The organism is Kluyvera chengduensis, from assembly GCF_044197065.1.
GTDB classification, from domain to species: Bacteria; Pseudomonadota; Gammaproteobacteria; order Enterobacterales; family Enterobacteriaceae; genus Kluyvera; species Kluyvera ascorbata_C.
In genome coordinates, this window is the sequence record NZ_JBIQOI010000011.1 from 57,672 (window position 1) to 114,190 (window position 56,519).

A 56,519-nucleotide genomic window follows, 5' to 3' on the forward strand; every position below is an offset into this window, starting at 1 on the left:
TGCATAGTACTTTTCGAATCGACTTATATCTTTTTCAAACACCCATGTCCATTCAGAATCATATAGTCTTTCTCCTCCTTTTTCCTTATTTTTGTTCTCAACTGTACGATTAATTATAAATTTGAAAACAGTGTTATTCAAAGTTCTAATAAAATTCTCCACAATAAATGCGATTTGCTCGAGATCCTCATTATTGAGTATTATCGGTTTTTCTAAGTGCTTCATATGTTCAGCCAATCCTAGTCGGATTGCATTTTTCGAACCCAACTTACCAAATCGATGAACACAACAATGCCTTAACTCACAAACTTTCATGAATTCGCTTGAGCATTTCATCATTTCGATTGGTCTTTGTCCTTTCATTCCAATAATGTCCTTTAATGTTTCAAAAACATTATAAGGGCTTGCCAATGAAAAGTCCTCAAGTAAAGCCTCTGGTAATAACTCCTTTTTATGGTGTTGTGCCGCTGCATAACTAACGGCCTTATCAGAAACTATAGACTGAATATATTCATCATGATTAATTAGATTCCTGATAAGAGCTCGCAAATAACTTTCGGCTGCAGACACATAACCTAATAACAACAGATGGCTTAATGTGTTTGAAATATCACCAGATCTTAACAAGTGAAGTTGTTTTGTATTAGCTATAAAAAGATCTAACGGGGATTCCTTGCTATCAACAGGTAACTCATTAAATTTTTTGTGTGTCTCAAACGAAAAAACTAGAGCTGGATTACTACATAGTTCAAAAAACTCTCTTCCATCTAAGTTATCATGAGTTGCAGTAACAACTGAGGACGCCACATTATGATGAGTGGTCTCTTCATAATCCTCTTTTGATTCTAGTTCCATTTTCCCGACTCTTTTTAAATTAAACTTTTCAGATAAGAAAGACACGATTGACAAGTAAATGCCATCAAAATTAAGACAAAAATTCTTCAACATGTAATAACACTTTGTCCATAATTTTATTGGCAATTTTGGGTCCTATTCTGTGAATTTTTCTTAACTCACTCCCTGGGTCTTGTAAAGATAATACATCTCCTATAGTTTTTACTTTTTCCAGCCCAGATAGTTTTTGCATTTGCCAAGATGTTAGATGTGGTACTTTTGAAAGTGGAATAGACATGCACTGATTATAGGCCGACTCATCAATCAATTGATTCCCACAATGGTGGCAAAATTTTTGATTGTCAGTCAATCGCGGAGTCTTGCAGTTATTGCATGGAGGTAAAGTTAGTTTAAGTCTCGCAAGTTGCTCAGTATTGAATAATGATGAAATGTTTCTTCTGACAGGATGCTTAGCATTCTTTCTTAGTATTTTTTGAATAATCTGAGAGGGAGAAAAACCTCTACTTCCTTCGTTAAACACTCTTTCCTTTATCAATAAAGCATAATGAGGTATATATCTTTCATAAGTACGCCCATCACCATGAGAAATATCAGGAAGATTATAAAAAAGCCCTGTTTCAATTAATAGTTTAGTTAGTCGAGAAAAATAAACATTATCATTTTTCTCTATACCGATTATGACTTGTTTCTCTTCTTTATATTGGGAGTTACTTTCCTTGAGTAATTCGACTACTTTTAATAAAAGTGATTCACCTAATGAAACAATGTCAAACAATCGAGGTAGCTTATCTTTTAGTGAACTGTATTCGCTGAGTCTAAGCTCAACATACTTTTCAATTATTTTATTGAATTTTTGCTGAGTTGTCTGACTTAAAGTTGTTTGACAATCCCTTAACATCATCAAAAAAGAACGTGGAATTCCAAATGCTGAAAATTTAAATAACTCTTTCAAGTCATCCGGAATGTCATCATACCCAGGAAACCTTGCCTGCGCTATAGCATCCATCACTGAGGAATAATTAGGGTGCTGTACCGAAATCCAAGCATCAATTGTTTCAGCATCATGAGCAACATGAAACCTTGGGCCATATTCGGTTGTTCCAGGATAAACCGATGCCTTTAAAGCTATTTTTGAGGTTTTTAGACTACGTACAATATCAAAAAACTCGTAAAGATATTCAGGAGTTAAGCTTATTGCAGCATCGTCTAATAAAATAATGACTCTTTTACGTTCAAGCCAATCGCATAGTGAACTCAACGAGGATATGACAGAAGAAACACTGATCAATTGAACAATGTTTTCTTGTTCTAATGATGGCGAAAGACCCTGCTCAAGCCTTACGATTAAATTAATCAGGAACTCTTTATCCGCTATGAGTATCGTTGACAAATCAAGATCTTCAGAATCTTCAATATCGCAAGCAATTTCATAAGCAGAGAGTAGTATCTTTGCTAATACCCATTTATGAAAGAGATCAATTGCATTAGGTTTAGTTTTTAAAAGCGGCTCTAACTTAAAATATTTATTAAAGGAAACATAGAGTGGTAATGGTGCGTTATCATCGTTTTTACATTCAACCCAAGCATAACGCATCAAATGTGTTTTACCACATCCCCTAGGACCAACTATAAGTTTGATTCCTGGGGATATAAGAGCATTATGTATAATATCGAAAAACTCTCCAGATCTGATAGTATTATTTTTTATCGTATCCTCATCAATATAATCAGCTCGTTCCTCGACAAGAAATTTACTATCTAATTCCACATCAGTCATGTTAAATCCTTACAAGATGTATTTTTTTTAATGCATCCATTGTAATATGTTGTGCGGCTACACCACTACTCGCTCGAGATAATTCCTCTTGCCCATCTTGAGAACAAAGAAAATCAAATAGTTTTTTCTGATCTTCACCAGAGGCTCGTATCAGAAAAATACAGTCACTGATATAAGAATACCCGCTCTCAACAAACAATATTTTTTTATAAAAATTTCGCCCAACCCTTGCTATTAATATATCACCAGGCTTAGCAATAACATCTAATTTTGATGGCTTCAATTCTTCTACAGAGTTGCAGTGGAATTTAATACACTTTTTATCACCACTAAACTTTGTCGTATGAAAAACATGTTCCGTAATTTCCTTTGAATTAAACCTACCTCTAAAAATCGAAATATTTTTAAGCATCCCAATGGTGCTAAACTCTTCATTTTTATTATAATGATAAGAGTAGTCCATTCTCTCAATCGCATCTTCTTTTCTAATTAAAACAGGAGGCGACAATTCCCCATCTTTAGTTATACAATGTAATTGTATTTTCTGATGAGGCACAATTTTTTTATTAAAAATCAAAATATGTGTTTTAGCCTCTGTCCTTTTGAAGATATTCCTAGGTAATTCAATGACTTTTGTAATTGAATGTTCATTCAATAAATATCGTCTTAAACCTATAAACTTTCTTGCTGTAAATATACCATCAGGTAAAATTATCCCAGCTTCACCGCCCTTTTTAAGAAACCTGATGACTTGAGATATAAATATTATCTCTGCTGGGACATATTTTGAGATAGATATATATTTATCTGCCCCAATCTCACTAATGATTTTAAAATAATCATCCCTCCATTCAGGGAGAGTGAATGGAGGGTTACATACTGCAACATCAAAATTTCCTTGATGTCGGGCAAGCATTTCAGGAAATGAATGAACAAGGGCATCTGTTACGATATGAGTAAGATTATCACATACTTTTTTTGACATCCGAGATTCTATATCCAAAGAATATGCTTCTGCATTCTTCCATCGGTTTAAAGCGGCATAGGTTAAGCTCCCCTCACCAGAAGCTAAATCAATAATATTATTGACTTTTTCAGCTTTCATCTGAGAAACCAATAATGCACTTATGGATTCTTTTGTATAGTATCTTCCGAGACTATCTCGTTGTGTGAATGGCATATAGTTACTGTTCATTTTTTATACTCGCCTTAAGTACGCTACCGCCCTAGGCGTTACGGCTACCCAAGAACCAACATAATCAGGTAAATTATTGATATTTATAAGTTTATTCTCAAACCTTTCAGCCCTAAAACCTAAAAAAGATAGAAGTGTAGGTAACAAAGGGCAATCGGATCTAGGGCTAATGTTTAAACTTAAGTATCAAAATATACGGTTTTAGGTCGTTTTCCTAATCAATCCTATCATCACGTCAAATCTACTTTCTAGCGTTCACTAGCAAAGAAATACATGAATTATGATTAGCGTTTATATGGTCCGCATACCACTGCATCATCTCCCTCCGTCCTTCCAGATATAAAGCATGGTTGTACGTCCCACGAATCGCATTCTTATCGACATGCGCAAGCTGGGTTTCAATCCATGCCGTATTGAACCCTTCCTCATGCAAAATCGTACTCATCGTGTGGCGGAAACCATGCCCCGTTACCTTCCCCGTATATCCAATCCGCTTGAACACCTGATTTATACTCGCTTCGCTCATCGTTTTGCGGGGATCATTTCGCCCTGGGAATACCAGTGGATATTGCCCAGTCATCCCTTTGAGCTGCTGTACGATTTCCAGCGCTTGGGTAGAAAGGGGGACAAGATGGGGCCGCTTCATCTTCATACGCTCGGCAGGTATTTCCCACACCGCTTTTTCAAGATCAAACTCACTCCAGAAAGCACCTCGGAGTTCGCCAGTGCGAACTCCCGTGAGGATCAGCAGACGTGCCGCAAGAACAACTAACGGGCTTCCTGTGTAGCCTGCGAGAGCTTTAAAGAAGTCTGGTAACTCCTCAACAGTCAGGAAGGGGTAATGCTTCGATTCATGCCCTGACATCGCGCTGGTTAGATCTGCTGCAGGGTTGTATTCCGCACGGCCGGTAACGATGGCGTAACGAAAAACTTCACTGCAGCGCTGGCGAACCTTCTTAGCCTTCTCTGTCGCGCCACGGCTTTCCATTCGACGCAGCACATTCAGCAGAACCAGCGGTTTTATTTCATTCACCGGCTGCTGGCCGATATAGGGGAAAATATCTTTATTGAAAGCTTCGATAATGTCGGAGGCATAACCTTCTGACCACCGGCTCACCTTCGTTCCGTGCCATTCAAGTGCCACAGCCTGAAACGTATTATTGAGCCGCACATCGCGAACCAACTTTTCTTCTTTCTTGGCAAACGATGGATCGATACCCTCGGCCAGTTTTTTCTTGGCTTCATCACGCAGTGCTCTCGCTTGTGCAAGGGACACTGCCGGATAGACCCCAAAAGCCATACGCTTCTCTTTTCCATTGAAGCGATATTTCATCCGCCAGTATCGGGAACCTGAGGGAACGACTTCAAGATACAAGCCAGCACCATCTGCCAGCTTGTAGGCCTTCTCTCTGGGTTTAGCGGTGTCTACCTGCCGTGCATTTAGCTTCATTGGGGGCATCTCCCTGGACCGAACACAGAATGCCCCCACTTATGCCCCCAACTGTAACTTGATTCCGGTTGAGTCCAGTTGATAACAGGAGATAAGATACGGGCTAGAAACCGCAGTATACGGGCTTTAAGTTGATTTCGGTAGACTTGAGAAGAGTTTGAAATGGTGCCGATAATAGGAGTCGAACCTACGACCTTCGCATTACGAATGCGCTGCTCTACCAACTGAGCTATATCGGCACTGCAAGACGTGTTCACGAACGTGAATCACGGGACAAAAGGTTAAAACTAACCGGGCGATGCGTCAATAGTCAGGTTAATCAACCGCCTATTTTTGCATCGCCCGCTATCAATTACGCACGAATGGTATCGTCGCCGAAGCCGATCCACTTGTAGGTGGTCAGTGCTTCAAGGCCCATTGGGCCGCGCGCGTGGAGTTTCTGCGTGCTCACCGCCACTTCTGCGCCCAGGCCAAACTGACCGCCGTCGGTGAAGCGGGTGGAGGCATTGACGTACACCGCAGAGGAATCCACTTCGTTGATGAAACGGTTGGCATTGCTCAGGGTGCGGGTCAGGATCGCATCGGAGTGCTGGGTGCCGTGTTGGCGGATGTGCGCAATGGCGGTATCAATATCGGGCACCAGCACCACATTGAGATCCAGCGACAAATACTCGTTATCAAGCTCTTCAGCCTTTAACGGTACCCGCTTCGCCGGGCCTTGCAGCTCGCGCAGTACGGTGTCGTCGCCGTGCAGCGTAATGCCGCTTTCGGCCATCTGCTGGCTCAACGCAGGCAGGAAGCGGTCGGCGATGGACTGATTCACCAGCAGCGTTTCCACGCTATTACAGGCGCTCGGGCGCTGGGCTTTCGCATTGACGATAATCTTCAGCGCCGCTTCAATCTCTGCGCTGTCATCAATATAAATATGACAAACGCCGATACCACCGGTGATGACCGGGATCGTCGACTGCTCACGGCACAGCTTGTGCAGACCCGCACCGCCGCGAGGGATCAGCATATCGATATACTTATCCATACGCAGCATCTCGCTCACCAGCGCGCGATCGGGGTTGTCAATCGCCTGAACGGCCGCTTCTGGCAGGCCACACTCTTTCAGCGCGCGTTGGATAACGCCAACGGTGGCGGCGTTGGTACGATAGGTCTCTTTACCACCGCGCAGAATCGCGGCGTTGCCGGTTTTCAGGCACAGCGCTGCCACATCAACGGTGACGTTCGGGCGAGCTTCATAAATCACGCCAATCACGCCCAGCGGGACGCGGCGACGTTCGATACGTAAGCCGCTGTCGAGCAGCCCGCCGTCAATCACCTGCCCTACCGGATCGGCCAGCACGCAGACCTGACGGACGTCGTTAGCAATCGCCGTCAGACGGGCGGGCGTCAGCGCCAGACGATCGAGCATGGCTTCGCTCAGGCCGTTTTCACGCGCCTGGGCTAAATCTTCGGCGTTCGCCACAAGAATCTCTTCACTTTGAGATTCCAGATGATCGGCAATAGTTTCCAGAACCCGGTTTTTCTCACGGCAGGATAACTGCGCCAGCGTATAGGAGGCCTGCCTGGCGGCAATGCCCATTTGTTCCAGCATGTTGAACTCCTTAGCGGGTAATCATGTCGTCGCGATGCACGGCAACCGGGCCATACTCGTAGCCGAGAATGGCGTCAATTTCCTGCGAGTGGTGCCCGGCGATAAGGCGCAGCGCATCGCTGTTGTAACGGCTTACGCCGTGAGCGATGTCGCGGCCTGCAAGGCTACGAATACGGATCACTTCACCACGAGAGAAGTTGCCTGTCACGTTTTTAATGCCTTTTGGAAGTAATGAACTTCCGCGCTCCAGAATGGCGGAGGTCGCGCCTTCATCCACAATCAGCTCACCGGCAGGCGGTGCGCCGAAAATCCAGCGTTTGCGGTTTTCCAGCGGAGTATCCTGAGCGTGGAAACGGGTGCCGACGGAGACATTCGCCATCACGTCACCGATCACGCCCGGCAGGCTGCCAGCGGCAATAATGGTATCGATACCGGCGCGGCAGGCAACATCTGCGGCCTGCAGCTTGGTGCCCATGCCACCTGTTCCCAGGCCAGACACGCTATCACCGGCAACGGCACGCAGCTCGTCGTCAATGCCGTAGACGTCTTTAATCAGCTCGGCGTCCGGGTTACTGCGCGGGTCAGCAGTAAACAGCCCTTGCTGATCGGTCAGCAGCAGCAGTTTATCGGCACCCGCCAGAATCGCCGCCAGCGCGGAGAGGTTGTCGTTATCGCCTACCTTAATCTCGGCAGTGGCGACCGCGTCGTTTTCATTAATCACCGGAACGATGTTGTTATCAAGCAGCGCGCGCATGGTGTCGCGGGCGTTGAGGAAGCGTTCACGGTCTTCCATATCGGCGCGGGTTAACAGCATCTGGCCGACGTGAATACCATAAATGGAGAAGAGCTGTTCCCAGAGCTGAATTAAGCGACTCTGACCTACAGCAGCAAGCAGTTGTTTGGAAGCAATAGTCGCGGGCAGTTCAGGGTAACCCAGATGCTCACGCCCGGCGGCAATTGCTCCTGACGTTACGATGACAATTCGATGCCCGGCTGCGTGGAGCTGGGCGCACTGGCGAACCAGTTCGACAATATGCGCGCGATTCAGGCGGCGCGATCCGCCCGTTAAAACACTGGTGCCCAGTTTGACCACCAGCGTCTGACTATCACTCATGATTCTCTGCCGTTAAAAATAGGAAATATAAAACCAGACAAACGTTGTAACAGGAGTCAGGCCGCTTGCCAACAGGCAGCGCAGAAAGCGAGGGGTTTTGTTGCGCGGGATCAGGCAGGCTAGAGGAGAATATTGACATTTTTATGACGGAAAAACTTTATCATACTTTTTTATATTTAATCTGACATTGTCATAAATTTTTAACACGGGAGGGATAAAAACGTTCCTGTTTTTTCACAGTGGTCTTTCACAGCAATTTTAGAACATAAAAACCGGGATTGAGAAATGCAAAAAACTACGCTGGCATTAACGATGATGGGTATTATTGCGTCTTCTTCAGCTATGGCCGCAGAAGTTTATAACAAAGACGGTAATAAGCTGGATGTTTACGGCAAAGTAAAAGCCATGCATTACATGAGTGATGACTCCAGCTCCGATGGCGATAAAACATACGTTCGTTTCGGCTTTAAAGGCGAAACCCAAATTAACGATCAGCTGACAGGTTATGGCCGTTGGGAATCTGAATTCTCTGGTAATAACGATGAAAGCACCTCCACGCAAAAAACCCGTCTGGCTTTTGCGGGTCTGAAATTAAAACAGTTTGGTTCTTTCGATTACGGTCGTAACCTTGGCGCACTGTACGACGTAGAAGCCTGGACCGATATGTTCCCGGAATTCGGCGGTGATTCTACCGGCAAAACCGATAACTTTATGACCAAACGTTCCAGCGGCCTGGCAACCTACCGCAATAGCGATTTCTTCGGCGTTGTCGACGGTCTGGACTTAACCCTGCAGTATCAGGGCAAAAATGACCGCAGCACCTACGCTACCGCGAACGGCGATGGCTTCGGTACCGCGCTTTCTTATGACTTCGGCGGCAGCGATTTCGCTATCAGCGCGGCGTATACCAACTCTGACCGTACCAACGTCCAGCAGGCAAAATCACTGGCTAACGGCGGTAAAAACGCAGAGTCCTGGGGCACCGGCCTGAAATATGATGCCAACAATATTTATCTGGCAATGGTTTATACCGAAACCCGTAACATGACCCCAATTAAAGGTCTGGTAGCGGCGGATCAGGGCTTTGCCAATAAAGCACAGAACTTCGAAGCCGTTGCTCAATATCAATTCGATTTCGGTCTGCGTCCATCTCTGGGCTACGTGCAGATGAAAGGTAAAGACCTCGACAACGGGATCGGCGATCAGGATCTGATGAAATATGTTGATGTGGGTGCGACCTACTATTTCAACAAAAACATGTCCGCCTTTGTTGATTATAAAATCAACCTGATTGACGAAACAGCGGTCACTAAACGTCTGGCTATTATGACCGACGACGTTGTGGCAGTGGGTATGACTTATCAGTTCTAAGACTGATAAATAATAACGCCAGTTGTCTGGCGTTATTTTCTTTTCAATATAAAGGCTAGCGAATTCGCTGGCCTTTATAGTTGATATCGCCGGATGGCGGCTTTGCCTTATCCGGCCTACAAAAAACGGTAGGCCTGATAAGCGTAGCACCATCAGGCATGCACTACGCGGTACGCTTCACCGCTTCATTGGCAAACCCATCAGCGGGTTCCAATGCCAAGTCCAGCGTCGCCAGCAGATCTTTTGCCCGATCGTGGAATCCGCGTAGCGTTTGTTGCAGCCGCTCAACCACCTCTGGATCCTTGATCGCCACCGCCTGCCAGATGCCATCTTTGTCGAACAGGCCGAACTGGTAACTGTAGGTAAAGCGGTGCTCTTCCGCTTCCATCTCCATCCACCAGCCCCAGAATTCACGCTTCTCTGGTGCAGGTTTTACGTTTACGCATACCGCCAGACAGTCGAAAAAAAAGCGGTTATCGGCACACTGTTCTTCGCGGATATAAGGTCCAAGCGCAGTGAATTTCTTGATCAATCTACTCTTCGGGTGTCCACTCGGTAACGTCATTGCGATCTCCTTTAGTGATGCAACTGTTTTACCAAATCAATAGAATTTATCAATATATTAACAAAATCTATTATTGATCCACCCGGCAATTTCCTTCAGTGCCTTATCGAAATTACGGTATACCGGGTTAAATGGAATCGGCATCAGCTTGCCCTGCGAAGATGACGAAACAATTAACCGCGACTCCTCTTCCGGGCTGAACGGATCGTTCTCCCAGAAGCCTGACAGCATTGGCGTTGGGCAGCGTCGGCCCAGCAGACCCTGGGTCTTCAACGAGTAGCGATTAAGCTCAACTCGCAGCGCTTCGTCAGAGGCGTCGTGCATGCCGAGGCGCGAAGCCAGCACGTCAAGATACATCTCAGGCACCCGGCCCTGATGCAACGGATCGTTCAGCAGACCATGCACCACCGGCCCCAGGCAGGCGACGGCTTTCAGGCGCTGCGCTTCGAGGTAAGCCAGCCGCACGGCGATATTGGCGCCAAAGCGGAAGCCAAATGCCGCCACGCGAGTGTGATCGACCCACGGAATATCCGGCAGCGCGCGCAGCGCGTGCTGATGGAGCATGCTGGAATCCTGGGTCAGCTTCCATTTTGAAGAGAAGCCGATGGAAGGCATATCCAGCGTCAGCATGGCAATGCCGAGCGGCGCAAAGTAACGCTCATAAAGGCTGTAGTAGTCGGTTTGCAGACCATCCAACCCACCGCACATCAGCACCGTCGGGAATGGGCCGTTGCCTTTTGGCATATGCAGAAAGCCGGTGACCGGCGAGCCGCCGGGGATAGCGAACTCCAGCTCACGTATTTCACCCGGCAGTCGTTGCGCCGCTTCTTCATAGGCGCGGTTTGCCAACGCCTGCGCCTGTTCAGCGAGGTCATCGCCCTTCAGATGCGGGTAAGCGGCAATGCTATAAAGGTTGGAGGCGTGCAGCCAGTGGCGGCCGCTGAGGGCCTGGTCTTGCTCCTGGGTAGCTTTCTGCTGCCAGAGCATCGCCTGGGTAGACCACTCGTAAATCCAGTTACCGCCGCGATAACCCACCACGGTGTCATAGAGCTCTTCGTCGGTGCGTTCGGCTTTACTCATCACGATACGCGCCTGGACGTCGAGGATCTCCTGCGGAGTTACGCCGCGCCAGATCCACATCAGGCGGTTAATCATGCGGTACCAGTGGGGTACGTTATTGCCGCTAAGCGCCGACTGCATACGGTCGGTGCTACCGTTATTGAACCGGCGAACCAGCGTTGACGTTTCAGGGTGTTTAAAACGCGGCTTGAATAGCGTTTCGCTGAGATTAGCTTCTGGCATCACAAAACCTCCATAGATACTGTCTTAGGGGTATTGTAACGCGTGGGGCGTTAAAAAAAACAACGCCCGGCATAACCGGGCGTTGGAAGCGCATTTATTGATGAATTAACGGCCAGAAATAGGCGGTACGAATACCACGCCCATGTCCCAAGGCTGTTCAATCCAGGTATCCTGCGGGATATCAACAACATAATCGTCAACCAGCGGACGACCTGCTGGTTTAGCGAAGATGGTAACGAAGTGGGCTTTCGGATACATATCGCGAATCGCCACCGCGGTGCCGCCGGTGTCTACCAGATCGTCAATAACAATAAAGCCTTCGCCATCGCCTTCAGCGCGTTTCAGAACTTTCAGTTCACGCTGGTTATCATGGTCATAGCTGGAGATGCATACGGTGTCGACGTGACGAATGCCCAGTTCACGTGCCAGCAGTGCGCCCGGTACCAGACCGCCGCGGCTAACGGCGATAATGCCTTTCCACTGTTCAGAAGGCATCAGGCGTGCAGCCAGTTTGCGTGCGTGAATCTGCAACATGTCCCAGGTGACGACGTATTTTTCGCTCATGTGAAGTGTCCCAGCCTGTGTTATACGGCTTAAAAATTGTTCAAGGGGGAAATGGGTTGCGCGAGATTATAGAGATCTGACGCACTAAAAACCAGTGTTAAGCGGAATCCACCGCGCTTTTTACGTGGTTTGTTCTACCGGGGAGGGCAGAAAGTGGTATTCTCAACCCCATCGCGCAAGCCAGAGCTTGTGGTATATGTATGTGCTAACCCTTTACCTGCAAGCGACTTTTGCAGAACGCCGTAAGGAGACTCATTGTGTCTGAACTGTCTCAATTATCCCCGCAGCCGCTGTGGGATATTTTTGCCAAAATCTGTTCTATTCCGCACCCTTCTCATCACGAAGAGCAGCTCGCCGCACACATCGTTGGCTGGGCAAAAGAAAAAGGGCTTCACGCCGAGCGTGACCAGGTTGGCAACATTCTGATTCGCAAAGCCGCCACCCCGGGTATGGAAAACCGTAAACCGGTTGTGCTGCAGGCCCACCTCGATATGGTGCCGCAGAAAAACAATGACACCGTACACGACTTCGCTAAAGACCCGATTCAACCGTACATCGACGGTGAGTGGGTAAAAGCACGCGGCACCACGCTGGGCGCTGATAACGGTATTGGTATGGCCTCCGCACTGGCGGTGCTGTCTGATGAATCCGTTGAGCATGGCCCGCTGGAAGTGCTGCTGACCATGACCGAAGAGACCGGTATGGACGGCGCGTTCGGTCTGCAACCAAACTGGCTGCAGGGCGATATCCTTATCAACACCGACTCTGAAGAAGAGGGTGAAATCTACATGGGTTGCGCCGGTGGTATCGATTTCACCAGCAACCTGCCGCTGACCCGCGAAGCGATTCCTGCGGGCTTCCAGACCTTCAAGCTGACGCTGAAAGGCCTGAAAGGCGGCCACTCCGGCGGTGATATTCACCTCGGTCTCGGCAACGCCAACAAGCTGCTGGCACGCTTCCTGGTGGCTCACGCTGCGGAACTGGATCTGCGTCTGGTTGATTTCACCGGCGGTACCCTGCGTAACGCTATTCCACGCGAAGCCTTTGCCGCTATCGCGATTCCAGCAGATAAAGTTGATGCGCTGAAAGGGCTGGTTGAAACCTACCTGCACATTCTGCAAAACGAACTGTCTGCCAAAGAGAAGAACCTGACCCTGGTGCTGGAAGCGAATACCGTTGAAGGTAAAGCGCTGACCACCGCGTCTCGCGATGCTTTCATTCAGTTGCTGAACGCGACCCCTAACGGTGTGATTCGTAACTCCGACGTGGCAAAAGGCGTGGTTGAAACGTCGCTGAACGTCGGCGTGGTTTCCTTCACTGAAGATACCGCAACCATTCACTGCCTGATTCGTTCCCTGCTCGACAGCGGTAAAGATTACGTGGTGAGCATGCTGGAATCTCTGGGCGCGCTGGCGGGTGCACAAACCCAGCCTAAAGGCGGCTACCCAGGCTGGCAGCCGGATGCAAACTCTCCGGTAATGAAGCTGGTGCGTGAAACCTATCAGCGCCTGTTCAACAAGGTGCCGAACATTCAGATTATCCACGCGGGTCTGGAATGTGGTCTGTTCAAGAAACCGTATCCGGATATGGATATGGTTTCCATTGGGCCAACCATCACCGGGCCACACTCTCCGGATGAGCAGGTTCATATCGAAAGCGTTGGCCAGTACTGGCAACTGCTGACGGAACTGCTGAAAGCGATTCCGGCGAAGTAAGTTCGGAGCCGTTCCCGGTGGCTCTTCGCTTGGCCGGGCTACTTGGTTCTGGGCTTTCCCGGCGGCGCTTCAACCTCTTGTTCTGCCACCACCACGAACTCCAGTCGTTCAAAACACGCTTTGGCCGTCATGCTCGCTTCTACCGTTAGCGTTCCCGTCGGTACCCTGGCGAACAGCGCTTCCAGCAGCGCGCTGGCAATGCCCTGTCTCGTATAAGTTGGGTCGACAAACAGCAGGTCGATATAGCACTCAACGGCGGTGACAAAACCCACCGCCGCTTCATCAACCGTTGCCACCAGCACCAGAGAGTCCGCCATTTTTTGTCGCCAGCGCGCGTCATCTACCTGTGCCCAGGCGTTTACCTGCGCCGGTGAATAGTGCTGGCTGGCGGTTTCCCGCACCGCGCGCTGGAAAATCTGGCACAGCGTGGAGAAGTCCTCGTCACGGTAATCACGAATTATCATGGTTAAATCCCTAATAACAGCTGCCGTTCCAGCTGTGGGTCCAGCAGCGTCACGTGCAGGCCCACCAGGCGCACTCCGCGCCCGGCACGACGCTCGTGCCAGGCTTTGTAGGCCGTCGCGAGCAGATCATCTTTGGTCAGCTTCGGCCAGACGTGCTCCTGGGTGGTTTGCTGGAAATCATTAAATTTGAGTTTTATCCCCTGCCGGGCAATGCGCAGGTCGGGCCGGACCTTCGCCAGCCGCCGTTCCAGCTCGGGGTAGAGACGCTCCACGATCGCCTCGCAGTCAGCCCATTCGTGAATATCTTCTTCCAGCGTACGCTCCACGCCAACCGATTTACGCTGGCGATCGTTATGGATCTCCCGCTCGTCAATCCCCTGGCTGCGTTCCCAGAGGACCCGCCCAAACTTGCCAAAGCGTTTAAGCAGCATGGCGAGATCGCAGTTCTGTACATCTTCACAGGTGCGCAGCCCCATACTTTCAAGCTTTGCCGCAGACACCTTCCCCACGCCAGGAATTTTGCCAAGCGGCAGGGTTTTGAGAAAAGCGGGCACCTCATCAGGCGTCAGCACAAACTGACCATCCGGCTTATTGAGGTCTGAAGCAATTTTGGCGAGAAACTTCACCGGAGCGACCCCCGCCGAAGCGGTCAGAGAAAGCTCGTTAAAGATAGTTTGCCGAATCTCCTGCGCCATCAGCGTCGCTGAGCCGTGGCAGTGCGGGCTATCGCTGACGTCCAGATAGGCTTCATCAAGTGAGAGCGGTTCGATAAGCGAGGTATAGCGGGAGAAGATCTCGCGGATATGATTAGAGGCTTCCCGATAGGCTTCAAAGCGCCCCGGCAGCAGGGTGAGATGTGGGCAGAGCTTCAGCGCCATTCCCGTCGGCATGGCGCTGCGCACGCCAAACTTGCGCGCCGGATAGTTTGCGGTGCTAATCACCCCGCGCTGCACGCGGCTGCCGCCAATGGCGATAGGAATATCACGCAGCGCCGGGTTATCGCGCATTTCAACCGCTGCAAAAAAGCAGTCCATGTCGATATGGATAATTTTTCGCATCTGGCTCCCCTCACAAATCACTGTTTAAGTATACAGTGCATTTATGCATTGAGGAAAGCCGACGCGGCTACATTTTCGGCGAGTTCATCATAAAGCGGGCATCGCACAGGTAGCGCACCGCCTCCTTGCCCCTATCCGCTGCCGGGCTCCCCGCCATGCTCACAAACAGCTTGTTCACCTTTCTGACGTGGGAATGCAGCAACTTTTCAATCGTCATCTGCCGAAACGCATCATCCGCCATGCAGAAAAGCTCGTAGTCACCCAAGCGCTCGCCGCAGGTTTCGCAGTGGTTCATCCAGTAACGCAGCCCTGTCGTTTTACTTTTATCAACATAGTAATTTTTCGCTTTGATGTTCTTTTTTATCGCCTCAGGAAGTTCATTAATGTGGAAGACAAAGCTATTACGCTTCACGGACTCCCACCCTTTTCCATCCTGACATTTGCGCAGATAACGGGTAAACATCACCGCAATAATGGAGGTAGGAAGATGGCAATTCCAGCAGGTCATCTTCGTTGAAACCACCAGATAGTAAGGCGCCATTATGTTAAAGCTATCCATATCATAAGCATAACCACCGAGCGCTTCCGTCAGCTCGTGCTCTTCCACATACCATACGTTCGAATCCGCATCGTAATGTGCCCCCTGGCAGACGGCCTGTGCAACGTCGTCGGTGTGAATATCCAGCGGGATGATACGTGCCGCATCAATCACGTTTTCCTCCTGAAAATGTTTCGGCTAAAAAATCCCCCGCATCTGCGGGGGAATAAAAAATTATGGATTCGTCACCGCCCCTCGTCGAAGCGACGTAACCTGCTGCTGTTTATCCAGCTGATTCACCAGCGGCTGAACAATCTTCTCGCCCTGCTGACCAAAGTACTGATACAGCGTGTCCGACGCGCTCTGCGTCAGCACCATGATTTCAATGCGACGGTTGCCCGCGCTCTCTGGGTTTTTACTGTCCAGCAGCATTTGGTCAGCCATCGCGCTCACCTGCATGACTTTGTCATTCGGCATCCCGGCCTGCTCCAGCACGCGTCGTGCAGAGAGCGCACGGTCGCCGGAAAGGTTCCAGTTGTTGTAGATATCGCTCTTGTAGGCCATCGCGTCGGTGTGGCCGGTGATGATGATTTTGTTATCCAGCGAGTCGAATACCGGAGCCAGCTCCACCAGCAGCGATTTGAAGAACGGCATGATCCTCGCGCTACCACGCTCGAACATATTGCGGTTCTGATCGTCTTTAATCAGCACGCGCAGCCCTTGAGGAACGATCTCCATTTCAAGGTTGCTTTCCATATGCGCGTTGCGCGCAATGGTGTTGATATCGGTCGCCAGTTCACCCAATTCTCGGGCCGATTTTTTCTTCAGCAGCGCCGTTTTCTCATTCACGTCCCTGGCTTTTTTGGCGTTCTCTTCGGTGATTTTCGCCAGCTCCTCTGGGGTGCTCGCCTGCATTTTACGTTTGGCGTTCTTACTCGCCGCCCCTGGTGCGATGGGCTGTTTTCCTACCTTATTGAGCGGCGCCATACCGCCACCGTTAAAAATAGACTGGCCATGCAGCGCAGCCACGATGTTCTCGCGGTCAGATTTGCTGACGCTGTTAACAATCCATAGCGTCATAAACAGCGCCATCATCGCCAGCGTAAAGTCCGCGAACGCAACCTTCCAGGCGCCGCCGTGGTGTCCGCCATGGTTCTTTTTAATCTGCCGCCGGATGATGGTGGTTTTTGTCCCACGATCGCGGCGATTGAGTCCCTTCGACATGCTTATTCTTGCTCCAGCATGGCGTTCACCCACGCATCCAGGTTTGCAAAGGTCGGTTTAGAGGCCAGATGCAGCAGCTTACGCCCCGCATCCACCGCCAGCAGCGTCGGTTTGCCGCCGGCCTGCGCCACCAGCACCGTACGCACGCACTCCAACAACGAATGCTCGGCACGCGCCTGCTGTTCCATGGAGTTCGCCAGCGGGTCCATCAGGCAGTAGCAGAAGAATACCCCGAGGAACGTCCCCACCAGCGCCGCTGCCACCTTCAGGCCAATCAGCGCGATGGAACCGTCAATGGATTGCATGGTAATGATAATCCCAAGCACCGCCGCGCAGATCCCGAACCCCGGCATCGCCTCCGCAGTACGTTGCAGGGAGCGTGAAGGCGCAAGCAGCTCTTCTTCAACGGTGTCGAGTTCCTGGTCGAGGATCCCTTCCAGTTCATGGGCATCGATTTTACCCATCGCCATCAGGCGGAAGTTATCGGCGATAAACGTCACCAAACGTTTTTGCGTCAGCACCAGCGGGTATTTCTGGAAGATAGTGCTCTCTTCCGGCTGTTCGATATGCTGGTCAAGCATGCGCAGCCCACCGTTCTGCACCAGTTCCAGCAGTTCAAACAAGCACATCAGCAGCTGACGCTGAAATTCCGGGCCCAACTGCTTCTTGCTGATGACCCCTTTAATCTGATGCATAATTTCTTTTAATACGTGGCGTGGGTTGCCAATAATCATGGCCCCCAGCCCGGCGCCAAGAATAATGACGATTTCTGCTGGCTGCCAAATAGCAATAAGCTGGCCACCGGCCTCAAAATAACCACCAAATACACAACCTAAAACAACCAATAAACCTAAAATCTTTTGCATGACATCCTCTGCATGGCAATTCGGGATTGTTAGTCCTGATATAAACAATCACGAATCTTGAGCGTGATTTTCTTATTAATCTGACAAATTCGAGCTTCAGTAAGCCCTAATACCAGCGCAATCTCTTTAAGACTCATATCGTGCTGGTAATACATCGAGAGAATCAGCCCTTCTTTTTCATCAAGCTGACTCAGTGCATAGCTCAACATATCCTGAGTAATGACCTGCTCTTCCAGGCCGCGGCCGGCAAGCGATGCCACCTGCCCGTCACCGCTAAGCAGATCGTCGAGGCTGGCCAGAGATTCCGCACCTTCCAACTGCTGAAACTCCAGATAGTCCTCCGAAGTGACGCCTAGCGGAGCCAGCTCTTCCCATAGGGGTTCGCGCCCCAGATTCTTGCGAGCGTCACGAATAAGATCTTTAATTTGATGATATTTCTGCCGCAGTTGGCGCGGTCGCCAGTCAAGGCTGCGCAATTCATCCAGTATCGCGCCACGAATACGGTGTACGGCATACCCTGCGAAACCTTCGTCCGGCATGCCATAGCGGCGAATGGCATTTAATAATCCCATCAGCGCCGTCTGTTCCATGTCCTGTCGGTCAATCACGCAGTTACACTGCGGTGCTAACTGGCGTACCACTTTACGTACCAGAGGGAGATAAGCCTGCAAATAATGGCTCTCTTCCTGAGGCGTTAAAGATGGCGCAGCGCTAAATTCTTCTGACTCATATGCTGTCCGTATCATTTTCTTCCCTGGCGTGTCTCCTACTGAAACACGACCTTTTTCACCAGAATATCCTTATAAGGCATCGACATTTTGCGCTTCGCTAATTCCGTTTTTAGCGTGTCAGAAACCAGCGTTTTAATTTCTGAAATTTTCAGTGCGCGAATATCTTCATACTTCATATCTGAAAGCTCATTCACCGCAATACTCTGGTACAGCGGCTCATCTTTTTTCACTTTTTCAGCGTCTTTATCGTTTTCCACCACCATGACCAGTTCAGCCAGCATGTAGTGATCGTTTCCGTCGCTATCGTGCAGGCTGACCACGGTTTCCGGCAGAGAAACAAAAATACTGGCGCTTTCATCCAGGGTATCGGGCGATGCTGGCGCTGGATGTTCAGCGGATGTGGCTTTTGCCACGCTGGTGCCGCCCATCACGCGATAGACCCCCCACCCGGCACCGGCGCCAACCCCCAATGCCACCACCGCGCTAATCACACTCGCTATAATGATTTTCTTCATTTGCTCTTACACTTTGATCAGAACAGATTCACTCTGTTGATGTTGAGGTTCATCGTTCAGGGCCAGGGCTGATTTCACCTCATCCTGTTGATGACCCGACTGTTGCTGCTGTTGAGATTGCCCTTCAGAGGAAACCTGAACATTCACTTCCATAAAATTCTGTGCCGTAAGATGCTGGCGTAGGTTGTCGCTAAACTGTTGCAACGACCGGCAAACGTCGGCCTGGTTCGCACTGATGTGAACCATCAGTTTTCCTGAGTCCAACTGGACGGCTATTTCAAGCTTGCCGAGTGAAGGTGGATCAAGGCGGATCGTTGAGGTTTGTTGCTGCTGGTTAAGCTGGAACTGAATGCGGTCTTTCAGCATCGCCGTCAGCTTTTCGCCGAGCTCGTCCGGTGATAATTCGACCGGCGTGGCCACGTGGGTCGCGATAGTCGGACCGTCGCTGATGAGTTTGGCAGGCTGCGTACCCTGCGAAGTCACGTTCACCAGGCTCTGCGCCATAGACTGCGCCGTCAGGCCCGTCGCCCGCAGGGTCTCGGTTTTCTTCACCTGCGGCTGGCGCGAAATCGCCGGGTTGGTCTGCTTCACGCGATCGGCCACCTGCTGTGCCACGCTTTGCGCTGGCTGCTCTGGTGCAATGATCCGCAGGTCCTGCGCGGAGAATTTGGCGATGGCGGCCTGCTGATCAGGCGTTTGCGCCTGCGACGTATTCTGAGCCAGCGAAGCTATCAGCCCCTGAAGCTTGGGAGAGAGCGACGCACTATCCTGCGGGGAAGCCGCGCTTCCGCTTTTGTTCTTTTTCTCCATCACATCGGCAATCTGCTGGAGCAGCGGCGAAGAGCCGCTCCCCGCCGAGGTTGCCGCCAGCATTTTCAACATTTCACCGCCGGGCTGATTCTGGGTGCCGGTCTGCGCCACCGCATGGGCGGGCTGCGCCAGCAGCATCGCCAGCATGGCCTGCATGGCAGCCGGGTCGCTCGCATCGGTTTTTTCAGCCTGTTGATGGTTGTGTTTTGCCCCCTGCAAACGCTCTGCCGCGGCAGCCAGCGCCGCTGTCGGCAGCGAAAATTCGCCGCCATTTTCTGCGCCAGCGGCGGCAGAAATCGTGCCTTTTGCCGTCACGCCTTCCGTCAGTGAGCCGGTCGAGGCCAGTAATAGCGGGTTCATGCCTGCTCCGAAATCGTGTTAATCATTGAGTACGCCAGCACGCCTTCCTGGTGCTTTTGATGGTTATCCATGCATGCCTTTAAGGAGTCTGCGCGCTGGGTACGTCGTGCTATCAGCGCAGCAAACGCCGCGTGCAGCGTGGCTTTCGTTGCCTGAAGCTCATCGGCGGAGGCTTCCGCCGCTTCGTAGACGCGAAACTCACGCATCAACTGCTGATGTAACGCGGGTAAACGCCGCCAACGCTGTTCATCCAGCGCGGTGTTCATGGCCTCTACCAACGCGTAGAGCGCTTGCTGCCTGCTTTTGCTCTCCATGCGCTTACCCCAGTTTGCTCGCCAGGCCATCCCAGCCTTCACGCAGGTTGGTCAGAATGAGGATCACCTCGTCGATTTTCTCCAGCGAAAGCTCACCGCTTGCTTCATACAGGCGGTAAACGCAATGGTCGTATAGCCGGGAGAGGCTCACCACCAGCTCGCCGCCGGTGTCGAACTCCAGCGAGCTGGTCAACGCATTCAGGATATCGATGCATTTATTGATGCTTTGCGCTTTGCGGTCATAGCGTTTGTTTTCGATGTGGCTTTTGGCGCGCTCCAGCTCATCCATCAAGCCGGAAAAAAGCACCAGCACTAGCTCCAGCGGCGTGGCCGCCGCCGTGCGGGATGCAAGGTCCATCTCTTTGTATTGCGAATAGCCGTCCTGCGTGTCGTACATTTTTTCCGTGAATCCTTGCGTTAAATCGGGAGTTACATGAAGGCCGACATACTGATTTTCATGGTGTACACCTCAACGATGGTGCTGGTGTACTCCGTCAGATAGCGTTCATAGTTGGTGTTATAGGTTTCAGTCAGCTGATCGCCACGATCCGAAATTTTGTCCTGCTGTTCGTCAATATTTTCCTGACGCTGCTCGATAATCCCGGTATTGCTGTCAAGATAGCTGTCCATCAGATCGTCCATCTGCGCCACCATGCTGTCGTCGCCGACAAAAATGGAGGTCAGGCCGTCTGGGTTCTTTTTCATTTCATCGCTGAACTGCGTGGAGTCGATCTGCAGATGACCGTCGGAGTCCAGGGTGATGCCATAATCGACAATCGACGAGCCGTCGTAGTACGAGTGAACGATGTCATCCATCCGGCTGGTCAGCGATTTCAACCCAGCATCGCCGGCAAAAACCCCTGACGAACCATCGGAACCATCACCGTTGGAGGTCAGTGAATCCACGGTATCCACCAGCGTGTTGTAGGCATCGACGAAGGTTTGCACCTTTTCCTGCGAGCCGCTGGTGTCTTCGGCAATGGTAAAGGTCGTCGGGTCGTCGTCCGCGCCGGTCACTTCGGTGAAAGTCATGGTGACGCCGGGGATCACATCATCAAAGGTGTTCGAACTGTTGGTCACCGACGGACCGTCTGCGCTACCGAGGTGGATAATCGCATCCTGCCCTTTCACTTCGGTCACCGTCGGAATATCGGTGGTGGTATCGCCAGAGCTATCATGCCCGCTCACGTTGATGGAGAACTGGCTCTGCTCGCCAGTATCATCGGCGGTCAGCATAATGGTGGTGGTGCCGTCGGTTTTCACCAGCGCCGCTGTCACGCCGGGGTTGTCGTCAGATTGGTTGATGGCGTTGACCAGCTCGCTGCCATCGATAAAGCCATCACCGTTACCGGCCTCATCTGCCGCAGCAAGATCGATATCCATGGTGCTATCGCCCATGGTGAGTTCGAAGGTACCGGTTGCCGAGTAAGTGCCATCGTTCATGCCGAAGGTCTGCTGCTCCGCCTGCGCCAGTTGCTCGACATAGAAGGTATAGGTCCCCGCCTGCGCCTCTGAGTTTGCCGACACGGTGGCCGAATCATTATTACTGCTCGCGGAATAGGTCAGCGGGCCATCGGTATCGCTGTTCAGGGCATCGACGGCTGACTGGAAATCGGTCAACGCAGAGCTCAGCGAGTCCAGCGCGTTGCTTTCCGCCGTCAGCTCATCAGACTGCGTCTGCAGGTTATCGACCTGGGTAGAAATATCGGCATAGGCCATTTTTTGTGCCAGCGACTGTATGCGGCTTGTGTAGCTCATAATGATTGGCTCCGTGCGACGTTATTTTTCTTTAGCAACAATCATGCCAATAATTTTAATCATTAAAATCATGATGTTATGAAATAGAGGAAAAGTACCTTCCTGCAAACAGGAAGGGTTTAGGTTTTCATCGCGTTAAACGCACAACACCGCCTGACGGCGGTGTTGTGGATAACCAAATTTCACCGCAAAGGGAGAAATTACTGCAGCAGGCTGGAGACCATGCTGGACATGCTGTTGGACTGTTTCAGCATGGTGATGCCGGTCTGCATCAGCACCTGTTGTTTGGTCATGTTGGACGCTTCCGTCGCGTAGTCGGTATCCATAATGTTACCGATAGCCACTTCCGTGTTGTCCTGCATGCTGGTCAGGTTGTTAGCGGTGTCGTTCAGACGGTTGATAGACGCACCCAGTTTGGACTGGATTTTGGAAACGTCATCCATCGCGGTCTGAATGGTATCAATCATGCTGTTTGCGGAGCCGGAAGCGGTCAACTCAGAGCCGCCAGACAGAGGGGCAGAACCCGTGGCATCAGCCTGGTCCGCCGTGAAGGAAGCACTAACATCACCCAGTGCATCGGTCAGGTCGCTCAGTTGACTAGAGATATCCACGGTCATGGTATCGGAAGATTCAGCGCCCACCTGGAAGGTCACGCTGCTGGTGAACAGACCATCTTTTTTGGTGTTACTGGTGGTGGCATCGCCGAACAGGTTGGTGCCGCCGTAGGTGGTGTTCTGCAGCATGTCAGACATCTGCTGACCCAGTTCATCGTATTCGTCCTGCATCGCCTGCAGGTCGTCGTCGCTGTAGGTGCCGTTCGCTGCCTGAGTAGACAGGTCTTGCATACGGCCCAGCACGTCAGTCATTTCATCGAAGGTGCTGTCAGCGGTCTGCAGCATCGCGGTCGCATCCTGAATGTTGCTCAGCGCAACGCCCATACCGCTGGACTGTGCGGACAGACGGTTAGCGATTTGTTTACCCGCGGCGTCATCGGCGGAAGAGTTGATGCGGTTACCGGTAGCCAGACGCTCCATGGAGGTGGACAGAGATGCGTTGCTTTTGTTGATGGCGTTGACGGCTGCCATTGAGGCGTTGTTAGTATTAATCGATAACATGGTACTGCTCCTTGAGGATAATCGGTTTAGGTTCGATACCCAGTAAAAACGACCAGTCACTTTGAAAACTTAAAGCCCTTAAAAAATTTTTTTCGATTTTCTGCAGAATATTTTTCCATCCTGATTTATGTGCCACCAGCCCGCACTCTTGCCTGTCTCATATTATTTTCATTTAAAAGCATTTTAATTTTCACTTAAACATCAGGAAAAAAGCCGTCCGCAAGACCAAAAACACGATTTATAAAATTATGAGAAAGATCCCATTCGCATGAGAATTAATCGGCTTAATGACGCATTAATCATATGAAATCATTAATATTGCTATCAGCCATGCGGCATATCGACATTACATTATCTCGTTGAATATTACATTCAGTTGCAAATACCAGGTATTTTGATATTGTCTACATCAATGTCTTTAGATACATTTCCTGTCCATTTTCGACCCGCCCAAAAAACACACAATAAAGACACATTATTGGCTAACGTCAGATTAGAAAATGGAATTTTAAAATTTATACTTCATTCATATTATTGATTCTTAGCAGTGTGGCTCTCGCAATAAGCTGAATGCTACGTAGGTAAAAAAACATGAGCATTTTAGTCAACAATTGGCGAATGGATTCGTCACTTAATGCATTAATACATTCCTCAACAGGGGAAGTCAGGCGCCTTGGCGAGTATCACTTTATTCTTCTGGAAACACTGGTAAAGCACGCCGATATGGTCTTGTCGCGCTCATTTTTGATGTCAGAAGTCTGGAAAAACAGGGTGGTAGGTGGGAACAGCCTGCCGACGGCGATCCATGCTTTACGCACGGCTATTGATGATAATGGTAAACAACAGGAAATTATTAAGACCATTCCAAAGAAAGGTTATTTGTTTAATAAAAGTTATATTTCCGTTGTGGAGCCTGATGAGAAAAATGACCAAACCCTCACCACCAATAACGACAACGGCCAGGACAAAGAGGTAGTCAAAAATAAAACCCAGCAGACGCCACCAGCCATTGATAATGCCGCGTTAGATACCGTCAGCAGTACGGCGAACCCCATCATCCCAGGTAAAAAGAAGTGGCCTAAAATGCTTTTTATTACGCTGATGTTGATACTTATCGCGCTGTTTTTATCCACGCGACTTTATGACGCCTTTGCCAAAGAGAGCGAATCAGACACGCCGGTGATGATCAAAGAGGTGGCTCAGCATGCCGACCGCATCTCTATTTATCATCTCTATGACGAAAACGCAGAAAAAGAAACGCTGCAGAGTGCTTCACACATTGCAGGTGGTCTTGAAAACCTCAACCAGCTATTAACGCAGCACAAATCATCCATCAATCTTTATTACAAATTGACGTTCAACAAACTGGCCATGAACATGATTATCCAGAACCAGTGCAATCACAGTTGGCAGCTCGCGCTACGTTTTAACAACTGGCAAAGCAAAGACGCAGAGATAAAAAAAATTATGTATCAAGAAGTGGATAAGATGTTAAATGAAATGCCAGCCTGTAAATAATATCGCTCGCGCTTCTCTGGTCTGCGGCTTATTTCTCATGAGTTTTACCGCAAGTGCCGCCATCGAAAACACGGTATATGCAAATTACAATCTGGCTACCGGGGAGAGCGATCATCACGCCGTGATCCTCGATAGCAACAGCAAACAAAGTACCGTCACGCTGATGCCTTTCGAAACCAACGCCAGTACGCCGTCAATCTTTAAAGTTAGCGCCTGTATTCATCGTCGCATTGGCAATTATACCCAGGGTGAGCTGCACTTAGAGTGCCGTACAAACCGACGACAAAGATATCCGAGCCGCTAATCTCAGCAGCTTCACCAACGAGCACAACCTCTCGATGTGGTGGACAGCAATAGGCGATAAAATGACGCTTATTCATACGCGAGACCCCAACGGGATCTTAATTATCAACCCCGATGAGTTAACCTCCAACGCCTCTAAATGCGCGTCCTACTAACGTAGCAGGCTGCGTACGGTCTGGCTGGAGAGACGCGCCTGGCCATTGACCGCCTGCGCGAGCACCTGGTAATTATGGTTTGCCTCATCCAGCACGCCGCCGAGCGTCTTTGAGGCCAGCACCGCGCTCTCACCTTCCGGGAAGCGGGCCATCCCATCAATCAACTGACGCGCTTTTTCCTGCTGAACCGCCATCTGTGAGCGCTGCTCGGCAATGGTCTCCAGCGCAGCGTCGAGCGAACGTGAACTTCCCTGCGCCAGGCTCTGCACCAGATCGTCCGTACGTGAAGGTTCTGCCGTCAGCTTCAGCGGCGTGAAGGCGGAGGTGGTGGTGCCGTCATCGCGAAGGCTCAGGCTTTGCTCAACCTGCGGCCACTGGCTTTCAGGGGTGGAAAAGGTGAAGTTACCCTTCTGCTCATGAATCTGAACCCCCACGCGGCGCAGCGCGTTGCTCATCATCAATTTGTACTGACCGCTATCCACGTCATCGCCCACCACCACGGCGGAAAGCTGAGTCTGGCGACCGTCCGAGACGCTGAACATCAGCGAACCGCTGCGCGGGTTTTGCAGCATGTTAGCCAGCTCCGGCGATTGGAACGTCACGCGCGCGGTACCCTGTAGAACCGACTGCAGCTGACGGTCGACGGCCCCGCCGGAGAGCGAACTACGCTTCGCAAGTTGCGTGGTAATCTCAGCGCCCTTTTGCTGCTGCGCCTGTCCGCCACGCCGGGACGCGTGGCGGTAATCCAGCAGTTGCTGCTCCAGATTGCCGAGATAGTGATCGGCCTGCTGCAACGTGGTGAGCTGATCGTTAAGCTGAACGCTATAGCGCTGGGGCCGTGTGGTAATCAGCGGTGAGGCCGGGTAATCACTTGCCGTAGCGGGTAATTTTTTATTAACGGACGCGTTCTGCTGAACAGAACGCGGTTGTACCGACGCGTTAAGCGCCCCGCTGCCGGAGAGAGATGTTGTATTTAAACCGACCTGCATACTTTTCCTGAAATCTTAAATCACACTAAAAAGGTTTAACTCACTCACTTTTGAGTAGGTTTTCAGCGTTGCTTCCATGGCCATTTCGAGGCCGGTAAAGGTAATCGACGCCGGGCCGTAATCCAGATCGCTCAACTGACCGAGCAACTGGTCATTTGAGGTGGAAATATCGGTCTGGGCATCGCTCAGCATCGACATCGTATTTTGCGTTTCCCCAATGGACGCAATCGAGGCGTTCAGCGAGTCAGAAGCGGCGTCCACCACGTCGACCGCGCTGGAAATATCGCTTTGTACCTGCGGGTCGGAAGGATCAAGCGTGGGGTCCATCAGCTCATTGGACAGCGAGGTGAGCGTATTTAACACGTCCAGGTTGCTGCCGAAGAAATCGCTGACCGCCACGTTGGTATCCACTTCCACGCCGTTTGACACCGTCGCCTCACGGTGATTGCCGTTACCTTGATAACGGTAGCTATCGGTCACGCCGTCGCCATCGTCATCCACGGCGACAATCGGCGGCTGGTCGTTCACGGTGCCGCCGAAGACATAGTGACCGTCTTCGTCCTGGTAGTTCAGCGCCGCCACCATCGAGGTCGTCAGGGACTGGATATCCTGCCCGAGGCTCGCCAGAGAATCTGCGGTATTCGTGCCGTTAGCAGCTTGCAGCAGGTCATCGCGCACGGAAAGCAGGTCGTTATTTACGCCATCGAGAATGGACTCCTGCTGGCTTAGCCCTGCGCTGGCGGTATCAATGTTGTCCTGATACTGGCTGATAGCCGACTGCTGGCGGTTAAGCTGGGTAATACGGGTCGCCGCAATCGGGTCATCGGACGGCAGAATAATGCTTTTGCCAGTCGCCATCTGGGTCACAACGTGCGTCAAATCGCTTGAGAGGTTATTAAAGCTCTGCGTCATCGACGTGTAGGTTTGTTGGGTAGATACTCGCATCGGTTAACGCTCCAGGTTAGCTACACATATCCAACACGGAATCGAAGATATCGGCCCCGGCGGAAATCACTTTCAGGTTGGCTTCATAGATTTGCTGGTAGGTGATCAAATTGACCGCCTCTTCATCCATACTCACGCCGCTGACGCTGCTCTGCTGGTTCTGCGCTTCGCTATAGACGTTGGCGGCTGCGGTCGCTTCCGTCTGATTCTGCTGGCTGTAGATCCCCACTTTGCTGATGATTGTCGAGCAGGCCTCGCCCACCGTCACGCTGCCGAGGTTGTCTATTTCCAGCGGCTCGTTCGAGATATTGATAAGCGCCTGCAGGTTATCGCTGTTACCGCTTTCGTCCGGTGAACTGGAGAACGCCAGCTCATCTTCGGTGATGTCCGGGTTCACTTCGAGCGGGCCGTCGGAAGAAGTCGGATCATAGATAAACAGCGGCGTCCCCGCGTTGCCGTTGAGATCGTAGCCCTGCGCCAGTTGGTTGTTCACCGCATCAGCAAACTGCTCTGCCAGGCTATCGATGGTATCGCTCATCGGCGTGAGAATATTATTCTGGTAGTCGAACAGCGACCCCAGAGAACCGCCGGTATCCATCGTCATATTGCTGGTGGTGCCCGCGAAGGTGAGCGTCATGCTCTGACTGCCGTCGGAATTGCTTTGCAGCGCAATGGTGGAGCTGTTCTGGCCGCTCACCAGCGGCTGGCCATTTTGCAGCGCGATGTTGTAGTTGCCTTCATCGTCGATGCTAACCTGCACGTCCATCATGCCGCTCAACTCTTCCACCATCTGGTCGCGCGCGTCGTACAGCGATGAGGCGTTATCGCCGTTGGCTTCCGCCGTGGCAATCTGCTGGTTGTAGCTGGCAATACCCGAAGTCAGGGTGTTGATTTGCGTCACCATCGCCTGCTCCTGGGAGATGATTTCGCTGCTCTGCGAGGTGATGTAGTCCAGCGTGTTATCAACGCGCAGGGACAGCGCCCCGGCTTCGCTTATCACCTGTTCACGCAGCGCCGAATCATCCGGGCTGGTGGTCGCATCGTTCAGGGCCGCAAAGAAATCGTCAAAGCCGCCGCTGAGGCTGGTATTGTCATCGCTTAGCACGGTTTCCAGTTGGGTGAGATACTCCTGCTGGGTGCTGTAGTAGCCATAGTCGCTGGCGGCATACCAGACCTGATTGACCTGATACTGGTTCGACACGCGGCGAATGCTGTCAACCTGAACCCCGTTGCCTGCGCTGTTCGAAGAGCCGGAGCTGGCGCCAATGGTACTGACCATGGCCTCCTGTCGCGTATAGCCATCGGTCATGGCGTTCGCGGTGTTTTGCGCGGTCACGTTCAACTCAACCTGCGCCGCCGATGCCCCGCTGTAGGCAATATTAATCATATCCATCAGAAAATCCTCGCCGGTCCATTGCCCGGTATCTCGTTAACAACCTTTTGGCTTAAGAGCGGCGCAAAAACCGAGGTTCTTAAATCGCCGCGCGCGTTACCCTTTGTTGTGGGGCGAGAGCTGCTTGATGAGCATCGCCGCGATACCGATCCCGTGATGCTGAGCCAGCGAGTTACAGAGCTGGTCGTCGTAAAAACCCTGCATCATGCGCACCGAATCGCTGTTGAACGGATTGTCTTTGGAATCAAAAATTTCGTTGGTCTTACGCATCTCTTTCATCATGTTGCGCAGGAAAATCGCCTCGAACTGTTCAGCGGCTTTCTGAATGTCGTTGCCTTTGATTTTCGGCCCCATCAACGCATCGCTGCCGTCAATCCCGCCGCTATGCTGAACCTTAAGGTCCGCCATTAAATCACCTCCAGATCGGCATCCAGCGCCCCGGCTTCATGCAGCGCCTGCAGAATCGACATAATGTCATCCGGGGTGGCGCCCAGGTTGTTCAGCGCGCTCACCAGCGTGCGCAGGCTGCTGGACTCCGGCAGCGTTATCATTCCAGGACGCGCGTGGTTAACCGAAATATTGCTCTGCGGCGTCACCGCCGTTCTGCCGCCGGCAAAGGCGTTTGGCTGGCTGACGTTCGAACTTTCGTTAATCGAGACCGTCAGGCTGCCGTGAGAAACCGCCGCCGCGTGCAGGGCAATACCGTCACCCATCACCACCGTGCCGGTGCGAGAGTTAAACACCACGCGGGCGCGGACTTTTTCCGCGCTGACCTGTACATCATCCAGTTGGGACATAAACGCCACGCGCGCGCCCGGACTGGTTGGCGCACGCACCACCACGTTGGTTGAGCTTTCCGCCGTGGCAATACCGCCAAACGAGGCGTTGATCGCCCCGGCAATATTATTGGCATCTTTAAACGACGGGCGCTTCAGGTTGAGGGTAATGGTGTCGCCCATCTGGAAATCGCTTTGAATTTCGCGCTCCACCGACGCGCCGTTAGGAATAAGCCCAGCCGTTGGCGTATTGACGGTCACGCTGGAGCCGCTGGCCCCGGTGGCGTTCATCCCGCCCACCACCACGCTGCCCTGCGCCAGCGCGTAGACTTCGCCGTCCGCACCGTGCAGTTGGGTTAGCAGCAGCGTGCCGCCGCGCAGGCTTTTGGCATCGCCAATCGACGACACGGTGACGTCAATGGTCTGCCCGCGAGAGTACATCGGCGGTAGCACCGCGCTGACCGCCACCGCGGCGACGTTCTTCACCTTCGGGTCAATTTTCGACGGTAGCTGCACGCCGAACTGGCGCAGCATGTTGGTAATCGTCTGGTTGGTAAATTTCACCTGGTTTTTATCCCCGGTGCCGTCAAGACCCACCACCAGGCTGTAGCCAACGAGTTGGTTGCTGCGCACGCCCTGGACATTAACCAGCGACTCCAGCGATTGCGCCTGCGTCGCCGCAGGCAAAAACAGTGACAGCGCAATAACGACGCCATTTAACGCCTTCATCCAGCGCCAGCTTGAGTGTTGCATTTCAGTCTCCGGCTTAAATCGGGAAGAGAGGATGGTTAAACAGGCGCGTCAGCCAGCCCGCCGCGTTAGCATCGCTCAGCGCGCCGCGACCGGCATAGGAGATGCGAGCATCGGCAATGCGCTGGGAGGAAACCGAGTTATCGTTCTGAATATCATCGGCGCGGACCAGGCCGCTCAGTCGGATGTATTCATCGCCCTGATTGAGGGTCAGCCATTTTTCACCGCGAATTTCCAGAATGCCGTTTGGCTGCACCGAATGTACGGAGACGGTGATTTCACCGCGCAGGCTATTTTGCTGCTGCGACGTGGCGCTACCGGTAAAGTCACGGTTCGCGTCAATGCTGCCGGAGAGCTTATCTTTGGTATGACCAAAGACCGTAGGCGCACCGATATCCACGGTGTTGTTTTTACCGAAGTTGGTTTTCGCCTGTTTGCTGGACTGAGTGGACTCTTCCAGCATCACGGTCAGGATATCCCCCACGCGATAGGCGCGGCGGTCTGCCGTTAGCGACCAGTTGTAGCCGGTTTCAAATACCCCACCCGCACGACCTTCCGCCGCAGGCGGCTGTTCGGTTTTCGGGGGCGCAAAGTATTCGTCGTTCTTTTTGACCAGAATGGCCTGCGATTCGCATCCGCTCAGTAGCGGGACAAGCACCATCAGCCACAGATATTTTTTCACGTTCAGCCTATTAACCTACTCACAAATCCATTGTTATTCCTCCCACCGAGGAGTGGGAGGGACGCGCGATACGCCTTACAGCGTCTGGCTGATAAACTGCAGCATGTCGTCCGCCGCAGAGACCATTTTGGCGTTCATTTCATAGGCCCGCTGGACCGTAATCATCGACACCATTTCGTTGACGATATCGACGTTGGAACCTTCCAGCGCGCTGTCCTGCAAGGTACCGAGGCCATCTTCGCCCGGCACGCCTTCCGTCGGCTGGCCGCTGGCGGCGGTTTCCAGATACAGGTTGTCCCCTTCCGCCGAGAGCCCGGCCGGGTTGGCAAAGTTCACCAGCGTCAGCTGTCCCAGTTCGGTCGCGTCGGTTTCGCCCGGCAGAATGGCGGTGACGGTGCCGTCCTCGCCGAAAGCCACGTTGGTTGCCCCGGCTGGCACGTCAATTTCCGGCTGTAGTGGCAGGCCTTCCGAGTTGGTCAGCACGCCGTCTGCGTTGATTTGCAGGTTGCCGTCGCGGGTGTAGGCGATATCGCCGTTGGCTTTCTGCACCTGCAAAAAACCCTGCCCCATGATGGCCACGTTCATGGCGTTGTCGGTGGTTTCCACGTTGCCTTCGGTGAAGGTTTTCTGGGTACCCACCACGCGCACGCCGCTACCGAATTGCATGCCGGTCGGCATGATATTGTTCTGGTCGAGCATGGCGCCCGGCGCTTCCTGGGTCTGGTAGAACAGATCCTGGAACATCACGCGGTCGCGCTTAAAGCCCGTGGTATTGACGTTTGCGATGTTGTTCGCAATCGCGCTCATCTCAGCATCTTCCGCCGACAGGCCGGTTTTACTGATCCATAATGCTGCGTTCATAATGCGTTATTCCTGATTAGGAGCCGGTGAGCAGGCGGTTGCCTGAGTCACTGATATCCTCGGCCGTTTTCATCATCTTGATTTGCGCTTCAAACTGACGGTTCATCGCAATAGAAGACATCATTTCGCTCACCGCGGAGACGTTGCTGCCTTCAAGGAATCCGCCGCTCACTTTGATGTTTTCATCGCGCTGGGCCGGGACGCCATCGGCAGTAACCAGCATCCCCTGGCTGTTCTTCGCGAGGTTGCTGACCGAAATATCCACCAGCTTTAGGCGATCGATATCCATGGTGGCGGTCACATCGCCGTCATCCGGCGTGACCGACAGCGTGCCGTCGCTGCCGAAAGAGGCGATGGCGTTGGGCGGCAGCGTAATCGGGCCGTTATCGCCCAGCACGCGGTAGCCATTGATGGTGAGCTGCCCCTGATCGTCCTGCTGAATATTGCCGTTGCGGGTATACACCTCTTTCCCAGCGCTATCTTCCACCGCGATGTAGCCCGTCCCCTGAATGGCGACATCCAACGGACGTTCTGTTTTTTCCGCGACGCCAGTGCTGTCGTCGACGCCGCTCGGGCTTTCCTGCGCCATATAGCGCGTGGTGAAGCCGCGGCCGCTGACCTGCTGGTACTGCGACATCGGCACGTCGGCGCGAAAGCCGTTGGTATTGACGTTAGCAAGGTTGTTGGCGCTAATGCGCTGCTCAACCAGCGTCTGCGAGGCACCGCTGAGCGCGGTATAAATCAACCGATCCATAAGTCAGTGCCTTACATCGCCTGGAAGAGTGCGTCATCAAGCTGCGTACTGGTGGAGATCACCTTGGTGTTCGCCTGGTAGTTACGCTGCGCCGTCATCAGATCCACCAGCTCGTTGGTGATGTCCACGTTAGAGCTTTCGAGCATGCCGGAAGAGAGCGTGCCGAACGCGCCGGAGCCCGGAGCGCCAATCAGCGGCGTGCCGGATTCCCCGGTCTGTACCCAGGCGGTACCGCTCACCGCTTCCAGCCCGTTTTCGTTCGGGAAGGTCGCCAGAACGACCTGGCCCTGCAACATACGCTCGCCGTTGCTGTAGGTGGCATACACTTTGCCGTCGTCATCCACCTGAACCCCGTTCTGCGTGGCAGAAGCGTAGCCGTCGGCGGAGTTGGCGGTTACCGAGAAATCAGAGCCGTACTGGGTACAGCTGCTGTAATCAAAGGTCATGGTGATCGGGTCCGCGCCGCTGGTGGCGAAGGTCATACTTGGCGGCGTGGTCGGAGAGACCAGTTCACCGGTAGAGCTGAAGTCGAGCTCTACGCTATCGCCTTGATCTTCACCATCAAAGGTGTAGGAGACCGTCCACTGGTTATCGCCTGTTTTAGTGAAGTACTGGCCGACCGAGTGTTCATTGCCCAGCGAGTCGTACACCGTGGTGGTGTAACTGGAGGTATAGGTGTTGCTGTTATTTGGGTCAAACGGTGTGACGGATGGATCGATAACCTCTGAACTGGAGTCCAGGTTTGCGGTAAAGGTTTCCGAGGTGGTCGGTTGCGCCGGGATGTTGCCGGTTTTGATTTGAATATTCGTCACGGTCCCCGTTTGCAGCGTCCCGCTGTCATCCACCGGATAGCCTTGCAGGTAGTCGCCGGAAGCGTTGACGATATAGCCATTTTTATCCGTTTCGAAAGAGCCTGCGCGGGTATAGCTGATGTTGCCTGCGCTATCGCAGATAACGAAAAAACCGCCGTCGTTAATCGCCAGATCCAGCGCGTTGCCGGTAGAGACCATCGACCCGCCGGTAGAAATACTTTGTGCCGAGCCCGACACGCTCACCCCCATCGCCTGAGTACCGGCATACATCGCGGAGAACTGAGTAGACTGCGATTTATATCCCACCGTACCGGCGTTGGCGATGTTGTTACTGATACCATCAAGCTGTTCGTTGACGGCGTTCAGACCCGTCGCGGCAATTTCATAACTCATTATTTTTTCCTGTTATTTCGCTAACTTACGCCACATCACTGTTGGCAGAATCATCGTTGGCGTCGGGGACGCCAAACTGGCTAATCATGGTAAACGGCACTTCACCTACCCCCGCGACGTTGAGCACTGGCGTGCTGCCGTCGAGCGGAATACGCACGTCTTCCACTTCACCGGAGACTTCAATCGGCACCTCTTCTTCGCCAGTGTTGGTGACGACAGAGATGTCGTAATCCCCTGCGGGAATGCCGTAATCGGACGGGTTAATATCAAAATCAACCTGACCGGGGCCGATAGACGTTTCACCGTCCGGGATAAGCGATACGGCATAGTCATCTCCCGCCGCATCGGTAAAGTGCAGCTCAACGTCGGTACAGGCATCGTCCAGCGTGACGCGACCCTGGATGTCCTGGGTGTTGTCGGCCAAATCCAGCGATGAGGTCTGCACCATGATGGTGTCGCCCACCATATTGCCCAGCGCCATCACCTGAAGGTTGCTCATCAGAACGGCGTTGGTGTTGGCCTGCACGCTCATTTCACTCATCATCGCCACCTGCGCCATCGAGGAGAGCTGGTCGATATACTCGGTCGGGTCCGCTGGGTCGGTCGGGTCCTGATTTTCGATTTCCGCCACGAACAGCGTTAAAAAGGTGTCTACACCGGAACTCTCCGTCGAGGTCGTGGTGGTCGCCGTACCGCTGGTGCTGCTGGTGTCCGTCGTATCGCTCGTCGCGCTGCTATCGCTGGCGCCCAGATTGTTGCTCGATGCCGTAGCGCCGAGGTTATTGTCCGCGACCGCCGTCTTTCCGCTTTCGGATGACAGGGCCTGTGATTGGGCATACAGCGCCAAAGCATTCATTACGATTCCCCTAACTTGAGTAGGCTTTGCTGCATGCTTTTCACGTTGTTCAGCACGTCAACATTGGTTTCAAAATCCCGCGAGGCGGACATCATGTCGGCCATCTGTTCCACCACGTTCACGTCCGGGTAGTAGACGTATCCGGTCTGGTCAGCCATTGGGTTATGCGGCTCGTAGCGTTTTTCCGCTCCGCCGCTTTGCAGCACGTCCTGCACCTGTACGCTGGCCCCATCAATCTCATGGCGGTTGTGGCCGCCCATCAGGCTGTTGTTATAGACCGCCGCAAATACCGGGCTGCGCGCCTTATAGGCCGTCGCTTCGCTGCTCGCTGGCGATTCGGCGTTCGCCAGGTTACTGGCGACGGTGTTGAGGCGAATGGTCTGCGCCGTCATCGCCGAACCAGAAATCTGATAAATATCTGAAAAAGACATTGTTATTTCCCTTCAATGGCTTCCCTAAGCCCGCTTAGTTGCAGATTTAAAAACGCCAGACTGCTTTGATAATCCATACTGTTTTGCGAGAACCGCGCCTGCTCGGTGTTGAGCTCCACGGTGTTGCCATCCTCAGAGGGCTGCATCGGCACGCGATACTTCACGTCCACCTGCGGCTCTGCGGTGGAACCATTTGCCCGTTGCATCTCAGCGGCAAAATCAATATCTTTAGCTTTGAAATTTGGCGTATCGACGTTCGCCAGATTCGCGGTCAGTAGCTCGGTCCTCTCAAGACGTAACTGCACTGCCTGCGGATGTACACCCAATGCTTTTTGAAAACTGATTGCCATTTCTTCCATCACTCCTGCATCGTCCTTGCCAGTTATAGCAATATACATGCCAACTTTTTAAGTGATTGATAGGAAATGGATTTATGAGTTTGTTACGCCATAAAGGGAAAGGAATTTTCCGCCTGGTTGCGGAAGTTATGCTGACGCTCAGCGCGGCGCTTCCGGTCTGTGCCGCCGTCCATCCGGTACAGCACAGCGCCAGAGAACAGATCAACGCCCAGGTGCTTCACGCGGCAACCCAAATCATTGAAGCCCAGGCGCAAAAAGCCCAGTGGCAGGATTATCGCTACACGTTCAACGTTTTTATCCCCTCCATGGTGGCGAACGCGACGGTCTGCCCGTCGCCGCTGCATCTTAACCTCACCTCTCCCCCCGACATGGCGCTTAGCCGTATGAACTATGAAGTTAGCTGTCAGGATGCCAACGGCTGGAAGGTTAACGTCGGCGTGCGGCCTGATGTCTTCGTCGCCGTGGTGATGCCGCGCTCGCTGATACCACGCAATACCGAAATTACGGCCGACGATATCGAGCTGAAAAAATTCAACATCAGTAACCAGCACGGCGACGTGCTGATGCACCCGGAAGACGTCGTTGGCCTGACCAGCAAGCGCGCGCTGCAACCCGGTAAGCCGCTGACCGCCGCCGAGCTGGTGCAGCCGCTGCTGGTGAAACGCGATCAGCCGGTGATGATTGTTTCCCGTATGCAGGGGATTACCGCGTCCATGCCCGGCGTGGCGATGAAAAATGGGCACAAAGGCGATGTGATCCGCGTGCGTAATGCCACGAGCCAGCGGGTGATTAGCGGCGTTGTCGACCAGGCTGGGGTGGTGGAGACGCTGAACGCAACGCCATAACGCGTTTTTTTAGCCAACGATTAAAGTTTTCCGCCGCTGTCGCCGCTTTTATGCGGTAACAGACGAACGACCATGCGGGATTTGCACGAGGTTGATATGAAAATTACGCCCATGATTTCCGGTAGCCGCCCGGCTTCCGTCTCAGGAAGCGAGCGAAACAAGCAGAACAGCACGGCGCAGAGCAGCACCAGCAACACATCAACGCTGTCTGCGGATGACATCACTCAGGCCGGGTTACAGTCGGCGCAGCAAACGCTGAATAACGACGCCCAGGACGACGTGGACTACGACAAAGTGGCCCAGATGCAGGCCGCATTAGCAGCAGGCCAGCTCCAGGTGAACCCCGACGATCTGGCCGCTGATATGCTGAGCTACTTCCAGCAATAAAGGACGTGAAGAGTGAGTACGACGCTTCAACAGGTGAAAATCCTGCTACAGGGGATCCGCGACGACGACGGCCACTACGATGCGCTGCGTTCGCTGCTGGAACAGCAACGACTGTGCATGATTCGTCGCGCCAGCGACGACCTGCTCGCCGTTAACGACAAGATTCAGCAGTACTACGAACAGCTCAACACCAGCAGCCAGCAGCGCCGTTCGCTGTTGCAAACGCTGGGGGTAAGCGTCAACCGCAGCGGGCTGGAGCAGGTCTTTAACTGGCTGCCCGCCCCCCAAAAAAATGCCGCCCGCGGCTGGTGGCTGGCGCTGGAGCAAAAGGCAGAACGCTGCAAAGCCTACAACGAAAAAAATGGCGAGCTGCTGATTCGCCAGTACGAATTTATTCAGACTTTTTTAGGCACCGAGCCGGATTTTATCTATTGCCCGTAGCGTTGCCGTAAAGCGGAAAACGATTTTCCGCTTAAAATTAACCTATTGATTATATTGATAATAAAAAAAAGGCACGGTAATTGCTTAGCGCCATATGGATTTTATAAAAGGGAATGCTGAGAGCACCATATGAGTATGATTGAATGTTACGAGCCAGACTTTGTCCGCGCGTTTTTATCCCGCCATCCGGATTCAGCGCTAAAGACCCAAAGGGTCTTTGAAAACGAAATTCGCCAGAGCCTGACGTTGACCACGGCCGCCAGCTGCGAAGCCGCATTAGGCACGCCTGACGCCTTTAGCCTGCACGTAACGCAATGTGATGCAATCCCGAACGCTAGCCCGTTAAGCGCGCGCCAGCAGACCTTGAACCAGGCGGCGCTGGATGTCATCACGCTGCCGGGTTTGTCGGAAGAGCTGCGCCTTTACGCGCTCGGCATTATGGTCTCGTACAGCGACAAGCTAACGGATGAAAGCCCGGAAACGCTAAGCCAACTGGCGGCGATTCCACAAGGCCTTGCCGCCCACGCCGAGGCCGGACGGTTGCAGCAGCAGTTTGCGCGTCTGCCAGCCATCACGCAGCTTCAGTGCCAATTGTTAACCCGCCTCGGCGGGCTGGAACTTGACTGGGATAGCCTGCCGGAAAGCCCACGGCGACAGACGCTGCAGCTACAGGTGAGCCTGCTGATGCTTCAGGACGCCAACAGCGAAGCACTGCTCCAGCAACAGCTAACGACTCAGTGGCAGATCACCCGCGAGCGCTGTTTTGCGCCGTCGCCGTGGGTGCTGAATAACTACCTGATTTATCGCCTGTATCACGACACTTTCCCGCAGCAGGCCGGGGCCGATACCGCGGAATGCTACTTCACGCTGGTGACCGACTACTTCTTGCTGCGCACGCTCTTCAGCCTGTGGACTCTTGAAGGCTCGTCGTTGAACCAGGAAGAAATTTTCGCGCTTTTTGCACTGTTTGAGCGCTGGCGTTATAGCGAAGACGCCGCGTCAACCCGACTGCAGATCCGCCAGGCACTGCCTGCGGACCCGCTCCTGTGTGCCTTTTCATTATTAACTCTCTAGAGTTCATTGGCCGGATTTGCCTCCGGCCCTTTTTTTTCGCTTCACAGTAAACAGCCCATCATGTCTAAACTCACCAACGTCGTAAAAACTCTTGATACCGGCCGCGAAAAACCTTTCGTCAGCGTGGTCACACCGACCTGGAACCGCGCCGCTTTTTTACCTTATCTGCTCTATATGTACCGCTATCAGGACTACCCGGCCGACCGGCGAGAGTTGGTAATCCTCGACGACTCGCCGCAAAGCCACCTGCCCATTATTGAGCGGCTGACGCAGGGGAAACCGGAAGCGTTCAATATTCGCTACGTTCATCACCCGGAAAAGCTGGCTCTGGGCAAAAAGCGCAATATGCTCAACGCGCTGGCAAAAGGTGAATACATTTTGTGTATGGACGATGACGACTATTATCCGGCGGATAAAATCTCCTACACCATCAATATGATGCAGCAGCACCGGGCGCTGATTTCCGGCGCCGATCAGATTCCTATCTGGTATAGCCATATCAACCGGCTGTTTAAAACCCGCAGCTTCGGCGCGCAAAATATCCTCAACGGCACCTTCTGTTATCATCGCAACTATCTGAAAAAACACCGCTATGATGACGATTGTAATCTGGCAGAAGAGGCTGGGTTTACCCATCAGTTCAGCGTCAACCCGCTCCAGCTTCCCGGCGAACGCACCATTCTGTGCATCTCGCACAGTCAGAACACCTTTGATAAAGACTTTGTCCTCGGCAGCAGTAAACCGATTACTGACACGCTCGAACAGCGGATCGCGGACCCGATGCTGCGTACCTGGTATCAGAGTCTGCATAACGCCACCCACAACCAGCCGATCGACTGGGCGGCCATCGATCGCGTGGTGATCGTCAACCTCGACAAGCGCCCGGATCGCCTCAGTCAGATCCAACAGGAGCTGGCGCAGTTGAACGTACCGGCGGAGAAAATTGTCCGCCTGGCCGCCAGCGAGAACGCTAATGGCCAACTTGGCCGCCGCCAGTCGCACCTGGAAGCCTTGCAGATGGCGCAGCAGCAGGGCTGGCAAAACTATCTGCTGCTGGAAGACGATGCGATTTTGCTAAAGCAGGAGAAACACACCCGCGTACTGAACGCACTGCTGGCCGCCCTCCCCCAACTGCCCTGGGAAGTGGTGCTGCTCGGCGGCGAGATCCAGCGCGGCAGCGAGCTAAAAAAACTCACCGGGATTATCCATGCGCGGGACTGCCGGAAAGTCTGCGCGTACCTAGTGAGCAGCCGCTATTACGCCACCCTCGCCCAGCAGATGCAGCAGGACCTTTCCAGCACGCTGGAAGAACAATGGCAGCCGCTGATGCGCGAAGGAAAATGGTTGGCCTGCTACCCGAGCCTGAGCTATCAGCGCACCGGATACAGTGACATTGAACAACAGGAAACGGATAACATTCGCTTCTATTTCAACAAGATTAACCGCTCTCCCGCCGCGGTACAGCGCCCGTCAGACAGCCTTCCCGCCAACGCCACCAGCGACGTGATTGGTTTTTATATGGAAACGGGCCTGCATTATGCGGTCTACAAACCCATTATTCTCGCGCTTCAGGCGATGGGGCTGCGCTGTTCGTTGCTGGTAAGCGACCGGATCCAAAAATCGTTCCTTGATGAGATGATCGCCACCATCAAAGGGATTGATAACCCGACGCTCGGCGGTGCGCAGCTTTCCAGCGTGATTGCCCAGCACCAGCGTTTTCGCTGTCTGGTGAGCCCTTACTACACCCCGCTGCTAAACGGACTGGCGGATATTCACGTTCGGGCCATGTACGGCCTTGCTAAAGAAGCGTGGAACCACGCCTGGTGGAACACCTTCTACCAACGTATTCTGTGCTACGGCCCTTACAGCCAGCAGGCGCTGGACATCAACGGCAGCGCGAAGGTGGTCGGCAACCCGCGTTTCGATGAGTGGCACAATGGCCGGTATTCGCGCGAGCTTCCGGCATCGCTGAAGCTCGACCCGAAAAAACCCACTATCCTGTATGCGCCAACCTACGGTGCGCTAAGCTCACTGCCCCATTGGGCAGAAAAGCTCGGCCGTTTAAGCCGTGAATTTAACGTGATCGCCAAGCTGCACCACGGCACTTGCCATCGCGCGGAAGAGTCAGCATCGCTGGCGCTAGCCGAACGTCATCTGAAAAAACATATCGACGACCCCCAACTGGTGCTGCCGCTGCTGGCAAAAGCGGACTACGTGCTCACCGACAGCAGCGGCTTTATCTTTGACGCCATCCATATGAACAAGCGGGTGATTTTGCTCGACTGGCCCGGCATGGACGCACTGCTGGACGGCCAGCAAAGCTACTCGACGCCGAACAGCGCCGATCAGCGCATCCGCGCCATACTGCCGGTCGCCCATGATATGTCGACGCTGCGCGAAGCCCTCGCCGACGGCTACGACTGGGCCGCGCTGGACGCGCCACTCAACGAGATTCGTCAGCGCTACTGCGACCCGTTTATGGACGGGCAGGCTGGTACCCGTGCGGCGCAGGTGATTGTGGAAGCCCTTGAACAACACGCGCGCGGTGAAGGCGAGACTAACGCGCTGCTGCACAGCTTGCAGGAGAAACTCTTCCCACGATGAGCGCGCATAACCCCGCCGCCAACGGCGTGACGGCCTTTTTCCTCTTCGATATTCCGGTCGCGCGTTTTTACTGGCGCATCGTTCAGGCGCTGGATTTGCAGCGCCATCCCTGCCTCTTTGTCATTCAGGACGAACAGGTGCGGCGCTACGCCGAAGCGCACTTTTCCGGTATTGAGACGCTGTGGATACCGATGTTCCGTAACCCGCAGTTGATGGACAACATCAAGAGCAAACCGGCGATACACGCCAGCATCAAGGCGGATATTCGCCGCTCGATGGAGTACGTGTTGCATCGCGTCGACGAAGACGAGTGTCTCGCACGCTACCTCAGCACCTTTTTTATTCTCAAGACGATGTTTGACCGCATTCCGGTGCGCCGGATGTTTGTTGGCAGCGGCACGGCGATAGTGACCAAAGCCTGCGCCTTCACCTGTAAAATGCACCAGGTCGAGATGCGCTATATCGAGCAATCGAACCTGCCCGATACCGTATTCCTCGACCCGGTTGGCGTGAACGCTGATTCTTCGCTGGCGCGCGACCCCACAAAGCTGGACGCCTTTCCCGCTGTGAGCGATGAACGGCACCAGCAGTGGATGCTGCGCTACGAAAAATTCAAACAGCGCATTCCACCGCAGGCGCGCAATAACCCGCAGGCACACCTGGTTGAACAGGCGTCGAGCGACCGGGTGCTGGAGAGCGGACAGCCGTTTATCTTCGCCCCGTTACAGGTGTCGCACGACGCGCAGCTTGCGCTTTATACGGATAAAATTAACGAGGATTTGATTCACCATGCGGCGGCAGAAGCCCGGCGCACGCAGCAGCGGCTGGTGGTAAAAATGCATCCTGCGGAAGTTAATATGGCGGAGATCCAGAAGGTGGTGTCACTGAAAGCGCAGCTAGGCTTTGCCCTGAGCGCTGAAAACCCCACCCGGCTGCTCCAGCAGGCGGCAAAGGTTATCACCATCAATTCAACCGTGGGGCTGGAGGCTCAGCTGTACGGTAAAGAACTGGAGATATTAGGCGACTGTTTTTACCGCCACTTCGACCGTTCACGGCTGAAAAAATATATTCACCATTATTTGTTCGGGCCGGTGAAGTTCTTTTCTGAGGAGCCGATTGCTGCGAGCGTTGCTCGCCGCTTTATTCAAGGGTAACTGGCGTGTTGGGTCGAACTATTTCGCGTGCGGCTGCGAGGGAATGCCCTGGTAGCTTGTCTTCGGCTATGGCTGATCGCGCCGGTCTAAAATGTTTCCTCGACTTAGTCTGCTTTGAGCGAGGAGCGGACATTCTGTTTGAAATAGCCCTTCAGGCTGGCATTATCCATCAAAAGCCCTGGCCATTTTTAATGAAGGAGTTCGCATGCTAAAGGTCATTGCCGAAGATTTTATCAAACCCGAGTGCGTCGACACCGTTCTCCCTTTATACCGCGAGCTCATCGCAGCAACGAAACGAGAGCCTCTGTGTATTGCTTATGATTTGTATCGAGATGAAAAGGATCCGGGGCATTTTATTTTTATTGAAGAATGGCCTGACCGGGCGGCACTCGATGCACATTGCGCCAGCGAGCATTTCACTCGGCTTGTGCCTTTGATTGATCAATACGCGCGTAAAGCGGCGCAGTATATACTCATGGATGGTCTGGTGGACCCTGAGAGATAAGGTCCGCTTTTGGCACTAAGCAGACATTCATGTACCAGGGACGCAAAACTCCCCGAGGGAAGCGAAATCCGCAGCCAATTCCTCACCCCTTACCCGCTCTGGCGGGTAAACGCCGATGAGCCAATAAACGCCTCAATCTCTTTAAACAGCCGTTCAGCCGGGTAGCGGTTAATGCAGGCGTAGCGCACCGCCTCGCCGTCAACGTCGCCGAGCGGGCACCAGTCGTTAAGCCGTCGCATCTGAATATTGCTATGCAGTACCTTGCGGCAAAACTGTGCGTCCATCGACAGCGACATGCAGTGGCCGTAGCGGCATTTGAGATTGATACACCGCGCGTTCCACCCCAATTCACCGTGCCGATAAGCAATACGACGTTCGCCGGGTACAATCGTATAGAGGACGACAATGCCGATATCAGAGGCTCCCGCCAGCGCGACCGGGCCGGAGTCCGTCGCCACCAGCAGCTGGCAGCGACGCATTAAGGCGATGGTCTCGATGATGGAAAAACGGTCGACCGCATTAATAACCTGCCCGTTTTCGAAGGTGCAGACCTGCGTTTCGGCGTATTTATTGTTGGTGCTGCCAATGGCGATAACGCGCCAGCCCGCGGCAATAAACCGCTCCGCCAGCGCGTTCCAGTTCTCGCCAGACCAGGTCCGGTTCGGATCGCCGATGTTGCCATGCAGCAGCACGATGTTTTCCTCACCCAACTGATGCTCGGCAAAAAACTGCGTCACGCGGCTTAAATCTTGCTGGCTAAGGTCAAGATCCATGTTCAGCGAGTCTGGGTCGGCGCGAAGATCCACACTTTTTAGACATGCATCAATCTGATGCTGATGCGAAACGATATGCAGCTGCTCGCAAAATTTCTGATTTCTTCGCGTTTCCAGGGCGCAATAGTCCATCAGCGCGTGGTTCGCTTTATCCTCCAGCGCAATCACCGTGTCGACCCACGGGCAGCACTGCGCCAGCGGCACATAGGCGCGCCGGGTCATAAAGGTGATAGGCTTCTGACGCTGGAGGTAAAGCTGTTTGACTGCCGCCAGCGCAAACATACAGTCACCGAGCGAAGACTCCATTTTGATAAGTAGAGGCTCTTGCACCTCCTCGCTTAACCCTTTTCGCAGCAGCGTCGACGTTTCACGAGTGTAAAGCGGCTCCGCATCGCAGCCTATGGCCTGTAGCAGCGCCCGGTATTTTTGGCTGCTCGCAAATTCTGGCGCTTCATGCAGCCAATAGTGGGAAATGCGGGCCGCCGGAAACGCCAGCAGATAAAGGTCGGGGAAGCCCGCCAGGCGCTGCGGCAAGCAGCCCAGCGCATGCAGCAGGAAAAGCGAGCACTGCGCTTCATAGCGCAGGTTGTTATCGTCGCCCGCGTTTAAATAAGCATGACGGTAGCTTGAAGCGCTGGCGGCGCAGTGGATGACCTTTTGCGCATGCTGCCCTAAGCGCGGGTCCTGCACGCATAGCTGCGTAAAATGAGTAACAAAATCGGCTTCATATTGCTTCAGTCCCGCAAATTCCGTCGCTAACTTATAATAATTCGCCTCGCTGTAATTCAGCATCAGCGTGCCCGGAGCCATATAGGTTTTTAAGACCGCAAATATTCCGCCATCAATACCGGTGACTTTCATCAACAGCATCAGCGTTTTTTTGTCCTGCTTTTTAATACATTCCGCGGTGATGGCGACGGTACGCGCCAATAGCCGTTCAAAAAACGGGCGGTAATGATTGTGACGCATTAATTCCGGGCGCACAAAATGGTAGGTGGTCTCAAAAATAGTGTGCCAGAAATAAAACAGAAATGGGGTATCGAAGCGAAAGCGGAATGGGATATCAGGATTATCCATCATCAGCCTAAGCTCATCGGCCAGGCGCGTCGTCGTCGATACGGCGGTGCTCTTCTTAAAAGAGCAAAACGCCTGACGGTAGAGCACGTCCTCGATTTTACCGTCCCAGACGTGCAGCGATAACGTTCCCGCTGGCAGGCTGTTGCTAAGCTGGCGCAGCAGGCCGAACGCGAGAAGGGCGATAGTCGAGGTGGTCACCGGAAAATGCACTTCCACATTTTCAAAACGGTGAGCGTCAATAATCTCGCACAGTTTTACGATTAGCTGCTGATAGTGTTTTTCCCCATAGGCATGAGGCAGAACAAACCCCTGATGGGCGGTCAGCAGCATTTTATCCAGACGGGAATCTTCTGCCGAAATAAAAATGGAGAAAATATCCGTATCACCGATGTCATTGAGGTAATTCAGCAACTGCTGTTCAAGCGTGAAAAACGTTTCTGATAAATATATTTTTATCTTCCGCATGTTGGCCTTCAGAAATAAATGCGTTAATGCCAGAGCACATTAATCGTTGCGAATAACCTCAATGAGGGAGGTCGTGGAGATAGAGGGCGTTCGGGGGAAATAGACCACCGGGCAGAGAAAGGAGAGGCTATCGAAGCGTCCTGCCCAATCGTCGCCCATCACCAGCATGTCGGCGTTAAAACGGCGGATATAGTCCGCTTTGAGATCCAGCGACTCTTCAATAAACACTTCATCGACGCACTTCAATCCGGCAATAATCGCCAGGCGATCACGCTGGCCGTAGATGGGGTTCCGGCCCTTTTTTTGTTGATTTAGCGCATCCGAAGAGACGCCAACCACCAGCCGGTCGCCCAGCGCACGTGCGCGGGAGAGAATATTAAGATGACCAACATGAAACACGTCGAAGGTACCGAAGGTGATAACCGTGGTCATAGCAGCCCCAGCGTCTTCTGGCGAAGCCAGCACTGACCGGCGATTTCATCCACCGCTTTCTGGTCCTTGAGGGCTTGTTCATCTTCCAGCGCCTGCCGCTGGCCGTCGAGCGTCATGGCCACCACTTTTTCCTGACAGGCCGCCTCTACCAGACCTTGCTGGATTCGCCCCTCTTTGATTTTCGCCAGCGTCTTCTCCTGCTCCTGCCAGGCAATAACCCGCCGCAGCGTGCCTTTGTATCCGGCGACGTTTTTCAGCGATTCCGGGCTCGGCGCTTGTGTTTCGGCTCCCGTTTTCTGGATAAGAAAACCCAGCGCTTTAATATTGTTATCAAAGCCAACGGTGACCTGTTTTTGTCGGGCAAGCTGCACCGTCATGTCTTTGACGGATTTATCCCGCAGGCGCTGAAGCTGCGCCAGGGTGTCGATGATTTGTCGCATCCTTACTTACCTTCTGCTTTTTTGACCACCGGGAAAAGGGTTTGCAAGCGGCTTTGTATCAGATCAAGCGAAGCCGGCTCGCTCACCTCCTGACGTAAAAAACGCTCGATGGCAGGGAATACTTTCACCGCTTTATCGACGCCAGGATCGGCACCCGCCACATAACCGCCAAGCGGAATCAGCGGCTTGATGTCCATATAGGTCGCGTAGTTCTGCTTCAGCAGCCGCGCCGACTGCTGGTGTTCTTTACTGGTCACCTGCGTCATACAGCGGCTGATCGACTGACCAATATCGATCGCCGGATAATGCCCCGACTCCGCCAGTTTTCGGGTCAGTACGATATGACCATCAAGCACGGCGCGCGCGCAATCGACGATCGGATCCTGCTGATCGTCCCCTTCGGCCAGCACCGTGTAGATAGCGGTCATTGAGCCTTCGCTTTCGCTGTTGCCCGCGCTTTCCACCAGTTTCGGGATCATGCCGAACGCGGAAGGCGGATAGCCTTTGGTTGCCGGCGGTTCACCTAATGAGAGGGCGATTTCGCGCTGCGCCATCGCGTAGCGCGTAAGTGAGTCCACCAGCAGCAGCACGTGATAGCCGCGATCGCGAAACCAGGCGGCGATGGAGTGACACAGCTCGGTCGCCTTCAGGCGCATCAGCGGCGATTCGTCGGCGGGGGCGGCGACGATAATCGATTTCGCCAGCCCCTCGGCGCCCAACGAGTGGTCGATAAACTCTTTCACTTCGCGGCCTCGCTCGCCAATCAGCCCCACCACCACGATTTCCGCCTTCGTCTGGCGGGTTATCATGCCGAGCAGCACGCTTTTCCCTACCCCACTGCCCGCCATCAGGCCAACGCGCTGGCCTTTGCCAATCGTCAGCAGGCCGTTAATCGCCTTCACGCCCACGTCGAGCGGCTGGTTCACCGACCGGCGAGTCAGTGGGTTGATGGAGGGGGCCTGCGGCGGCAGTACGTCGTTGCCGCTCAGGCGGCCTTTGTTATCCAACGGCTCGCCGAGACCGTTCACCACGCGCCCCAGCCAGCTTTCACTAATCAGAATATCCTGCGCCTTGTCTTCCGGGAAAACGCGCGCGCCAGCCATCAGACCAACGGGATTTTTAAACGGCATCAGGTAGGTAATGTCGCGGTTAAAGCCGACGGCCTGCGCGTCGATAAGGGTATGATTCGCGCTTTCGATACGACAAAGCTGCCCCGTAGCCAGCGGGCAGCCCACGCTTTCCAGCAAAATGCCGTTCACTCGCACCAGGCGCCCGGCTACGCGCGCCAGCGAGATAGACTCCAGCGAGCGCAGCGCGTTATCAACCAGCGAAAAGTCAGTCACCCTGCGGCTCCGGCGCCAGCGTCTCTTTTAACGCCGACATGCACTGTTCCAGGCGATGCTCACAGCCCACGTCCAGCTCTGATTTATCGGTTATCACTCGGCATTCTCCGGCCTGAAGGTCGGCCGACGGCGTCAGTCCCCATTCGCTGACTTTCTCCGGTACAGCGGCTTTGATACGGTTGAACTCTTCGTTGTTGAGCAGCACCTGCAAAGATTCCGGCGTCGACGGCAGCGCCGACAGCGCCTCTTCCACCAGCGCCAGCAACTGCGTTGGCTGTAACGCCAGCTCGCAGCGGATCACCTGACGCGTTACTTTCTCCACCAGTTGCAACAGGTCTTCCCGCTGCTTACGCTGGATATGCGCCAGGTAGTCATTCACCTTGCCCGAAATGCTCTCTAATGGTTGTGCCGCGAGGGTGAACTGCTTACGCCCTTCCTGCTGCCCGGCCAGGCTTCCTTCGGTGTGGCCAATGCGCCGCCCCTCTTCGTAGCCCTTCTGATGCCCCTCTTCAAAGCCCTGCTCCTGGCCTTCCGCCATGCCCTGGTCGAAGCCCTTTTGCAGCCCTTCCTGGAACCCTTCCATCAGCTGACGCTGGTAGTCTGCGGTGGTGATCCCCTGCGGTAGCTGCTCCACCGAAATCGCATGCTGGCGTGGCGGAAAGCGGTGCAGGCGGTAGCGTCCGCGCAGTGTTTCAATGGCCATGTTTTACTCCGCCGTCTGTTCTGCGAAGAGCTGAAGCTGAATATCGCCCGCCTCTTCCATCTCACGAGCTATCGCCATGATTTCACGACGAATCTGTTCAATACGGCTGACCGGCACCGGGCCCAGGCGTGAGGTGATCGCCTCAAGCTGCTGTGCCTGACGTTTTGGCATGACGGCGTAGATAGAACGACGCAGCAGCGTTTCAGTGCCCTTCAGCGCCACCGCCCAGTCTTCCATCGGCACTTCATCCAGCAGACGGCGACGCACTTCTTCGCTCTGACGGCTCAGAATGAAGAAGTCGTACATCTCATCCTGCAACTGTTCCAGCACGTCTTCGTCACGTTCACGAAGCTGGTCGAGGATCACCTGCTGATTACCCTGGAAGCGGTTCACGATATCCGCCGCCTGTTTAATGCCCTTGACCTTCGAGCCGTGCTCGGAAAGTACCGACAGCCCGCGATCGATAAGGCGATCCAGTTCATCCACCACGTCGCGGTTCACGTCACTCAGCTTGGCCACGCGGTACAAAATTTCATTTTGCACCGACTCGCTCATATAGGAGAGCACGGTGGCGGAGATTTCTGGTGTCAGAAACGCCAGGAACACGGCCTGCAGCTGTAGGTGTTCTTCGGCGATGAGGATCGCCAACTGACGCGGCTCAACCCATTGCAGCCGGGCCATACGGGAGCGGATCTCATCACCGTAGATCCCGTTGATCACGCTGCTGGCGATCTCGGTACCCAGCGCTTTATTCAGAATGCTTTGCAGCATGCTGCGCGACGCACCGTTGATCCCGCTCTGTTCGCGGAATTCGTCGAAAAAGTTATTGATGACCTTTCTCGCCATGCTGACCTTCACGCCGGAAAGACGCGCCATGTTTTCACTCAGACGCACCACTTCTTCACGGCTGAGCTTTTGCATCACCGTCGCCGCCGCTTCTTCGCCCAGACACAGCAGGAGGATCGCAGCCTGTTCCAGATAGCTGTTGCTACCGCTCTTATTTATTGTCAATTCGCTCATTGCTGGTAATCCATTGTCTGAGAACTTCCGCTACGCGGTCGGTATCGCTCATTGCCAGTTTTTGCAGGAATTCAAGCTTCACTTCCAGACCTGAACTCTGCGATGGCAGCGTGTCGTCGCCGGAGAATGACGGTAGCTCAATATTTTTCCGCTCTTCTTCCTGGGCCGTAAACGACGGCTCGATGGCGTCGAAAGTGGCCCCGCTCATTGCCGGTTCCTGCGCAATGGCCTGTGGCCGCTGGGCCAGCAGCCGTTTCATCACTGGACGCACCACCAGCAGCAGCACCAGCAGCGCCAGAATGCCGAGGCCCGCCAGGCGCGCCCATGCCAGCACGCTATCATCGCGCCATAGCGGAATGGCGGTGCTGTCCGGTTCGGCTTGAGGGACAAAGTTCAGTAAAGAGATCGACAGCCGGTCGCCGCGTTCAGCGTTAATGCCTGCAGCGTTGTTCAGCAGCGTGGTGAGCTGGGTCAACTGTTCCGGCTTCCACGCTTTCAGGCCCGGTGCTGACTGGTTCAGCACAATCGCAACATCAAGGCGCTTCACTTCAAAGCCTGGATGCTGAATGTGCTCAACGCTGCGGTCATAGGAGTAGTCGCGTTTGTTTTCAGAGTGTTTCGACAGCGCTTCCGGCGCGCTGGTATTCGCCGCATTGGCCGCCGTATTAGCCGCCGCGTTGCCGGTCGTGACCTGGTTATTGGCCACCGGCGGACGGTTGCTCAGGGAGCCTGGAATACCGAGCGCAATCTGGTTGGTGTCGCTATCCAGTACGCTCTCTTCGCGGTTCACCTTAGGAACGTCGCCGTAGTGTTCCTTGGTTTCATCGATGTCGCTAAGATCAAGATCCGGCATCACGCTGATGCGGTAATTGCCAGTACCCACCAGCGAGTCCAGCACGTTGGCGATACTGACGCGAGTTTTGTCCTGAATATCCTTCAGAATTTGATCGTGCTTACGGGTTGCCGCCGATACCGCTTCCCCGGCCCCTACCCCCTCAGACAGCAGATTACCGGCCTGATCGACCACGCTCACCTTCGAGGCCTTAAGCCCTGGAATACTGCCGGAAATCAGATGGATAATGGCGTTAACCTGATCCATATCGAGCTTCGTGCCGTAGTGCAGACGCACAATGACCGAGGCGCTGTTTTGCGGTTCATCGCTCACCACAAACGAGCTCTCTTCGTTCAGCGCCAGATGTACGCGAGCGCTTTCTACCGCATCAAGGGTCATGATGCTCTGCGCCAGTTCACCTTCGAGGCTGCGTTTGTAGCGGATGTTCTGCACAAACTGACTGGTACCCAGTACCTCGTCTTTATCCATCAACTCGTAACCGTTCGGCAAAATCGCCTGTACGCCCTTAGCGGCAAGCGCCATACGCGTTTTGGACAGCAACGCTTCCGGGACCAGGATCTGGCCGCTTTGCGGATCGATACGATATTCCAGCTTCTCGCCATCAAGCACGGTGATAATCTGCGATACCGGTAGGTTCTCCTGACGGCCGTACAGCGAGATATAGCCGCGGTTGCTGTTCCACAGCAGGCTGACGATAATCGCAGTTGCCGCAATCGCGACGCCAGCCAACAGGCTCCAGCGCTTATAACCATCCAGCCTGAAGGAGAACGACGGCACAAACGGTGTGAGTTTTTTTATCAATTCATTCATAGCGTTAGATAGACATGCTCATCAGGTCATTAAATCCGGTCGAAATTTTGTTTCTCACCTGCACCAGCGCAGAGAACGACAGCGAAGCCTGCTGACCGGCAATCATCGCCCCGGCCAGATCGTCACTTTTTCCCATATCGACGGCGGTCTGTTTCTGCTCTGCCACCTGCTGCAAATGATCAACGTGTGAGAGCGCTCCCTGCATCACCTGATTAAAGGAGACCTGCGACCCGCCGAATGCCGCGCTGCTATCGCTTATCTGCATCGCAGAATGAACGGGAGTCTGTGCGACGGCCTTCATCTGCTGCATATCCTGCATCAGGCTCACCTGCATCGCGCTGGCTGGGTTAATATTCGTTATGCTCATGACTTACTCTTAACGTTGAAAAACTCTGTGGGTGCGCCGCCTGGCTCAGAATAAGATTTCAATACCTTGCTTACGCATCGATGCCAGGCGATAACGCAGGGCGCGTGGGGTAATTCCCAGCAAATCTGCAATTTTGGTTTTATTGCCCTGATACTTCTGCATAAGGTCGGCAATATATTGGTATTGGGCACTGCGTCCATGTTGGCCCAGGTTATCGCTAGCCGGGATTTGCACCCGTGGCTGCGGCGACCAGGTTGTTTCAACATAAGAGTGTGATTCAGGCATCGGCAGCCCTAATGTATCGGGATAAATGATGCCGTCACGATTGAGAATCATGCCACGCTGGATGGTGTTTTCTAATTGACGCACGTTACCCGGCCAGTCGTAGCTTAACAATGCTCGGCGGCTTGACTCGGAGAGCTTGATATTTTTAACCAGCACCGTGGAGTATTTTTTAATAAATGATTCGGCAAGTGGAATAATATCTTCACGGCGTTCACGCAGCGGCGGGACCGTCACCGGAATTACCGACATGCGATAGTACAAGTCCTCACGAAAACGGCCAGCGGCCACCTCTTCCTCAAGGTTTTTATTCGTACAGGCAATCAACCGAAAGTTAAGATTAATGGCACGATTGCTGCCTAAACGCTCAACCTGGTGTTCCTGTAGCGCACGTAATATTTTAGCCTGTAGCGCTAACGGCATATCGCCGATTTCATCCAGCAACAGTGTGCCGTTATTCGCTAACTCCATTTTACCGGCCACGGCTGCCACCGCACCGGTAAATGCACCTTTTTCATAGCCAAAAAGCGTCGCTTCCAGCATGTTTTCCGGAATAGCGGCACAGTTTACGCCAATATAAGGTGCATCCTGACGGTCTGCGGACGCAATGGAATGAATAAATTTAGCGACGCATTCTTTACCTGTTCCGGTTTCGCCCTGAATAAGAACAGGAACATTAAAGACAGCAACGCGCTGTGCCAGAGAAAAGGCATTAATGCTGGAGGCAGCTTCGGCAATAAGTTCAAACATGATTATCTCACACTTACCGGTGAATAAGTTAACGTCCTTGACGACAAATAAAAGAGAGCACCAGAACAAGTTTATCCCGGAAATTTTTTTACTCGAGTCATGATTTAACCCCATCCATGGTTCATGTTTTTTTGACTGTAAATTCCTGGCCTCATCCGAGATTGTTCTCAAATGGGCACTTCCCTAAAAAAATACTACCACTCGCGGCGGCGACAATTCTGAATTAAAAGATAATAAAAATATTAATCTATAAAAATCAACAAGATGATAAAATATTGAACAAACAACAACCATTAATCGATTAATCTTACGCCTCATCACCCCCTTGCAAAATAGCTCATTTTTCATCCTTTTATTATTTTTTAATTATAATTATTGATTATTTATTATTTGCAGAAAACGCCACTAGACGATTAAATATCAGACCCTACATGATCGCTAGCCGTAGGCACAGAAAACACACTGGATAACGACTCAATGAGACATGCTAAAGGAATTAGCACCTATATAAATGGAATTATTTATATATCTACCACCAGGGGATATGTCCCCCCCCAATCCGCGTCAGAACATAACCGCAGAGAAAGCGCATCATGCTGAAGTACAGTCAAACCCCGGGTATCTTTAAACTTGAAGGTAATCGGCTTGGGCGCCCATACCATCGTCTGCCGACCATGTTTACGGGGAATTTTGATACGCTAGAATCACACCTGGCTAACTATTTTCTCAAAAAGCATCGCACCAATATTTCTCTCAAGAAAATATGCTGTGAGATGGATGTGATAAATAAAAATGCCGACCTGCTGGCCTCGCAGGTCGGCCATCTGGCATTTGATATCGACAGATCATTACTTCTCATGCTGTTGGGGAATTTTTATGGACTGGATGCTTCGCTGACAGAAGATAATTCATCGGACCATTTACCAACCAAGACCGAAATTCGCCTGAAGAATAGATTAGCGATTGATATCTGTAACGTTGTATTTGATAAGAATACCTCCGGTATTCCGTTGACGTTGAAACCGGACAGCAGCACGGTTCAGACCCACTGGGCCTATCAGCTCACGTTCATTCTGGGGGACGATGAAAAAAATAGCCTGAGAATACTGCTCGATGACGCGCATACGGATTATATCCTCAACCTTATTCGCCGCAGCGAAAGCAATCAGTCAACGCATCGCGTGGATAAAACCAGCCGCCCTGAGAAAAAGCAGTCGCTGATTAACGCCATTATTAATACGTTACCACTGACCATGAACGTAAAGATAGCGGAACTGCCGTTAAGCGTTGCCGATCTTACCAGCATTAAGCCTGGCGATATTTTGCCGATCGCGATGCCCGAGCATTTTCCCGTGTATATCGGGAAGTCTGAACTGTTTAATGCCCTGATCATAGAAGATAAAGACAAACTGTTTTTATCCGAATTAACGAATAAAACGTTGGAGAAATCCTATGAGTAAGCAAGAAGATATTTTAGAACAAGGTTTTGAGCTTAATAACGAAACCACAAAAGCCAGCCCCGACACGTCCGCCGCAGAAAAGCTGGTTACCCGTCTGGAAGACCGTTTTTCTGAGTCAATGACGCTGCTCAAACGCATTCCCGTCACGCTCACGCTAGAAGTGTCTTCCGTAGAGATCATGCTAGCTGACCTGCTGAATATCGATGATGACACCGTGATCGAGATGGATAAACTGGCCGGCGAGCCGCTGGACATTAAGGTCAATAACATCCTGCTTGGTAAGGCAGAGGTGGTGGTCGTTAATGAAAAGTATGGCCTGCGCGTTCTTGAGTTTAACGCTAACGAAATCAACGATCTGGCACCATGAAATCAGCATCACGCCTCCCCTTTATTCTGGGTTTCACGCTGCTGTGCCTTTCGCCTTACGCCTGTGCACAAGGTGGCGATATTCCGTTGCTGAACGTCATTACCCACGGAAGCAATCAGGAATACAGCGTTAAAATTCAGGTGCTGCTGCTGATGAGCCTGGTGGGCCTGCTGCCCACGCTGCTTCTGATGATGACCTGCTTTACCCGCTTTATCATCGTGCTTTCGCTATTGCGCCAGGCGCTTGGCTTGCAACAAACGCCGCCAAATCGCATTCTTATTGGTATTGCGCTATCGCTCACCATGCTGGTCATGCGGCCTATCTGGATAAACATTTATGACCATGCCGTCGTACCGTTTGAAAATGACCAGATAACGTTACCGCAGGCGCTGGGTACTGCCGCTGCGCCGTTGAAACGCTTTATGCTCGCGCAGACCAATAAAAAAGCAATGGCGCAGATTATGACCATCGCCAACGCCAAAGGTAACGCCACGGATCAGGACCTGTCGATTGTGGTGCCGGCCTACGTGCTCAGCGAGCTGAAAACCGCCTTCCAGATAGGCTTTATGATTTATATCCCCTTCCTCGTCATCGACCTTATCGTGGCGAGCGTACTGATGGCGATGGGGATGATGATGCTGTCGCCGCTGATCGTTTCGCTGCCCTTCAAGCTGATGCTGTTCGTCCTGATTGACGGCTGGTCGCTGACCGTGGGCACGTTAACCTCCAGCATTCGCGGCCTGGGGCTGGGATAAAAAAGGATTTACCCATGTTAACCGTTGATGTTGCCGCCGATATTGTCGCCAGCGGGATTAAAATCGTCATTGTTCTGGTCTGTGTTCTGGTCGTCCCGAGCCTGTTGGTGGGCCTGCTGGTCAGTATTTTCCAGGCCGTGACGCAAATTAACGAACAGACGCTCAGCTTTTTGCCTCGTCTTATCGTGACGCTGGTCGTACTGGGCGTATGTGGAAAATGGATGATCGTCCAGCTAAGCGATCTCTGCGTTCATCTGTTCACCCAGGCCGCTATCCTGGTGAATTGATATGCGTGAAATCGATATTACCCAGCTCAGCGCTCTGGTTTTGGGACTCTGGTTCCCCTTCGTGCGCATTATGGCGTTTATGCACTACGTGCCGGTGTTTGATAACGCCGTGCTGACCGTGCGGGTGCGCATTATTTTGTCGCTGTCGCTGGCGATTATCATTACCCCGCTTATTCCGCACCCGGTACCGACCAACCTGCTGTCGATAAACAGCGTGATCCTCACCGTGGAGCAAATTGCCTGGGGGATGCTCTTTGGGCTGATGCTGCAATTTCTGTTCCTCGCGCTACAGCTTGCCGGGCAGATCCTCTCGTTCAACATGGGGATGAGTATGGCGGTGATGAACGATCCGAGCAGCGGCGCGTCGACGACGGTGTTGTCCGAGATGATCAACATCTACGCCATCCTGCTCTTTTTCGCGATGGACGGGCACCTGCTTCTGGTCAGTATTCTCTATAAAGGCTTCACCTACTGGCCGATTGGCAACGCGCTGCATCCGCAGACGCTGCGCACCATATCACTGGCATTAAGCTGGGTTATCGCCTCCGCGATGCTGTTAGCGCTGCCAACAACCTTCATTATGCTGGTTGTGCAGGGCAGCTTCGGCCTGCTCAACCGTATATCACCGGCGCTGAACCTCTACTCGCTTGGCTTCCCGATTAACATGCTGGCGGGCATGGTGTGCTTCGGTACCCTGCTCTATAACCTGCCTGACCACTATCTACATCTGGCCGACTTCGTTTTACAGCAGCTTGATGCGCTAAAGGGGCACTATGGCGGATAACAGCAGCGACGAAAAAACAGAAAAACCCTCGGCGCAAAAACTTCGCAAAGCCAGACAAGACGGGCAGCTCCCACGCTCCAAAGATATGGGCATGTCCGCGAGCCTGTTCGCCGCCTTTATGGTGCTGTCCAGCAGCTTTCCCTGGTATGAAGATTTTGTCCGCGAGAGTTTTATCAGCGTGCATCAGTACGCGCAGAACATTAACGACCCGGAGATTATCAGCCAGTTTTTACGTCACCATCTGCTGATCCTGGGCAAGTTTATTCTGACGCTGCTGCCGATGCCGCTGGCGGCGTCGGTCGCTTCACTGGTGCCAGGCGGCTGGCTGTTTCTGCCGAAAAAGATCCTGCCGGATTTCTCGAAACTCAGCCCACTGAAGGGAATAGGCCGTCTGTTTTCATCCGATCATCTGGTGGATACCGGCAAGATGACGATCAAAGCGATCATTCTGTTGATCATGCTGTGGATTAGCCTGCGCAATAACGTGATGACGTTTCTGGGCCTACAGGAACTCTTTTTCAAGCAGGCGGTGGCCGATGGCCTGTCGCTGTACGCCAGCGTGATGCAGAACTTTGTCATCCTGTTTATTTTCTTTGCCCTTATCGATGTACCGCTGGCCCGTAAGATGTTTATCAAAGGGCTGAAGATGACCAAGCAGGAAGTCAAAGAAGAGTATAAAAATCAGGAAGGTAAACCTGAGGTCAAAGCGAAAATCCGCCGCCTTCAGCGGCAGATGGCAATGGGGCAGATCCGCAAAGTCGTGCCGAAAGCCAATGTTGTCATCACCAACCCGACTCACTATGCCGTTGCCCTGCAATATGATCTCGACCGCGCCGCCGCGCCTTTTGTCGTCGCTAAAGGGACGGATGAGATTGCACTCTATATTCGTCAGGTGGCCACCGAACACAGCATCGAGATAGTCGAGTTTCCCAAGCTGGCGCGCTCGGTCTATTACACCACGCAGGTTAATCAGCAGATCCCCTTCCAGCTGTATCGGGCGATTGCGCATGTCCTGACCTACGTCCTGCAAATGAAACACTGGCGCGATGGCGCACAGCAGCGCCCGTCACTGAACAGACATATATCCATTCCGAAAGAGGTCCTTAAACTGGATGCCGAAAATAACTAAACACCTTCTGGCGGTGCTGCGTAACGGCAGCATTGGCGTACCGCTGGTCATTCTCTGTATTCTGGCGATGGTTATCCTGCCGCTGCCGCCAGCGTTACTGGACATTCTGTTTACCTTTAACATTGTGCTTGCGGTGCTGGTGTTGCTGGTGAGCGTGTCGGCAAAACGTCC

Annotated in this window: 60 protein-coding genes and 1 tRNA gene (2 of these 61 cut by a window edge); 18 read left to right on the forward strand and 43 right to left on the reverse strand. The window is 52.9% G+C overall.

Going from position 1 to position 56,519, the window contains the following annotated elements:
* The 7 genes from ACH1XZ_RS20520 to proB form a co-directional block, all read right to left on the reverse strand.
* Positions 1-948 carry the 5' portion of a hypothetical protein gene (locus ACH1XZ_RS20520; RefSeq protein ID WP_337977418.1) on the reverse strand. It extends 138 nt beyond the left edge of the window, so 948 of the gene's 1,086 nt are visible here — the first part of the coding sequence; its start codon is at positions 946-948; its stop codon lies beyond the left edge, outside the window.
* Positions 926-2,632, reverse strand: coding sequence for a zinc ribbon domain-containing protein (locus ACH1XZ_RS20525; RefSeq protein ID WP_337977419.1), 1,707 nt, complete (start codon positions 2,630-2,632; stop codon positions 926-928). The genes ACH1XZ_RS20520 and ACH1XZ_RS20525 overlap by 23 nt, the downstream gene beginning before the upstream one ends.
* A gap of 1 nt (position 2,633) precedes the next feature.
* Entirely contained in the window at positions 2,634-3,827 is a 1,194-nt protein-coding gene (locus ACH1XZ_RS20530; RefSeq protein WP_395596955.1) for an HsdM family class I SAM-dependent methyltransferase, read from the reverse strand.
* Between the two features lie 241 nt (positions 3,828-4,068).
* On the reverse strand, positions 4,069-5,277 hold the full coding sequence (locus ACH1XZ_RS20535) for a tyrosine-type recombinase/integrase (protein ID WP_395596956.1): 1,209 nt from the start codon (positions 5,275-5,277) through the stop codon (positions 4,069-4,071).
* A gap of 163 nt (positions 5,278-5,440) precedes the next feature.
* A tRNA-Thr gene (locus ACH1XZ_RS20540) sits at positions 5,441-5,516 on the reverse strand.
* 113 nt (positions 5,517-5,629) lie between these two features.
* Positions 5,630-6,880 (reverse strand): glutamate-5-semialdehyde dehydrogenase, encoded by a 1,251-nt coding sequence (proA, locus tag ACH1XZ_RS20545; protein WP_395596957.1) that lies wholly within the window; start codon positions 6,878-6,880, stop codon positions 5,630-5,632.
* 10 nt (positions 6,881-6,890) lie between these two features.
* Positions 6,891-7,994 (reverse strand): glutamate 5-kinase, encoded by a 1,104-nt coding sequence (gene proB, locus ACH1XZ_RS20550; protein ID WP_185669662.1) that lies wholly within the window; start codon positions 7,992-7,994, stop codon positions 6,891-6,893.
* A 285-nt stretch (positions 7,995-8,279) separates the two neighbouring features.
* Here proB and phoE point away from each other — a divergent pair, with 285 nt between their 5' ends.
* A complete protein-coding gene (gene phoE, locus ACH1XZ_RS20555; RefSeq protein ID WP_395596958.1) occupies positions 8,280-9,365 on the forward strand; it encodes a phosphoporin PhoE in 1,086 nt (361 codons plus the stop codon).
* A 163-nt stretch (positions 9,366-9,528) separates the two neighbouring features.
* Here the strand turns inward: phoE and crl are convergent, their stop codons facing one another.
* The 3 genes from crl to gpt all read right to left on the reverse strand — a co-directional run bounded on the left by crl (position 9,529) and on the right by gpt (position 11,796).
* Entirely contained in the window at positions 9,529-9,930 is a 402-nt protein-coding gene (crl, locus tag ACH1XZ_RS20560) for a sigma factor-binding protein Crl (protein ID WP_395596959.1), read from the reverse strand.
* A gap of 57 nt (positions 9,931-9,987) precedes the next feature.
* Positions 9,988-11,232, reverse strand: coding sequence for an esterase FrsA (frsA, locus tag ACH1XZ_RS20565; protein WP_395596960.1), 1,245 nt, complete (start codon positions 11,230-11,232; stop codon positions 9,988-9,990).
* 105 nt (positions 11,233-11,337) lie between these two features.
* Positions 11,338-11,796 carry a xanthine phosphoribosyltransferase gene (gpt, locus tag ACH1XZ_RS20570; RefSeq protein WP_035894440.1) on the reverse strand — a complete coding sequence of 153 codons (459 nt, stop codon included), beginning with the start codon at positions 11,794-11,796 and terminating at the stop codon, positions 11,338-11,340.
* Positions 11,797-12,053: 257 nt separating this feature from the next.
* Between gpt and pepD the strand changes: the two genes are divergently transcribed.
* Positions 12,054-13,511, forward strand: coding sequence for a cytosol nonspecific dipeptidase (gene pepD, locus ACH1XZ_RS20575; protein WP_395596961.1), 1,458 nt, complete (start codon positions 12,054-12,056; stop codon positions 13,509-13,511).
* A gap of 38 nt (positions 13,512-13,549) precedes the next feature.
* Here pepD and ACH1XZ_RS20580 read toward each other — a convergent pair whose 3' ends face one another.
* From ACH1XZ_RS20580 to lafA, 12 genes are all read right to left on the reverse strand, one after another.
* Positions 13,550-13,975: a GNAT family N-acetyltransferase gene (locus ACH1XZ_RS20580; protein WP_395596962.1), complete on the reverse strand. Its 426-nt coding sequence runs from the start codon at positions 13,973-13,975 to the stop codon at positions 13,550-13,552.
* 2 nt (positions 13,976-13,977) lie between these two features.
* Positions 13,978-15,033 (reverse strand): DNA polymerase IV, encoded by a 1,056-nt coding sequence (gene dinB, locus ACH1XZ_RS20585; protein ID WP_395596963.1) that lies wholly within the window; start codon positions 15,031-15,033, stop codon positions 13,978-13,980.
* A 67-nt stretch (positions 15,034-15,100) separates the two neighbouring features.
* A complete protein-coding gene (locus ACH1XZ_RS20590; RefSeq protein ID WP_395596964.1) occupies positions 15,101-15,745 on the reverse strand; it encodes a DNA primase in 645 nt (214 codons plus the stop codon).
* A 60-nt stretch (positions 15,746-15,805) separates the two neighbouring features.
* A complete protein-coding gene (lafU, locus tag ACH1XZ_RS20595) occupies positions 15,806-16,795 on the reverse strand; it encodes a putative lateral flagellar export/assembly protein LafU (protein ID WP_395596965.1) in 990 nt (329 codons plus the stop codon).
* A 2-nt stretch (positions 16,796-16,797) separates the two neighbouring features.
* The gene (motA, locus tag ACH1XZ_RS20600; RefSeq protein ID WP_395596966.1) at positions 16,798-17,661 is read right to left on the reverse strand and encodes a flagellar motor stator protein MotA; all 864 of its coding nucleotides are present in this window, start codon (positions 17,659-17,661) and stop codon (positions 16,798-16,800) included.
* A 29-nt stretch (positions 17,662-17,690) separates the two neighbouring features.
* Complete coding sequence (locus ACH1XZ_RS20605; protein WP_395596967.1) at positions 17,691-18,407, reverse strand: FliA/WhiG family RNA polymerase sigma factor; 717 nt, start codon at positions 18,405-18,407, stop codon at positions 17,691-17,693.
* 20 nt (positions 18,408-18,427) lie between these two features.
* Positions 18,428-18,907 carry a flagellar basal body-associated FliL family protein gene (locus ACH1XZ_RS20610; protein WP_395596968.1) on the reverse strand — a complete coding sequence of 160 codons (480 nt, stop codon included), beginning with the start codon at positions 18,905-18,907 and terminating at the stop codon, positions 18,428-18,430.
* A 6-nt stretch (positions 18,908-18,913) separates the two neighbouring features.
* Positions 18,914-20,077, reverse strand: coding sequence for a flagellar hook-length control protein FliK (locus ACH1XZ_RS20615; protein ID WP_395596969.1), 1,164 nt, complete (start codon positions 20,075-20,077; stop codon positions 18,914-18,916).
* Positions 20,074-20,391: a flagellar protein FliT gene (locus tag ACH1XZ_RS20620; RefSeq protein ID WP_395596970.1), complete on the reverse strand. Its 318-nt coding sequence runs from the start codon at positions 20,389-20,391 to the stop codon at positions 20,074-20,076. Before ACH1XZ_RS20620 ends, ACH1XZ_RS20615 begins: the two co-directional genes overlap by 4 nt.
* 4 nt (positions 20,392-20,395) lie before the next feature.
* Positions 20,396-20,788, reverse strand: coding sequence for a flagellar export chaperone FliS (fliS, locus tag ACH1XZ_RS20625; protein WP_315407017.1), 393 nt, complete (start codon positions 20,786-20,788; stop codon positions 20,396-20,398).
* 32 nt (positions 20,789-20,820) lie between these two features.
* Positions 20,821-22,149, reverse strand: coding sequence for a flagellar filament capping protein FliD (gene fliD, locus ACH1XZ_RS20630; protein WP_395596971.1), 1,329 nt, complete (start codon positions 22,147-22,149; stop codon positions 20,821-20,823).
* Positions 22,150-22,349: 200 nt separating this feature from the next.
* Entirely contained in the window at positions 22,350-23,264 is a 915-nt protein-coding gene (gene lafA / locus ACH1XZ_RS20635; protein ID WP_395596972.1) for a lateral flagellin LafA, read from the reverse strand.
* Between the two features lie 591 nt (positions 23,265-23,855).
* Between lafA and ACH1XZ_RS20640 the strand changes: the two genes are divergently transcribed.
* Positions 23,856-24,782: a winged helix-turn-helix domain-containing protein gene (locus ACH1XZ_RS20640; RefSeq protein ID WP_395596973.1), complete on the forward strand. Its 927-nt coding sequence runs from the start codon at positions 23,856-23,858 to the stop codon at positions 24,780-24,782.
* A gap of 37 nt (positions 24,783-24,819) precedes the next feature.
* Positions 24,820-25,086, forward strand: a complete 267-nt coding sequence (locus tag ACH1XZ_RS20645; protein ID WP_395596974.1) for a hypothetical protein — start codon at positions 24,820-24,822, stop codon at positions 25,084-25,086.
* Positions 25,087-25,236: 150 nt separating this feature from the next.
* On the opposite strand, the gene ACH1XZ_RS20650 is transcribed toward ACH1XZ_RS20645, so the two are convergent.
* The 12 genes from ACH1XZ_RS20650 to ACH1XZ_RS20705 all read right to left on the reverse strand — a co-directional run bounded on the left by ACH1XZ_RS20650 (position 25,237) and on the right by ACH1XZ_RS20705 (position 35,232).
* Positions 25,237-26,229 (reverse strand): flagellar hook-associated protein, encoded by a 993-nt coding sequence (locus ACH1XZ_RS20650; protein WP_395596975.1) that lies wholly within the window; start codon positions 26,227-26,229, stop codon positions 25,237-25,239.
* Between the two features lie 15 nt (positions 26,230-26,244).
* The gene (gene flgL, locus ACH1XZ_RS20655) at positions 26,245-27,174 is read right to left on the reverse strand and encodes a flagellar hook-associated protein FlgL (protein ID WP_395596976.1); all 930 of its coding nucleotides are present in this window, start codon (positions 27,172-27,174) and stop codon (positions 26,245-26,247) included.
* A 16-nt stretch (positions 27,175-27,190) separates the two neighbouring features.
* Positions 27,191-28,567 (reverse strand): flagellar hook-associated protein FlgK, encoded by a 1,377-nt coding sequence (gene flgK / locus ACH1XZ_RS20660; RefSeq protein WP_395596977.1) that lies wholly within the window; start codon positions 28,565-28,567, stop codon positions 27,191-27,193.
* 96 nt (positions 28,568-28,663) lie between these two features.
* A complete protein-coding gene (locus ACH1XZ_RS20665; protein WP_315407006.1) occupies positions 28,664-28,975 on the reverse strand; it encodes a rod-binding protein in 312 nt (103 codons plus the stop codon).
* On the reverse strand, positions 28,975-30,096 hold the full coding sequence (locus ACH1XZ_RS20670) for a flagellar basal body P-ring protein FlgI (protein ID WP_395596978.1): 1,122 nt from the start codon (positions 30,094-30,096) through the stop codon (positions 28,975-28,977). Before ACH1XZ_RS20670 ends, ACH1XZ_RS20665 begins: the two co-directional genes overlap by 1 nt.
* A 13-nt stretch (positions 30,097-30,109) precedes the next feature.
* Complete coding sequence (gene flgH / locus ACH1XZ_RS20675; RefSeq protein WP_395596979.1) at positions 30,110-30,775, reverse strand: flagellar basal body L-ring protein FlgH; 666 nt, start codon at positions 30,773-30,775, stop codon at positions 30,110-30,112.
* A gap of 75 nt (positions 30,776-30,850) precedes the next feature.
* A complete protein-coding gene (gene flgG / locus ACH1XZ_RS20680) occupies positions 30,851-31,636 on the reverse strand; it encodes a flagellar basal-body rod protein FlgG (protein ID WP_315407002.1) in 786 nt (261 codons plus the stop codon).
* Between the two features lie 16 nt (positions 31,637-31,652).
* On the reverse strand, positions 31,653-32,390 hold the full coding sequence (locus ACH1XZ_RS20685; RefSeq protein WP_395596980.1) for a flagellar basal body rod protein FlgF: 738 nt from the start codon (positions 32,388-32,390) through the stop codon (positions 31,653-31,655).
* Between the two features lie 11 nt (positions 32,391-32,401).
* On the reverse strand, positions 32,402-33,595 hold the full coding sequence (gene flgE / locus ACH1XZ_RS20690; protein ID WP_395596981.1) for a flagellar hook protein FlgE: 1,194 nt from the start codon (positions 33,593-33,595) through the stop codon (positions 32,402-32,404).
* Positions 33,596-33,620: 25 nt separating this feature from the next.
* Complete coding sequence (locus ACH1XZ_RS20695) at positions 33,621-34,451, reverse strand: flagellar hook capping FlgD N-terminal domain-containing protein (RefSeq protein ID WP_395596982.1); 831 nt, start codon at positions 34,449-34,451, stop codon at positions 33,621-33,623.
* Complete coding sequence (gene flgC / locus ACH1XZ_RS20700) at positions 34,451-34,882, reverse strand: flagellar basal body rod protein FlgC (protein WP_315406996.1); 432 nt, start codon at positions 34,880-34,882, stop codon at positions 34,451-34,453. The genes ACH1XZ_RS20695 and flgC overlap by 1 nt, the downstream gene beginning before the upstream one ends.
* A 2-nt stretch (positions 34,883-34,884) precedes the next feature.
* On the reverse strand, positions 34,885-35,232 hold the full coding sequence (locus ACH1XZ_RS20705) for a flagellar basal body protein (protein WP_315407048.1): 348 nt from the start codon (positions 35,230-35,232) through the stop codon (positions 34,885-34,887).
* A gap of 137 nt (positions 35,233-35,369) precedes the next feature.
* Between ACH1XZ_RS20705 and flgA the strand changes: the two genes are divergently transcribed.
* The 7 genes from flgA (at position 35,370) to ACH1XZ_RS20740 (ending at position 42,251) form a co-directional block, all read left to right on the forward strand.
* The gene (gene flgA, locus ACH1XZ_RS20710) at positions 35,370-36,086 is read left to right on the forward strand and encodes a flagellar basal body P-ring formation chaperone FlgA (protein WP_395597021.1); all 717 of its coding nucleotides are present in this window, start codon (positions 35,370-35,372) and stop codon (positions 36,084-36,086) included.
* Positions 36,087-36,182: 96 nt separating this feature from the next.
* A complete protein-coding gene (gene flgM, locus ACH1XZ_RS20715; protein ID WP_395596983.1) occupies positions 36,183-36,473 on the forward strand; it encodes a flagellar biosynthesis anti-sigma factor FlgM in 291 nt (96 codons plus the stop codon).
* Between the two features lie 12 nt (positions 36,474-36,485).
* Complete coding sequence (locus ACH1XZ_RS20720) at positions 36,486-36,914, forward strand: flagella synthesis protein FlgN (protein ID WP_395596984.1); 429 nt, start codon at positions 36,486-36,488, stop codon at positions 36,912-36,914.
* Positions 36,915-37,043: 129 nt separating this feature from the next.
* Complete coding sequence (locus ACH1XZ_RS20725; protein ID WP_395596985.1) at positions 37,044-37,988, forward strand: lysine-N-methylase; 945 nt, start codon at positions 37,044-37,046, stop codon at positions 37,986-37,988.
* 60 nt (positions 37,989-38,048) lie between these two features.
* The gene (locus tag ACH1XZ_RS20730) at positions 38,049-40,592 is read left to right on the forward strand and encodes a glycosyltransferase (RefSeq protein WP_395596986.1); all 2,544 of its coding nucleotides are present in this window, start codon (positions 38,049-38,051) and stop codon (positions 40,590-40,592) included.
* The gene (locus ACH1XZ_RS20735; protein WP_395596987.1) at positions 40,589-41,746 is read left to right on the forward strand and encodes a capsular polysaccharide export protein, LipB/KpsS family; all 1,158 of its coding nucleotides are present in this window, start codon (positions 40,589-40,591) and stop codon (positions 41,744-41,746) included. Before ACH1XZ_RS20730 ends, ACH1XZ_RS20735 begins: the two co-directional genes overlap by 4 nt.
* A 205-nt stretch (positions 41,747-41,951) precedes the next feature.
* Complete coding sequence (locus tag ACH1XZ_RS20740) at positions 41,952-42,251, forward strand: putative quinol monooxygenase (protein ID WP_052283340.1); 300 nt, start codon at positions 41,952-41,954, stop codon at positions 42,249-42,251.
* Positions 42,252-42,340: 89 nt separating this feature from the next.
* On the opposite strand, the gene ACH1XZ_RS20745 is transcribed toward ACH1XZ_RS20740, so the two are convergent.
* From ACH1XZ_RS20745 to ACH1XZ_RS20785, 9 genes are read right to left on the reverse strand one after another with little or no spacing between them, the layout of a single operon-like run.
* A complete protein-coding gene (locus ACH1XZ_RS20745; RefSeq protein ID WP_395596988.1) occupies positions 42,341-44,566 on the reverse strand; it encodes a glycosyltransferase family 9 protein in 2,226 nt (741 codons plus the stop codon).
* A gap of 39 nt (positions 44,567-44,605) precedes the next feature.
* The gene (locus ACH1XZ_RS20750) at positions 44,606-44,998 is read right to left on the reverse strand and encodes an adenylyltransferase/cytidyltransferase family protein (protein ID WP_395596989.1); all 393 of its coding nucleotides are present in this window, start codon (positions 44,996-44,998) and stop codon (positions 44,606-44,608) included.
* Positions 44,995-45,438 carry a flagellar FliJ family protein gene (locus ACH1XZ_RS20755; protein WP_395596990.1) on the reverse strand — a complete coding sequence of 148 codons (444 nt, stop codon included), beginning with the start codon at positions 45,436-45,438 and terminating at the stop codon, positions 44,995-44,997. The genes ACH1XZ_RS20750 and ACH1XZ_RS20755 overlap by 4 nt, the downstream gene beginning before the upstream one ends.
* Before the next feature lie 2 nt (positions 45,439-45,440).
* Positions 45,441-46,781, reverse strand: coding sequence for a flagellar protein export ATPase FliI (gene fliI, locus ACH1XZ_RS20760; RefSeq protein ID WP_395596991.1), 1,341 nt, complete (start codon positions 46,779-46,781; stop codon positions 45,441-45,443).
* Positions 46,774-47,484 carry a flagellar assembly protein FliH gene (fliH, locus tag ACH1XZ_RS20765; protein ID WP_395596992.1) on the reverse strand — a complete coding sequence of 237 codons (711 nt, stop codon included), beginning with the start codon at positions 47,482-47,484 and terminating at the stop codon, positions 46,774-46,776. The genes fliI and fliH overlap by 8 nt, the downstream gene beginning before the upstream one ends.
* A 3-nt stretch (positions 47,485-47,487) precedes the next feature.
* Entirely contained in the window at positions 47,488-48,504 is a 1,017-nt protein-coding gene (locus tag ACH1XZ_RS20770; RefSeq protein WP_331388367.1) for a flagellar motor switch protein FliG, read from the reverse strand.
* Positions 48,482-50,167, reverse strand: a complete 1,686-nt coding sequence (fliF, locus tag ACH1XZ_RS20775; RefSeq protein WP_395596993.1) for a flagellar basal-body MS-ring/collar protein FliF — start codon at positions 50,165-50,167, stop codon at positions 48,482-48,484. Before fliF ends, ACH1XZ_RS20770 begins: the two co-directional genes overlap by 23 nt.
* Before the next feature lie 4 nt (positions 50,168-50,171).
* Positions 50,172-50,534: a flagellar hook-basal body complex protein FliE gene (locus ACH1XZ_RS20780; protein WP_395596994.1), complete on the reverse strand. Its 363-nt coding sequence runs from the start codon at positions 50,532-50,534 to the stop codon at positions 50,172-50,174.
* Positions 50,535-50,579: 45 nt separating this feature from the next.
* Positions 50,580-51,566 (reverse strand): sigma-54 interaction domain-containing protein, encoded by a 987-nt coding sequence (locus tag ACH1XZ_RS20785; protein ID WP_395597022.1) that lies wholly within the window; start codon positions 51,564-51,566, stop codon positions 50,580-50,582.
* 593 nt (positions 51,567-52,159) lie between these two features.
* Between ACH1XZ_RS20785 and ACH1XZ_RS20790 the strand changes: the two genes are divergently transcribed.
* The 7 genes in view from ACH1XZ_RS20790 to flhA are tightly spaced (at most 14 nt apart) and all read left to right on the forward strand, a layout consistent with a single transcriptional unit that may run on beyond the window.
* Complete coding sequence (locus tag ACH1XZ_RS20790; RefSeq protein ID WP_395596995.1) at positions 52,160-53,026, forward strand: FliM/FliN family flagellar motor switch protein; 867 nt, start codon at positions 52,160-52,162, stop codon at positions 53,024-53,026.
* Positions 53,019-53,393, forward strand: coding sequence for a FliM/FliN family flagellar motor switch protein (locus ACH1XZ_RS20795; RefSeq protein WP_395596996.1), 375 nt, complete (start codon positions 53,019-53,021; stop codon positions 53,391-53,393). The genes ACH1XZ_RS20790 and ACH1XZ_RS20795 overlap by 8 nt, the downstream gene beginning before the upstream one ends.
* Positions 53,390-54,148 carry a flagellar type III secretion system pore protein FliP gene (fliP, locus tag ACH1XZ_RS20800; protein WP_395596997.1) on the forward strand — a complete coding sequence of 253 codons (759 nt, stop codon included), beginning with the start codon at positions 53,390-53,392 and terminating at the stop codon, positions 54,146-54,148. Before ACH1XZ_RS20795 ends, fliP begins: the two co-directional genes overlap by 4 nt.
* Before the next feature lie 14 nt (positions 54,149-54,162).
* A complete protein-coding gene (locus ACH1XZ_RS20805) occupies positions 54,163-54,435 on the forward strand; it encodes a flagellar biosynthetic protein FliQ (protein ID WP_395596998.1) in 273 nt (90 codons plus the stop codon).
* Position 54,436: 1 nt separating this feature from the next.
* Positions 54,437-55,219 (forward strand): flagellar biosynthetic protein FliR, encoded by a 783-nt coding sequence (gene fliR, locus ACH1XZ_RS20810; RefSeq protein ID WP_395596999.1) that lies wholly within the window; start codon positions 54,437-54,439, stop codon positions 55,217-55,219.
* On the forward strand, positions 55,209-56,348 hold the full coding sequence (flhB, locus tag ACH1XZ_RS20815; protein WP_395597000.1) for a flagellar type III secretion system protein FlhB: 1,140 nt from the start codon (positions 55,209-55,211) through the stop codon (positions 56,346-56,348). The genes fliR and flhB overlap by 11 nt, the downstream gene beginning before the upstream one ends.
* Positions 56,332-56,519, forward strand: partial view of a flagellar biosynthesis protein FlhA gene (flhA, locus tag ACH1XZ_RS20820; protein WP_395597001.1) — the 5' portion only. Its footprint extends 1,906 nt past the window's final position; 188 of the gene's 2,094 nt are visible here — the first part of the coding sequence; its start codon is at positions 56,332-56,334; the stop codon falls past the right edge of the window. The genes flhB and flhA overlap by 17 nt, the downstream gene beginning before the upstream one ends.

Bases quoted from the DNA above. Each gene is read 5' to 3' on its own strand.
- ACH1XZ_RS20525 (WP_337977419.1), bottom strand. From the start codon at position 2,632: ATGACTGATGTGGAATTAGATAGTAAATTTCTTGTCGAGGAACGAGCT.
- ACH1XZ_RS20530 (WP_395596955.1), bottom strand. From the start codon at position 3,827: ATGAACAGTAACTATATGCCATTCACACAACGAGATAGTCTCGGAAGA.
- ACH1XZ_RS20535 (WP_395596956.1), bottom strand. From the start codon at position 5,277: ATGAAGCTAAATGCACGGCAGGTAGACACCGCTAAACCCAGAGAGAAG.
- proA (WP_395596957.1), bottom strand. From the start codon at position 6,880: ATGCTGGAACAAATGGGCATTGCCGCCAGGCAGGCCTCCTATACGCTG.
- proB (WP_185669662.1), bottom strand. From the start codon at position 7,994: ATGAGTGATAGTCAGACGCTGGTGGTCAAACTGGGCACCAGTGTTTTA.
- phoE (WP_395596958.1), top strand. From the start codon at position 8,280: ATGCAAAAAACTACGCTGGCATTAACGATGATGGGTATTATTGCGTCT.
- crl (WP_395596959.1), bottom strand. From the start codon at position 9,930: ATGACGTTACCGAGTGGACACCCGAAGAGTAGATTGATCAAGAAATTC.
- frsA (WP_395596960.1), bottom strand. From the start codon at position 11,232: ATGCCAGAAGCTAATCTCAGCGAAACGCTATTCAAGCCGCGTTTTAAA.
- gpt (WP_035894440.1), bottom strand. From the start codon at position 11,796: ATGAGCGAAAAATACGTCGTCACCTGGGACATGTTGCAGATTCACGCA.
- ACH1XZ_RS20580 (WP_395596962.1), bottom strand. From the start codon at position 13,975: ATGATAATTCGTGATTACCGTGACGAGGACTTCTCCACGCTGTGCCAG.
- dinB (WP_395596963.1), bottom strand. From the start codon at position 15,033: ATGCGAAAAATTATCCATATCGACATGGACTGCTTTTTTGCAGCGGTT.
- lafU (WP_395596965.1), bottom strand. From the start codon at position 16,795: ATGTCGAAGGGACTCAATCGCCGCGATCGTGGGACAAAAACCACCATC.
- motA (WP_395596966.1), bottom strand. From the start codon at position 17,661: ATGCAAAAGATTTTAGGTTTATTGGTTGTTTTAGGTTGTGTATTTGGT.
- ACH1XZ_RS20605 (WP_395596967.1), bottom strand. From the start codon at position 18,407: ATGATACGGACAGCATATGAGTCAGAAGAATTTAGCGCTGCGCCATCT.
- ACH1XZ_RS20610 (WP_395596968.1), bottom strand. From the start codon at position 18,907: ATGAAGAAAATCATTATAGCGAGTGTGATTAGCGCGGTGGTGGCATTG.
- ACH1XZ_RS20615 (WP_395596969.1), bottom strand. From the start codon at position 20,077: ATGAACCCGCTATTACTGGCCTCGACCGGCTCACTGACGGAAGGCGTG.
- ACH1XZ_RS20620 (WP_395596970.1), bottom strand. From the start codon at position 20,391: ATGGAGAGCAAAAGCAGGCAGCAAGCGCTCTACGCGTTGGTAGAGGCC.
- fliS (WP_315407017.1), bottom strand. From the start codon at position 20,788: ATGTACGACACGCAGGACGGCTATTCGCAATACAAAGAGATGGACCTT.
- fliD (WP_395596971.1), bottom strand. From the start codon at position 22,149: ATGAGCTACACAAGCCGCATACAGTCGCTGGCACAAAAAATGGCCTAT.
- lafA (WP_395596972.1), bottom strand. From the start codon at position 23,264: ATGTTATCGATTAATACTAACAACGCCTCAATGGCAGCCGTCAACGCC.
- ACH1XZ_RS20640 (WP_395596973.1), top strand. From the start codon at position 23,856: ATGAGCATTTTAGTCAACAATTGGCGAATGGATTCGTCACTTAATGCA.
- ACH1XZ_RS20645 (WP_395596974.1), top strand. From the start codon at position 24,820: ATGAGTTTTACCGCAAGTGCCGCCATCGAAAACACGGTATATGCAAAT.
- ACH1XZ_RS20650 (WP_395596975.1), bottom strand. From the start codon at position 26,229: ATGCAGGTCGGTTTAAATACAACATCTCTCTCCGGCAGCGGGGCGCTT.
- flgL (WP_395596976.1), bottom strand. From the start codon at position 27,174: ATGCGAGTATCTACCCAACAAACCTACACGTCGATGACGCAGAGCTTT.
- flgK (WP_395596977.1), bottom strand. From the start codon at position 28,567: ATGGATATGATTAATATTGCCTACAGCGGGGCATCGGCGGCGCAGGTT.
- ACH1XZ_RS20665 (WP_315407006.1), bottom strand. From the start codon at position 28,975: ATGGCGGACCTTAAGGTTCAGCATAGCGGCGGGATTGACGGCAGCGAT.
- ACH1XZ_RS20670 (WP_395596978.1), bottom strand. From the start codon at position 30,096: ATGCAACACTCAAGCTGGCGCTGGATGAAGGCGTTAAATGGCGTCGTT.
- flgG (WP_315407002.1), bottom strand. From the start codon at position 31,636: ATGAACGCAGCATTATGGATCAGTAAAACCGGCCTGTCGGCGGAAGAT.
- ACH1XZ_RS20685 (WP_395596980.1), bottom strand. From the start codon at position 32,390: ATGGATCGGTTGATTTATACCGCGCTCAGCGGTGCCTCGCAGACGCTG.
- flgE (WP_395596981.1), bottom strand. From the start codon at position 33,595: ATGAGTTATGAAATTGCCGCGACGGGTCTGAACGCCGTCAACGAACAG.
- ACH1XZ_RS20695 (WP_395596982.1), bottom strand. From the start codon at position 34,451: ATGAATGCTTTGGCGCTGTATGCCCAATCACAGGCCCTGTCATCCGAA.
- flgC (WP_315406996.1), bottom strand. From the start codon at position 34,882: ATGTCTTTTTCAGATATTTATCAGATTTCTGGTTCGGCGATGACGGCG.
- ACH1XZ_RS20705 (WP_315407048.1), bottom strand. From the start codon at position 35,232: ATGGCAATCAGTTTTCAAAAAGCATTGGGTGTACATCCGCAGGCAGTG.
- flgA (WP_395597021.1), top strand. From the start codon at position 35,370: ATGCTGACGCTCAGCGCGGCGCTTCCGGTCTGTGCCGCCGTCCATCCG.
- flgM (WP_395596983.1), top strand. From the start codon at position 36,183: ATGAAAATTACGCCCATGATTTCCGGTAGCCGCCCGGCTTCCGTCTCA.
- ACH1XZ_RS20725 (WP_395596985.1), top strand. From the start codon at position 37,044: ATGAGTATGATTGAATGTTACGAGCCAGACTTTGTCCGCGCGTTTTTA.
- ACH1XZ_RS20730 (WP_395596986.1), top strand. From the start codon at position 38,049: ATGTCTAAACTCACCAACGTCGTAAAAACTCTTGATACCGGCCGCGAA.
- ACH1XZ_RS20735 (WP_395596987.1), top strand. From the start codon at position 40,589: ATGAGCGCGCATAACCCCGCCGCCAACGGCGTGACGGCCTTTTTCCTC.
- ACH1XZ_RS20740 (WP_052283340.1), top strand. From the start codon at position 41,952: ATGCTAAAGGTCATTGCCGAAGATTTTATCAAACCCGAGTGCGTCGAC.
- ACH1XZ_RS20745 (WP_395596988.1), bottom strand. From the start codon at position 44,566: ATGCGGAAGATAAAAATATATTTATCAGAAACGTTTTTCACGCTTGAA.
- ACH1XZ_RS20750 (WP_395596989.1), bottom strand. From the start codon at position 44,998: ATGACCACGGTTATCACCTTCGGTACCTTCGACGTGTTTCATGTTGGT.
- ACH1XZ_RS20755 (WP_395596990.1), bottom strand. From the start codon at position 45,438: ATGCGACAAATCATCGACACCCTGGCGCAGCTTCAGCGCCTGCGGGAT.
- fliH (WP_395596992.1), bottom strand. From the start codon at position 47,484: ATGGCCATTGAAACACTGCGCGGACGCTACCGCCTGCACCGCTTTCCG.
- ACH1XZ_RS20770 (WP_331388367.1), bottom strand. From the start codon at position 48,504: ATGAGCGAATTGACAATAAATAAGAGCGGTAGCAACAGCTATCTGGAA.
- fliF (WP_395596993.1), bottom strand. From the start codon at position 50,167: ATGAATGAATTGATAAAAAAACTCACACCGTTTGTGCCGTCGTTCTCC.
- ACH1XZ_RS20780 (WP_395596994.1), bottom strand. From the start codon at position 50,534: ATGAGCATAACGAATATTAACCCAGCCAGCGCGATGCAGGTGAGCCTG.
- ACH1XZ_RS20785 (WP_395597022.1), bottom strand. From the start codon at position 51,566: ATGTTTGAACTTATTGCCGAAGCTGCCTCCAGCATTAATGCCTTTTCT.
- ACH1XZ_RS20790 (WP_395596995.1), top strand. From the start codon at position 52,160: ATGCTGAAGTACAGTCAAACCCCGGGTATCTTTAAACTTGAAGGTAAT.
- ACH1XZ_RS20795 (WP_395596996.1), top strand. From the start codon at position 53,019: ATGAGTAAGCAAGAAGATATTTTAGAACAAGGTTTTGAGCTTAATAAC.
- fliP (WP_395596997.1), top strand. From the start codon at position 53,390: ATGAAATCAGCATCACGCCTCCCCTTTATTCTGGGTTTCACGCTGCTG.
- ACH1XZ_RS20805 (WP_395596998.1), top strand. From the start codon at position 54,163: ATGTTAACCGTTGATGTTGCCGCCGATATTGTCGCCAGCGGGATTAAA.
- fliR (WP_395596999.1), top strand. From the start codon at position 54,437: ATGCGTGAAATCGATATTACCCAGCTCAGCGCTCTGGTTTTGGGACTC.
- flhB (WP_395597000.1), top strand. From the start codon at position 55,209: ATGGCGGATAACAGCAGCGACGAAAAAACAGAAAAACCCTCGGCGCAA.